General features: G+C 70.6%; 41 protein-coding genes and 1 pseudogene (1 of these 42 only partly in view). 20 read left to right on the top strand and 22 right to left on the bottom strand.

The genetic code is table 11. The features are described 5' to 3' along the window. The 4 genes and pseudogenes from ACYVMZ_RS13570 to glgB all read left to right on the top strand — a co-directional run. Positions 1 to 481, top strand: a pseudogene (locus ACYVMZ_RS13570) (alpha-1,4-glucan--maltose-1-phosphate maltosyltransferase); the annotation flags it as partial. Then, a complete protein-coding gene (treS, locus tag ACYVMZ_RS13565) occupies positions 478 to 2178 on the top strand; it encodes a maltose alpha-D-glucosyltransferase (protein WP_461079100.1) in 1701 nt (566 codons plus the stop codon). The pseudogene ACYVMZ_RS13570 and the gene treS, both read left to right, overlap by 4 nt. A gap of 155 nt (positions 2179 to 2333) precedes the next feature. Next, the gene (locus ACYVMZ_RS13560) at positions 2334 to 3824 is read left to right on the top strand and encodes a maltokinase N-terminal cap-like domain-containing protein (RefSeq protein WP_461079098.1); all 1491 of its coding nucleotides are present in this window, start codon (positions 2334 to 2336) and stop codon (positions 3822 to 3824) included. Beyond that, positions 3821 to 6592: a 1,4-alpha-glucan branching enzyme gene (gene glgB, locus ACYVMZ_RS13555; RefSeq protein WP_461079096.1), complete on the top strand. Its 2772-nt coding sequence runs from the start codon at positions 3821 to 3823 to the stop codon at positions 6590 to 6592. Before ACYVMZ_RS13560 ends, glgB begins: the two co-directional genes overlap by 4 nt. A 65-nt stretch (positions 6593 to 6657) precedes the next feature. Here the strand turns inward: glgB and ACYVMZ_RS13550 are convergent, their stop codons facing one another. From ACYVMZ_RS13550 to ACYVMZ_RS13530, 5 genes are all read right to left on the bottom strand, one after another. Then, positions 6658 to 8955: a HelD family protein gene (locus ACYVMZ_RS13550; RefSeq protein WP_461079094.1), complete on the bottom strand. Its 2298-nt coding sequence runs from the start codon at positions 8953 to 8955 to the stop codon at positions 6658 to 6660. Between the two features lie 142 nt (positions 8956 to 9097). Continuing rightward, a complete protein-coding gene (gene trxA / locus ACYVMZ_RS13545; RefSeq protein ID WP_461079092.1) occupies positions 9098 to 9412 on the bottom strand; it encodes a thioredoxin in 315 nt (104 codons plus the stop codon). A gap of 14 nt (positions 9413 to 9426) precedes the next feature. Beyond that, complete coding sequence (locus tag ACYVMZ_RS13540) at positions 9427 to 9855, bottom strand: MerR family transcriptional regulator (protein WP_461079090.1); 429 nt, start codon at positions 9853 to 9855, stop codon at positions 9427 to 9429. A 46-nt stretch (positions 9856 to 9901) separates the two neighbouring features. Then, positions 9902 to 13099 carry a tetratricopeptide repeat protein gene (locus tag ACYVMZ_RS13535; protein WP_461079088.1) on the bottom strand — a complete coding sequence of 1066 codons (3198 nt, stop codon included), beginning with the start codon at positions 13097 to 13099 and terminating at the stop codon, positions 9902 to 9904. A gap of 413 nt (positions 13100 to 13512) precedes the next feature. After that, a complete protein-coding gene (locus ACYVMZ_RS13530) occupies positions 13513 to 14913 on the bottom strand; it encodes a cation:dicarboxylate symporter family transporter (RefSeq protein WP_461079086.1) in 1401 nt (466 codons plus the stop codon). A 198-nt stretch (positions 14914 to 15111) separates the two neighbouring features. Between ACYVMZ_RS13530 and ACYVMZ_RS13525 the strand changes: the two genes are divergently transcribed. Both ACYVMZ_RS13525 and ACYVMZ_RS13520 read left to right on the top strand, forming a co-directional pair. Then, the gene (locus ACYVMZ_RS13525) at positions 15112 to 16827 is read left to right on the top strand and encodes a sensor histidine kinase (protein ID WP_461079084.1); all 1716 of its coding nucleotides are present in this window, start codon (positions 15112 to 15114) and stop codon (positions 16825 to 16827) included. Next, positions 16824 to 17510, top strand: a complete 687-nt coding sequence (locus ACYVMZ_RS13520; protein WP_461079082.1) for a response regulator — start codon at positions 16824 to 16826, stop codon at positions 17508 to 17510. Before ACYVMZ_RS13525 ends, ACYVMZ_RS13520 begins: the two co-directional genes overlap by 4 nt. Here ACYVMZ_RS13520 and ACYVMZ_RS13515 read toward each other — a convergent pair whose 3' ends face one another. Beyond that, entirely contained in the window at positions 17511 to 18062 is a 552-nt protein-coding gene (locus tag ACYVMZ_RS13515; RefSeq protein ID WP_461079080.1) for a hypothetical protein, read from the bottom strand. Between the two features lie 265 nt (positions 18063 to 18327). Here ACYVMZ_RS13515 and ACYVMZ_RS13510 point away from each other — a divergent pair, with 265 nt between their 5' ends. Genes ACYVMZ_RS13510 through ACYVMZ_RS13500 form a run of 3 tightly spaced genes read left to right on the top strand, consistent with a single transcriptional unit; the run spans position 18328 to position 21518 of the window. Continuing rightward, on the top strand, positions 18328 to 19704 hold the full coding sequence (locus tag ACYVMZ_RS13510) for an extracellular solute-binding protein (protein WP_461079078.1): 1377 nt from the start codon (positions 18328 to 18330) through the stop codon (positions 19702 to 19704). Positions 19705 to 19720: 16 nt separating this feature from the next. Then, positions 19721 to 20671, top strand: a complete 951-nt coding sequence (locus ACYVMZ_RS13505; RefSeq protein ID WP_461079076.1) for a carbohydrate ABC transporter permease — start codon at positions 19721 to 19723, stop codon at positions 20669 to 20671. Between the two features lie 7 nt (positions 20672 to 20678). Next, a complete protein-coding gene (locus ACYVMZ_RS13500) occupies positions 20679 to 21518 on the top strand; it encodes a carbohydrate ABC transporter permease (protein WP_461079074.1) in 840 nt (279 codons plus the stop codon). On the opposite strand, the gene ACYVMZ_RS13495 is transcribed toward ACYVMZ_RS13500, so the two are convergent. After that, positions 21508 to 21993, bottom strand: a complete 486-nt coding sequence (locus tag ACYVMZ_RS13495; protein ID WP_461079072.1) for an ATP-binding protein — start codon at positions 21991 to 21993, stop codon at positions 21508 to 21510. The genes ACYVMZ_RS13500 and ACYVMZ_RS13495 overlap by 11 nt on opposite strands. 222 nt (positions 21994 to 22215) lie before the next feature. On the opposite strand from ACYVMZ_RS13495, the gene ACYVMZ_RS13490 reads away from it, so the two are divergent. From ACYVMZ_RS13490 to ACYVMZ_RS13480, 3 genes are all read left to right on the top strand, one after another. Continuing rightward, complete coding sequence (locus ACYVMZ_RS13490) at positions 22216 to 23076, top strand: helix-turn-helix domain-containing protein (protein ID WP_461079070.1); 861 nt, start codon at positions 22216 to 22218, stop codon at positions 23074 to 23076. Positions 23077 to 23084: 8 nt separating this feature from the next. Beyond that, positions 23085 to 23276: a hypothetical protein gene (locus ACYVMZ_RS13485; protein WP_461079068.1), complete on the top strand. Its 192-nt coding sequence runs from the start codon at positions 23085 to 23087 to the stop codon at positions 23274 to 23276. 109 nt (positions 23277 to 23385) lie between these two features. Further along, the gene (locus ACYVMZ_RS13480; RefSeq protein WP_461079067.1) at positions 23386 to 24117 is read left to right on the top strand and encodes a helix-turn-helix domain-containing protein; all 732 of its coding nucleotides are present in this window, start codon (positions 23386 to 23388) and stop codon (positions 24115 to 24117) included. A gap of 19 nt (positions 24118 to 24136) precedes the next feature. Here the strand turns inward: ACYVMZ_RS13480 and ACYVMZ_RS13475 are convergent, their stop codons facing one another. Further along, complete coding sequence (locus ACYVMZ_RS13475) at positions 24137 to 25162, bottom strand: ATP-dependent 6-phosphofructokinase (RefSeq protein ID WP_461079065.1); 1026 nt, start codon at positions 25160 to 25162, stop codon at positions 24137 to 24139. Between the two features lie 227 nt (positions 25163 to 25389). On the opposite strand from ACYVMZ_RS13475, the gene pta reads away from it, so the two are divergent. The 3 genes from pta to pyk all read left to right on the top strand — a co-directional run bounded on the left by pta (position 25390) and on the right by pyk (position 30189). Further along, positions 25390 to 27480: a phosphate acetyltransferase gene (gene pta / locus ACYVMZ_RS13470; protein WP_461079063.1), complete on the top strand. Its 2091-nt coding sequence runs from the start codon at positions 25390 to 25392 to the stop codon at positions 27478 to 27480. Then, positions 27477 to 28691, top strand: a complete 1215-nt coding sequence (locus ACYVMZ_RS13465; protein WP_461079061.1) for an acetate kinase — start codon at positions 27477 to 27479, stop codon at positions 28689 to 28691. The genes pta and ACYVMZ_RS13465 overlap by 4 nt, the downstream gene beginning before the upstream one ends. A gap of 73 nt (positions 28692 to 28764) precedes the next feature. After that, on the top strand, positions 28765 to 30189 hold the full coding sequence (pyk, locus tag ACYVMZ_RS13460; protein ID WP_461079059.1) for a pyruvate kinase: 1425 nt from the start codon (positions 28765 to 28767) through the stop codon (positions 30187 to 30189). Positions 30190 to 30293: 104 nt separating this feature from the next. On the opposite strand, the gene ACYVMZ_RS13455 is transcribed toward pyk, so the two are convergent. The 4 genes from ACYVMZ_RS13455 to ACYVMZ_RS13440 form a co-directional block, all read right to left on the bottom strand. Next, on the bottom strand, positions 30294 to 31697 hold the full coding sequence (locus ACYVMZ_RS13455; protein ID WP_461079057.1) for a hypothetical protein: 1404 nt from the start codon (positions 31695 to 31697) through the stop codon (positions 30294 to 30296). After that, entirely contained in the window at positions 31687 to 32259 is a 573-nt protein-coding gene (locus ACYVMZ_RS13450; RefSeq protein WP_461079055.1) for a DUF6114 domain-containing protein, read from the bottom strand. Before ACYVMZ_RS13450 ends, ACYVMZ_RS13455 begins: the two co-directional genes overlap by 11 nt. A 115-nt stretch (positions 32260 to 32374) precedes the next feature. After that, the gene (locus ACYVMZ_RS13445) at positions 32375 to 33007 is read right to left on the bottom strand and encodes a DUF6230 family protein (protein WP_461079053.1); all 633 of its coding nucleotides are present in this window, start codon (positions 33005 to 33007) and stop codon (positions 32375 to 32377) included. A gap of 660 nt (positions 33008 to 33667) precedes the next feature. Continuing rightward, positions 33668 to 34645, bottom strand: a complete 978-nt coding sequence (locus tag ACYVMZ_RS13440; RefSeq protein ID WP_461079051.1) for a tetratricopeptide repeat protein — start codon at positions 34643 to 34645, stop codon at positions 33668 to 33670. A 235-nt stretch (positions 34646 to 34880) separates the two neighbouring features. On the opposite strand from ACYVMZ_RS13440, the gene ACYVMZ_RS13435 reads away from it, so the two are divergent. Beyond that, positions 34881 to 35501 (top strand): TetR/AcrR family transcriptional regulator, encoded by a 621-nt coding sequence (locus tag ACYVMZ_RS13435; protein ID WP_461079049.1) that lies wholly within the window; start codon positions 34881 to 34883, stop codon positions 35499 to 35501. A 325-nt stretch (positions 35502 to 35826) separates the two neighbouring features. Here ACYVMZ_RS13435 and ACYVMZ_RS13430 read toward each other — a convergent pair whose 3' ends face one another. The 8 genes from ACYVMZ_RS13430 to ACYVMZ_RS13395 all read right to left on the bottom strand — a co-directional run bounded on the left by ACYVMZ_RS13430 (position 35827) and on the right by ACYVMZ_RS13395 (position 41446). Further along, positions 35827 to 37527 carry an acyl-CoA mutase large subunit family protein gene (locus tag ACYVMZ_RS13430; protein ID WP_461079047.1) on the bottom strand — a complete coding sequence of 567 codons (1701 nt, stop codon included), beginning with the start codon at positions 37525 to 37527 and terminating at the stop codon, positions 35827 to 35829. 76 nt (positions 37528 to 37603) lie between these two features. Next, a complete protein-coding gene (locus ACYVMZ_RS13425; protein WP_461079045.1) occupies positions 37604 to 37942 on the bottom strand; it encodes a DUF3817 domain-containing protein in 339 nt (112 codons plus the stop codon). A gap of 43 nt (positions 37943 to 37985) precedes the next feature. Continuing rightward, complete coding sequence (locus ACYVMZ_RS13420; RefSeq protein WP_461079043.1) at positions 37986 to 38495, bottom strand: MarR family winged helix-turn-helix transcriptional regulator; 510 nt, start codon at positions 38493 to 38495, stop codon at positions 37986 to 37988. A 10-nt stretch (positions 38496 to 38505) separates the two neighbouring features. Beyond that, positions 38506 to 39228 (bottom strand): TetR/AcrR family transcriptional regulator, encoded by a 723-nt coding sequence (locus tag ACYVMZ_RS13415; RefSeq protein ID WP_461079041.1) that lies wholly within the window; start codon positions 39226 to 39228, stop codon positions 38506 to 38508. Then, entirely contained in the window at positions 39225 to 39905 is a 681-nt protein-coding gene (locus tag ACYVMZ_RS13410) for a DUF4166 domain-containing protein (RefSeq protein WP_461079039.1), read from the bottom strand. The genes ACYVMZ_RS13415 and ACYVMZ_RS13410 overlap by 4 nt, the downstream gene beginning before the upstream one ends. Then, positions 39902 to 40654, bottom strand: coding sequence for a hypothetical protein (locus tag ACYVMZ_RS13405; protein WP_461079037.1), 753 nt, complete (start codon positions 40652 to 40654; stop codon positions 39902 to 39904). The genes ACYVMZ_RS13410 and ACYVMZ_RS13405 overlap by 4 nt, the downstream gene beginning before the upstream one ends. A 151-nt stretch (positions 40655 to 40805) precedes the next feature. Then, positions 40806 to 41099 (bottom strand): MTH1187 family thiamine-binding protein, encoded by a 294-nt coding sequence (locus ACYVMZ_RS13400; RefSeq protein ID WP_189701513.1) that lies wholly within the window; start codon positions 41097 to 41099, stop codon positions 40806 to 40808. Beyond that, on the bottom strand, positions 41096 to 41446 hold the full coding sequence (locus tag ACYVMZ_RS13395) for a DUF3817 domain-containing protein (protein ID WP_461079034.1): 351 nt from the start codon (positions 41444 to 41446) through the stop codon (positions 41096 to 41098). The genes ACYVMZ_RS13400 and ACYVMZ_RS13395 overlap by 4 nt, the downstream gene beginning before the upstream one ends. Before the next feature lie 235 nt (positions 41447 to 41681). Here ACYVMZ_RS13395 and ACYVMZ_RS13390 point away from each other — a divergent pair, with 235 nt between their 5' ends. From ACYVMZ_RS13390 to ACYVMZ_RS13375, 4 genes are all read left to right on the top strand, one after another. After that, positions 41682 to 42314, top strand: a complete 633-nt coding sequence (locus ACYVMZ_RS13390; RefSeq protein WP_461079116.1) for an AIM24 family protein — start codon at positions 41682 to 41684, stop codon at positions 42312 to 42314. Then, positions 42314 to 42964 carry an AIM24 family protein gene (locus ACYVMZ_RS13385; RefSeq protein ID WP_461079032.1) on the top strand — a complete coding sequence of 217 codons (651 nt, stop codon included), beginning with the start codon at positions 42314 to 42316 and terminating at the stop codon, positions 42962 to 42964. Before ACYVMZ_RS13390 ends, ACYVMZ_RS13385 begins: the two co-directional genes overlap by 1 nt. Next, positions 42961 to 43761, top strand: a complete 801-nt coding sequence (locus ACYVMZ_RS13380) for an AIM24 family protein (protein ID WP_461079030.1) — start codon at positions 42961 to 42963, stop codon at positions 43759 to 43761. The genes ACYVMZ_RS13385 and ACYVMZ_RS13380 overlap by 4 nt, the downstream gene beginning before the upstream one ends. Before the next feature lie 116 nt (positions 43762 to 43877). Continuing rightward, the gene (locus tag ACYVMZ_RS13375; RefSeq protein WP_381021375.1) at positions 43878 to 44354 is read left to right on the top strand and encodes a MarR family winged helix-turn-helix transcriptional regulator; all 477 of its coding nucleotides are present in this window, start codon (positions 43878 to 43880) and stop codon (positions 44352 to 44354) included. A gap of 213 nt (positions 44355 to 44567) precedes the next feature. Here ACYVMZ_RS13375 and ACYVMZ_RS13370 read toward each other — a convergent pair whose 3' ends face one another. Beyond that, positions 44568 to 45989 carry a sensor histidine kinase gene (locus tag ACYVMZ_RS13370; protein ID WP_461079028.1) on the bottom strand — a complete coding sequence of 474 codons (1422 nt, stop codon included), beginning with the start codon at positions 45987 to 45989 and terminating at the stop codon, positions 44568 to 44570. Next, positions 45986 to 46103 carry the end of a response regulator transcription factor gene (locus ACYVMZ_RS13365; protein ID WP_461079026.1) on the bottom strand. 551 nt of this gene lie beyond the right edge of the window, so only the last 118 of its 669 coding nucleotides appear in the window; the start codon falls outside the window, past its right edge — the gene reads right to left on this strand; the stop codon is at positions 45986 to 45988. The genes ACYVMZ_RS13370 and ACYVMZ_RS13365 overlap by 4 nt, the downstream gene beginning before the upstream one ends.

Below are 46103 nucleotides of genomic sequence, written 5' to 3'. Positions count from 1 at the left end.
GTGCGAGAACACCCCGCTCAGGGAAGGCAGCGAGGAATACCTCGACTCGGAGAAGTACCAGCTGCGGCACCGCGACTGGGAGGCGGCCGAGCGCGAGCGCCGCACCATCACCCCCCTGATCACCCGGCTCAACACCATCCGTAGCCGGAACCCCGCCCTGCAGCAGCTGCGCGACCTGCACTTCCACCATGTGGACAAGGAAGCGGTGATCGCGTACTCGAAGCGGAAGGGCTCGAACACGGTTCTGGTGGTCGCCAACCTCGACCCTCACCACACCCAGGAGGCCACGGTCTCGTTGGACATGCCGCAACTCGGCCTGGACTGGCACGAGTCGGTGCCGGTGCGCGACGAGCTCACCGGCGAGACCTATCACTGGGGCAGGGCCAACTATGTGCGCCTCGAACCGGGCCATAGGCCCGCGCATGTCTTCACGGTTCTGCGACCGTCCACCCCGCAGATCGGAGGGTCACCCACAAAATGATCGTCAACGAGCCCGTTCAGGACACCTTCGAGGACACGCCTGCCAAGGACCGGGACCCGGACTGGTTCAAGCGCGCCGTCTTCTACGAGGTCCTCGTCCGCTCCTTCCAGGACAGCAACGGCGACGGCGTCGGCGACCTCAAAGGTCTGACCGCCAAGCTCGACTACCTGCAGTGGCTGGGGGTCGACTGCCTGTGGCTGCCGCCCTTCTTCAAGTCCCCGCTGCGGGACGGCGGCTACGACGTCTCCGACTACACCGCCGTCCTGCCCGAGTTCGGCGACCTCGCCGACTTCGTGGAGTTCGTCGACGCCGCCCACCAGCGCGGCATGCGCGTGATCATCGACTTCGTCATGAACCACACCAGCGACCAGCACCCGTGGTTCCAGGAGTCGAGAAACAATCCCGACGGGCCGTACGGCGACTACTACGTGTGGGCCGACGACGACAAGCAGTACCAGGACGCCCGGATCATCTTCGTCGACACCGAGGTCTCCAACTGGACGTACGACCCGGTGCGCAAGCAGTACTACTGGCACCGCTTCTTCTCGCACCAGCCGGATCTGAACTACGAGAACCCGGCCGTGCAGGAGGAGATGATCTCCGCGCTGAAGTTCTGGCTGGACCTGGGCATCGACGGGTTCCGGCTGGACGCGGTGCCGTACCTGTACCAGCAGGAGGGCACCAACTGCGAAAACCTTCCGGCCACGCACGCCTTCCTGAAGCGGGTGCGCAAGGAGATCGACGCCCAGTACCCCGACAAGGTGCTGCTGGCGGAGGCCAACCAGTGGCCCGAGGACGTCGTCGACTACTTCGGCGACTACCAGGCCGGCGGCGACGAGTGCCACATGGCGTTCCACTTCCCGGTCATGCCGCGCATCTTCATGGCCGTACGGCGCGAGTCGCGCTACCCGGTCTCCGAGATCCTCGCCAAGACCCCGGCCATCCCCTCGGGCTGCCAGTGGGGCATCTTCCTGCGCAACCACGACGAGCTCACGCTCGAGATGGTCACCGACGAAGAGCGCGACTACATGTGGGCGGAGTACGCCAAGGACCCGCGCATGCGCGCCAACATCGGCATCCGGCGGCGCCTGGCGCCGCTGCTGGACAACGACCGCAACCAGATCGAGCTGTTCACCGCCCTGCTGCTCTCCCTGCCGGGCTCGCCGATCATCTACTACGGCGACGAGATCGGCATGGGCGACAACATCTGGCTCGGCGACCGCGACGCGGTGCGCACGCCGATGCAGTGGACGCCGGACCGCAACGCGGGCTTCTCGTCGTGTGATCCGGGGCGGCTGTTCCTGCCGACGATCATGGACCCGGTCTACGGCTACCAGGTCACCAACGTCGAGGCCGCCATGGCCTCGCCGTCCAGCCTGCTGCACTGGACCCGCCGCATGATCGAGATCCGCAAGCAGAACGTGGCCTTCGGCCTCGGCTCGTACACCGAACTGCCGTCCTCCAACCCGGCGGTGCTGGCCTTCCTGCGGGAGTACGAGGACGACCTCGTACTGTGCGTGAACAACTTCTCACGCTTCGCGCAGCCCACCGAGCTGGATCTGAGCGCGTTCGAGGGCCGGCATCCGGTCGAGCTGTTCGGTGGGGTCCGCTTCCCGGCCATCGGTGAACTGCCGTACCTGCTGACCCTCGCAGGCCACGGCTTCTACTGGTTCCGGCTCCGCAAGGACGCCGCGTAAGGCCTGGACGAGGCCTCGGCAAAGGCCTGGACGGCGCCGGATCCGCGTCAGATCCGCACGGCAGGCCGCAAACCCCGTGGCGGGGCGTTTCTCCCGCCCCGCCCGGGGCACGCATGAGTAACACCCCGCCCACCCCGGGGAAAGGACGCGACGCCATGTCGGAAGCCGTCACACGCACCGTCACGACCCCTCCCGGCCTCCTTGCGTCACTGGATCCGCTGTTGCGGGAGTGGCTGCCGCGGCAGCGCTGGTTCGCGGGGAAGGGACGTCCGGTCACCGGGTTCACCCTGGTCGCGGCCACCGAGCTGCTGCCGGCCACGGCCAAAATGGGCCTCTACCACCTGCTCGTGCGCGCCCATCAGCCGCTCGTCCCGGGCCATGGTGCCGGTGAGCACCCGGGCGACTGCTACCAGCTGCTGATAGGCGTGCGCGAGGCGCTGCCGCCCCGGCTGGCGCCCGCGCTGATCGGACACGTGACCAACGGGCCCCTGGCCGGACGGACGGTCTACGAGGCCCTGCACGACCCCCGGCCCGCCGAGCTGCTCCTGGAGGCCCTGCGCACCCAGGCCCGTATCGGCGGGCTGCGTTTCGAACGGGACCGGAACCAGGAGATCCGCGCCGGTCTGGTGCCGCGCCTGGTGACCGCCGAGCAGTCGAACTCGTCGGTCGTCTATGGCGATACGTTCATTCTGAAGCTGATGCGCCGCGTGGTGCCCGGGATCAACCCGGACCTGGAACTGCCGCTGGCGCTGGCCCGCGAGGGCTGCCCGAGGGTGCCGCCGCCGACGGCCTGGATGGTGGCGGACGTCGAATGGACCTCCGGTGCGGCGGGCGCCCTGGGCTCGGCGGACTACGCCGACGAGCCGTATGTGCTGGGCGTGCTCCAGCCGTTTGTGCAGGGCGCGGCCGACGGCTGGGAGCTGGCGCTGCGCGAGCTGGCCAAGGGTGAGGACTTCGCCGCCGAGGCGCGGGCTCTCGGGCGTGCCACGGCCGAGGTGCACACCGCGCTGGCCCGCGCGCTGCCGACGGTCACGCTCGGGCACGTCCAGCTGGAGCAGACGGTCGCCGGCATGATCGAGCGGCTGGAGGCGGCCGCACAGGCGGTGCCCGCGCTGCGGCCGTACGCGCCCGGGCTGCACTCGGCGTTCACGGCGCTGGGCGATCTGGCCGCCGAGGGCCGTACCTGGACCGCGCAGCGCATCCACGGCGACCTGCACCTCGGGCAGTGCCTGCGCTCGCCGGCCGGCGAGTGGTGGCTGATCGACTTCGAGGGCGAACCCGCCCGGCCGCTGGCCGAGCGGCGGATGGCGCAGCCGGCGATGAAGGACGTCGCCGGCATGCTGCGGTCGTTCGACTACGCGGCGCGTTCGGCCGATCCGCCGCAGCCGGACTGGGCGAAGACGTGCCGGGCCGCGTTCTGCTCCGGGTACGCGCAGGCCGCCGGCCACGACCCGCGTACCGACCCCGTGCTGCTGCGCGCCTACGAGACGGACAAGGCGATCTACGAGGTGGTGTACGAGGCCCGGCACCGCCCCGACTGGCTGCCGGTGCCGATGGCCGCCGTGCACCGGCTGGCCTCGGCCGACCCGACCACCTCCCGACCACCTGAGACACCCGCACCTTCGCCGAGGAGGCCCCGCCCGTGACCCCCCGCCCCGAGTCCAGTGGTTCGCAGCCGAAGAAGACGGCCGAGGCCACCGGCGTCGAGCAGCCGACGGCCGCGCAGAAGAAGGCCGCCGCGAAGAAGGCGGCGGTGCCGGAGCAGACGACCGCCAAGAAGGCCGCCGCGAAGAAGACGACCACCAAGAAGGCCGCCGCGAAGAAGGCGGCCGTCCCGGAGCAGACGACCGCGAAGAAGGCGGCTGCCAAGAAGACCGCCGCGCAGAAATCGGCGGTCCCCGGGCAGGCGAGGGCCAGGAAGACCGCCGCGAAGAACGTGGCGGCGGCCGAGGAGGCGGCGGCGAAGGCCCTGGCCAAGAAGGCGACGACGCAGAAGGCGACCGCCAAGAAGACGACAGCCAAGAAGACCACGGCGACGAAGACGACCGCCGAGAAGGCCACGGCGACGAAGGCCACGGCAGCGAAGGCGACGGCGGCGAAGGCTGCCAAGACCACGGCTGCCAAGACCACGACGAAGAAGGCCGTGGCGAAGAAGACGACAGCCAAGAAGGCCCCGGCCAGGAAGCTCGCCCCCGTCGCGGCCGCCCCGCCGGAGGCGGAGGTCGCCGTCTCCCCCGCCGTCGACGCCGCCGACCGGGAGCGGCTGCTCAGCGGCACGCACCACGACCCGCACACCGTGCTCGGCGCCCACCTGGTGCCCGGCGGGGTCGCCTTCCGGGCGTTCCGGCCGTACGCCCTGTCGGTGACCGTCGTCGCCGGGGAGCTGCGGGCCGAGCTGCACGACGACGGGGAGGGCTTCTTCTCCGGTCTGGTGCCGCTGCAGGAGGTACCCGAGTACCGGCTGCTCGTCGAGTACGAGGGGACGGTCCAGGACATCGAGGACGCCTACGGCTTCCTGCCCACGCTGGGCGAGTTCGACCTGCACCTGATCGGCGAGGGCCGGCACGAGGAGCTGTGGAAGGCGCTGGGCGCGCATCCGATGACCCACCAGGGTGTGGTCGGCACCCGGTTCTCGGTGTGGGCGCCGAACGCGCGGGGCGTGCGGGTGGCCGGCACCTTCAACTTCTGGGACGGCACCGGCTTCCCCATGCGGTCGCTGGGCTCGTCGGGGGTGTGGGAGCTGTTCGTGCCGGGCATCGGCGAGGGCGAGCTGTACAAGTTCGAGATCACCCGCCCCGACGGCTCCAAGACCCTGCGCGCCGACCCGCTGGCCCGCCGTACCGAGGAACCGCCCGCCACGTCGTCGGTCATCACGTCCTCCGCCTACGAGTGGGGCGACGAGGAGTGGCTGGCCCAGCGCGCGGAAGCCCCCGCGCACAAGGCGCCGTTCTCCATCTACGAGGTCCACCTGCCGTCCTGGCGGCCAGGTCTGACGTACCGTCAGCTCGCCGAGCAGCTCCCCGCGTACGTCAAGGACCTGGGCTTCACCCACGTCGAGCTGATGCCCATCGCGGAGCACCCCTTCGGCGGCTCCTGGGGCTACCAGGTCACCGGCTTCTACGCCCCGACGGCCCGGCTCGGCACCCCCGACGACTTCCGGTACCTGGTGGACTCACTCCACCAGGCGGGCATCGGCGTCCTGATGGACTGGGTGCCGGCGCACTTCCCGCGCGACGACTGGGCGCTCGCCGAGTTCGACGGCCGTCCCCTGTACGAGCACGAGGACCCGCTGCGCTCCGCGCACCCCGACTGGGGCACGCTGGAGTTCGACTACGGCCGCAACGAGGTGCGCAACTTCCTGGTCGCCAACGCCCTGTACTGGTGCGAGGAGTTCCACATCGACGGCCTGCGGGTCGACGCGGTGGCGTCCATGCTCTACCTGGACTACTCGCGCGAGCCGGGCCAGTGGGTGCCGAACCAGTACGGCGGGCGGGAGAACCTGGACGCGGTGGCGTTCCTGCAGGAGATGAACGCGACCGTGTACCGGCGGGTGCCGGGCGTCGTGACCATCGCGGAGGAGTCGACCGCCTGGGACGGTGTCACCCGCGCCACCCACCACAAGGGCCCGAGCGGCTTCGGCGGCCTCGGGTTCGGGCTGAAGTGGAACATGGGCTGGATGCACGACTCGCTGCAGTACATGTCCCACGAGCCGATCCACCGCCAGTACCACCACCACGAGATGACCTTCTCGATGGTGTACGCCTACAGCGAGAACTACGTGCTGCCGATCTCGCACGACGAGGTCGTCCACGGCAAGAAGTCCCTGGTGTCGAAGATGCCGGGCGACTGGTGGCAGCAGCGCGCCAACCACCGCGCCTACCTGGCCTTCATGTGGGCCCACCCCGGCAAACAGCTGCTGTTCATGGGTCAGGAGTTCGCCCAGGGCGCCGAGTGGTCCGAGGCGCACGGCCCCGACTGGTGGCTGCTGGACCCGAACTACGGCGCCGAACCCGACCACCGGGGCGTTCGCGACCTGGTCCGCGACCTCAACACCGTCTACCTGCACACCCCCGCCCTGTGGCAGCGGGACACGGAACCGTCCGGCTTCCAGTGGGTGGTCGGGGACGCCGCCGAGGACAACGTCTTCGCGTTCCTGAGGTTCGACGCCGACGGCACCCCGCTGCTCGCGGTCTCGCACTTCTCGCCGGTCGTCCGCCACGACTACCGCCTCGGCGTTCCCGAGGACGTCCCCGCCTGGCAGGAGGCCCTCAACACCGACGCCGGCCGCTACGGCGGCAGCGACGTCACCAACCCGGCCGTCATCAAGCCGGAACCCCAGGGCTGGCACGGCCGCCCGGCGAGCATCCGGCTCACTCTGCCGCCGCTGGCGACGGTGTGGCTGCGCCCGGCGTAGGGCCTGTCGCGAGGCCGACGCGCGTCCCTGGAGGCGGCAGCCCCCAGGGACGCGGGCCTGCGGGACTACACCTGCGGTGACTCCTGCGCGAAGGCGTCCGCCAGCGCCTTCGGCAGGGCGCCGGTGTGCAGGATCCCCAGCCGCTGGGTGGCCCGGGTCAGAGCCACGTACAGGTCGCTGGTGCCGTACCGTCCCGGCTCGACCACGAGGACGGAGTCGAACTCCAGGCCCTTGGCCTGGCGCGGGTCCAGCAGGACGACCGTTTGGGTCAGGTCGGGTTCGGCGCCCGCCGTGACCCCGTCCAGCCGGGCGGCCAGCCTGCGGTGCAGGTCGCGCGGGGCGATGACCGCGAGGCGGCCCTCGTGGGGCGTCAGTTCCTCCACCGCCTTGGCCACGGCGCCCGGCAGGTCGTCGGTGGCCCGTGCCCAGGGCCGTACGCCCGTGGAGCGCACCGAGCTCGGCGGTTCGAAGCCGGGGTGCTCGGCGCGGACCACGGCCGCCGCCACGTCCATGATCTCGGCGGGGGTGCGGTAGTTGACGCCGAGGCGGGTGTGCTCCCAGCGGTCCTCGACGTACGGTTCGAGGATCTTGGCCCAGGAGCCGACGCCGGCCGCCTCCGCCGTCTGCGCCGGGTCACCGACCAGGGTCATCGAGCGGGTGGGGCTGCGCCGCATGAGCAGCCGCCACGCCATCGGCGACAGCTCCTGCGCCTCGTCGACGATGATGTGCCCGAACGCCCAGGTGCGGTCGGCCGCCGCGCGCTCGGCGGCGCTGCGGTGGTCGTCCTCCTCGTGCCGCTCGGCGAACCGCTCGGCGTCGATGATGTCGTGCGCGGACAGCACCTCGGAGGCCTCGGGGTCGCTGTCCTCCTTGTCCTCGAACTCGTAGGTCCGGGAGGCGTACGAGACGTCCAGCACGCCCTGCGCGTAGGCGATCTGCGCCGCCCGCTCGCGCTCCGCGCGCTCCCGCGCCGACCGGTCGTCCTCGCCGAGGAGTTCGGCGGCCTCGTCGAGCAGCGGCACGTCGGCGACCGTCCACTGCCGGGTCACCGGGCGGCGGATCGCGGCCGCGTCCGCGTCGGAGAGGAACTCCTCGGGCGCGGCGAGGAAGTCCGCCACGAGCTGCTGCGGGGTGAGCCGCGGCCACAACTGGTCGATGGCCGACCAGACTTCGGGGTTCTCGGCGAGGTCGTCGCGGATCTGGGTGATGTCGCTGGCGTCGAGCAGGCTGGAGCCGTCGAACGGGTCGGTGCCGATGCGCTCGGCGTACAGGTCGGTGAGCGTGTTGAGGATGTGGCCCTCGAAGTACTCGCGCGCCGCGTTGTGCGGCAGTTTGGCGGCGCGGGTGCGCTCGCGGGCGACGCCCACCAGCCCGTCGTCCAGCATGAGGATCTCGCGGTCGTGCTCGATCGCGATGACCGGGTCGGGGAGCGCCTGCCGGCTCCGTACGACCTCGACGAGGACGTCGGCCATCTCGGCACGGCCCTTCACGGCGGCCGCCTCGGGCGTGTCGGTGGCCGTCGCCTTCACGCCCGGGAACAGCTCCCCGACCGTCGCCAGCAGCACGCCGGTCTCGCCCAGCGAGGGCAGCACCTCGCCGATGTAGCCGAGGAAGGCGGGGTTCGGCCCGACGATCAGCACGGCCCGCTTGGCCAGCAACTCCCGGTGCTCGTAGAGCAGATAGGCGGCGCGGTGCAGGGCGACGGCGGTCTTGCCGGTGCCGGGCCCGCCCTCGACGACGAGCACCCCACGATGGGGCGCCCGGATGATGCGGTCCTGGTCGGCCTGGATGGTCCGCACGATGTCGCCCATGCGGCCGGTGCGCGCGGAGTTCAGCGCGGCGAGCAGCACGGCGTCGCCCGTCGGGTCCTCGTGGCCGGTGCGGGTGTCGTCGCCGAGGTCGAGGATCTCGTCGTGCAGGGCGGTGACCTGCCGGCCGTCGGTGGAGATGTGCCGCCGGCGCCTGAGCCCCATCGGGGTGTGGCCGGTGGCCAGGTAGAAGGGGCGGGCGACATCGGCCCGCCAGTCGATGAGGATCGGCGTGCGCTCGGCGTCGTCGGCGCGCAGCCCGATCCGGCCGATGTGGTGGCTGACGCCCGAGGTGAGGTCGATGCGGCCGAAGCAGAGCGAACCGTCCACCGCGTTCAGCGCGGCGAGCAGCCCCGAGCGCTCGGCGACCAGGATGTCCCGCTCCAGCCTGGCCTGCATGGGCGTGTTCCCCTGCGCGAGCGCGTCCGTCACCGAGGCCTCGGCGTCGCCGCGCAGCGCGTCCACGCGCGCGTACAGCCCGTCGATGAATTCCTGTTCACGGCGCAATTCATCGTCCGGAAATTCGGTGTTTGACAATTCCGCTCCCGCCCGCATATACTGTGCTCACTGAACTTCTCCGCGACTTCAATGGTTTGAATCGACCTGAAGTCGCGAACCAATGAATATACGCAAGGAAATCCCCCGAGCGCAATTGCTCGGGGGATTTCCTGTTGCCCGGCAGGGTGTCCCGGCGGGGTCACAGCACGTCGGCGAGCTCCTCCAGCAGCCGCCGCTTGGGCCGGGCCCCCACCATCGACTTCACGGGCTCACCGTCGCGGAACACCATGAAGGTGGGCATCGACAGCACCTTGTACGCATTGGTCGTCTCCGGATTGGTGTCCACGTCCAGCTGCACCACCTTCAGCCGCTCCCCCTCCTCGGCGGCGAGAGCGCTCAGCACCGGGCCCATCTGCCGGCACGGCGGGCACCAGTCGGCGGTGAACTCGACCAGCACCGGCCGCTCCGCCCCGATCACCTCCCTCTCGAAGTCCTCGTCCGTCACCTCTGCCACGCCTGCCGCCCTGCTCACAGCCCCTGCCCTCCCCGTTCGCACCCGGGTTCCGGACCACCCGGAACCAGCGCCTCGGCCGCCAGCGCGTCCCGCGCATGCTCGGCCCGCGCGAGCTGCCGCGCCACCGTCCGCCGCACGGCACTCAACTCCCCGATCAGGGCGTCGAGCTCGTCCAGCTTGCGCCGGTAGACCGCGAGCGAGGCGGGGCAGGTGTCGCCCTCCGGGTGACCGGCCCGCAGACACTCCACGAACGGCCGTGTCTCCTCCAGCTCGAACCCGCAGTCCTGCAACGTCCTGATCTGCCGCAGCAGCTTCAGATCCGTCTCGTCGTAGGTCCGGTAGCCGTTGGCGTCCCGCCGCGCGGGCAGCAGGCCCCGCGCCTCGTAGTACCGCAGCGTCCGCGTCGTGGTCCCGGCGCGTGCGGCCAGCTCGCCGATTCGCATGCGTACGAACGTACGGCTTGACGCCGACGTCAAGGCAACCGCGCCGTCAGGGCGTCGGCGTACGCAGTCGGTGCAGCAGGTGCCGGGTGATGAGGGCCTCGTACGTGTGCGGGCCCAGGGCCCGGCTCTGGTCGGCGAGGAGTGCGGTGAGCTCGGCCTCGGCGCGGGCCGTGTCGCCGGTGTGCCATCGCCAGCGGGCGAGGTGCCGGCGCGTGGCGAGCGTCTGGGGGTCGCCGGGGCCCAGCTGGTCCGCCATGTGCGCGAGGTACTCGGTGTAGGCGTCTTCGGCGGCGGGATACGCGGTGAGGCCGGCACGGAGGGCGTCGGCTGCGGCCACCTCTCCGGCGAGGTCCTTTTCGTGGGCCTTGGAGAGCAGCATGAGCAGCCAGTGCCGGAGGGTTCGCCGACTCCGCTCGACGAGGTGGTCGTCCTCCCCACGGCTCGACTCCAGCAGGTGCAGGGACTCCTGCGCGGCGGCCACGGCCCCGGCCAGGTCGCCTGCCTCTCCCCGCCACGCCGCGAGGTGGCTCAGCACGTTGTTCGCCGCGGCCGAGTCGGCGCCGTGGAGGCGCCGCGTGTCCTCCAGCAGCTCGGTCAGCAGGGCCACGGCGATGTCCGCGCCCTCGCTCCGTCCCCGCAGGACGGCCAGCTCGAATCGGACGGTCAGGTACTCGAGGTCCTCCTCGCCGAGCGCCTGAGCCACGTCGGGGAGGAGCCGTTCCAGATCGGCCACGGCCGCCGCCGTGTCCCCCGCCGCCTGCCGGGCCTTGGCCGCGCCTCGGCGGGTGGTGAGCGTCTGGGGATGCGTCGGTCCCAGCACCCGCCCCATGTCGTCCAGGAGTTCCGCGTAGAGCGCGAGGGCCTCCTGTGCGGCACCGGCCCTTTCGAGCGCGTGGGCGAGAGCGTCCCGGGCCGAGAACGTCATGGGATGGTCCGGACCGAACACCTCCTCGGCACGCTCGACGCGGCCGCGATAGCCCGCGAGGTCCTGCCCCGTCGGGTCGGGCGAGTGCCACTGCCAGTGCACATAGCTCTGTTCCAGGTTGAGCGTGACCGGGTGGTTCTCCCCCAGCTCGCGCTGGACGACGGGCAGCAGCTCCTCGCAGGCGTCGACGGCGGCCTGATAGGCCCCGGTCCTGCCCAGCCACCAGATGCGGTGGGCCCGCAGCCCGAGCGTGCTCTTGTCGTCGCGTCCCTTCAGTCGCTCCGCGTCGGCGACCAGTGCGTCGTACGCGGCGAGCGCGCCGGCCTCGTCCCCCGCCTCACCCGTCCACTGGGCAAGGCCGTTCCGGGCCTCCAGGAGGTCCGCGTGATCCGGTCCCAGCGCATGGGTCGCCGCGTCCGTGAGGTGCCGGAAGTGGTCGCGCGCGACAGCGGCGTGTCCCGCCCACCCCAGGCTGTGGCCGTACAGGTACAGCACGGGGAAGATCCCGTCGCGGTACAGGGCGTCTGCGCAATGGCCGGTCAGTGCCGTGGTGTTGGTGCGCAGCACCTGGGCGAGCACCGGGTCGCGGTCCATGTCCGGCCAGACCTCGGCCAGCGCGTTGGCCAGGCATCGGCAGAGCCGGTCACGCCACTCCCGGGGCATCTCCTCGCGGATCGCCCGCTGCACCAACTGGTGGGCGCGGACGGCCTGGTGGGGCGTGCCGGGCTCGTGGGTGACGAGGCTGAGCCGGTGCAGGGCCCGCAGGGCCTGGCGGGCCTCCCGGGCCGTGACGTCCCGGGGCTCGTCCGCCTCCGGTTCGAGGGCCCGGCGTACGGCGGTGAGATACGCCAGTGCCGAGCCGCTGGTCAGGACGGCCTCGGGGATGCCGTCCGGGGACAGCATCGAGATCAGCTGGAGCATGGGCCGGGCGAGTCCGGCCGGGTTGAGCCGGTCGGCGCGCTCCACGGACAGGGCCCACACCCGGGCCATGGGATGGCTCTGCCCGTCGGGCAGGGCGTCGTCCTCGGGCGACAGTTCGTCCAGCGGGGTGGTGCCGTCGGCCAGCAACGCGCGGTACTCGGCGACCGACAGCTCCGCGTCGGCCATGTACGCGCCGGCCTGCGCGAGGGCGATCGGCAGATGCCCGAGGTCGGCGGCGAACGCCGCGAGTTCCTCGTCGGGTTCCGGGCGGCCTCGGCCGGCGAGCGAACGGCGCAGGTAGGAGAGGGCCTCTGCCTCGGTGTAGAGACCCACGGTGACGCGGTGGCGTTCCTCGGTGAACAGGGCCGCGTCGGGGCGCCGGGTGGTGAGCAGGGTGCGGCCCAGCGGGGTGGTGGGCGGCCAGAGGTGGTTGAGGGTGGCCGGGTCGGGGACGTCGTCCAGGACGACGAGCCAGCGGCAGCCCGGGGCGGGGGAGGAGCCGAGCCACTCCAGGAAGGCCCGGGCGGCGTGTTCGGGTCCCTCGCTCAGCGCCGACTCGGGCAGCACGGCCTTCGCGGCCTGCGCGTAGCCGGAGAGGACGGCGTCGCGGCTGGTGGCGCTGATCCAGACCAGGAGGTCGATCGTGCGGGCCGTGAAGCGCTCCTGCGCGTAGCGGGCGGCCAGCTGGCTCTTGCCGACCCCGCCCATCCCGTCGAGGATCTGGCACACGACGGTCGTGCCGCCCTCGTGCACCCTGTCGCGCAGGGCGCTCATGACCTCGCGGTCCTGGAACCAGGCGGCGGCGGGCGGCGGTTCGCCGACCCGCAGCGGCGGCCTGCCGACCGCGCGTGGCGACGGCCCTCCCACCGCCCGGTCCGGTCGGCGCAGGAGGCGGTCGAGCAGGGGGCGGACGCCCTGCGGCGTGAGGGCCCGGATCTCCTGCCGGTGCCGCGAGTTCGGCAACAGGAAGAAGGGGATGTCCTCGGCGCTGCCTCCGGGGAGCACCACGTTGAGCACCCGGTCGGGCCAGTCCTGCTCGTGGGTGAACGCGAACTCGATGAGCAGCCGCGACTCCCAGGCGACCCCTCTGCCCTTTCCGGGCTCCTCCTCGCCCGCCGCACGGCGTTTGTAGGCGGGTGACGCGATCACCAGGACGAAGTCGGCGGTCTCGATCTCGCGCGCCGTCTCCCGGGCCCATTCCGGACCCCGCGGGGCCTCGACGTCGTCGAGCCACACGTCGACTCCGCCGTTCAGCAGCAGCCGGCCCAGCTCACCGACCGAGCTCTTGTGCCTGTCGTCGTCCCACGCGTAGGAGAGGAACACCCGCGGCCGCGCCGCACCGCCGTCCCGTGCGTCGGCCGCGTCGTCGTCCGCCACCCAGGTCGCGCCGTCGGTCACCGGTGCACCCCCACTGAGCCGGTTCTCAGGGGGACCCTACCCGGCACCCGTCCTCGTCCGTGGACGATTCCCGCCGGTGAGCGGAGCGCGGAACTCAGCGCGCCCCGGACCGTCCGTGCACGAGCGGACGCTGATGGCGCTGATGGAGGCGGTGAACGACGGTCTGCTGAAAGCGCGGGAGGCGGGCCGCTCCGTCGCGGTCACCGTACTGACCGCGACGGGCGTGCCCGCCTCCGATGCCACCGCGCTGGTGGCGAAACTGAGCGGTTGGGTTCTTCCAGGAGGTCGTGAGACTTCGGGGAGTCTGAGACTTCGGGAGGTCGTGCGACTTCGGGGAGATCTGGAGAAGGAAAGGACCGGGCGGCTGAGCGACGGGGGGACACTCAGCCGCCCGGGGTCTGCTGGGGGCCGGGTCAGGCCTTGGCGAGTTCCTTCTCGCCGCCCTGGTCCGGGACCTCGACACGGCTCTCGGTGCCGTGGCCATGGCCGTGGCCGTCGTCCAGGAGCGTCTGCTCGTCGAACGGGATCTGCCCGGCGAGGACCTGGTTGACCCGCTCCTTGTCGATCTCCTTGGTCCAGGTGCCGATCAGCACGGTGGCGACCGCGTTGCCCGCGAAGTTGGTCAGGGCGCGGGCCTCGCTCATGAAGCGGTCGATGCCGACGACGAGGCCGATACCGTCCACCAGGGCCGGCTTGTGCGACTGCAGACCGCCGGCCAGGGTCGCCAGGCCCGCGCCGGTGACACCGGCGGCACCCTTCGAGGCGACCAGCAGGAAGAGCAGCAGCGGGATCTGCTCGCCGACCGACATCGGCGTGCCCATGGCGTCGGCGATGAACAGCGAGGCCATGGTCATGTAGATCATGGTGCCGTCGAGGTTGAAGGAGTAGCCGGTCGGGACGGTGATGCCGACCACCGGCTTGCTGACGCCCATGTGCTCCATCTTCGCGATGAGCCGCGGCAGCGCGGACTCGGAGGAGGAGGTGGACAGGATCAGCAGGAACTCACGGCCCAGGTACTTGAACAGCGTGAGGATGTTCAGGCCGGAGACGACCCGCAGCAGGATGCCGAGCACGATGAAGACGAACAGGAAGCAGGTGACGTAGAAGCCGAGCATCAGCACGGCGAGGCTCTTGAGCGCGTCCAGGCCGGCGGAGCCGGTGACGGCGGCGATGGCACCGAAGGCACCGATCGGGGCGGCCCACATCACCATGGCGAGGATGCGGAAGACGAGCCGCTGGATGTGCTCGATACCGCGCAGGATCGGCTGGCCCGCCGAGCCCATGCCCTGCAGCGCGAAGCCGGCGAGCAGGGCGATCAGCAGGGTCTGCAGGACCGACTCATTGGTGAAGGCGGACACGATCGTGGTCGGGATGATGCCCAGCAGGAAGTCGGTGGTGTTCGTGGTGGCCTCGGGGTCGACCTGTGCGTGACCGGCCTCCTTGACCGCGTCGGTCAGCGCGAGGCTCGAGCCCGGCTCCAGGATGTTGCCGACGACCAGGCCGATGCTCAGGGCGACCAGCGACATCACCATGAAGTAGCCGAGGGCGATACCGCCGACGGCACCGACCTTGGCGGCCTTCCGTACCGAGCCGATGCCCAGCACGATCGTGCAGAAGATGATCGGCGAGATCATCATCTTGATCAGGTTCACGAAACCCGTGCCGATCGGCTTCAGCCCGACCGCGAAGTCGGGTGCGGCCAGACCCACCGCGATACCGGCGGTGACCGCGATGATCACCGCGATGTAGAGATAGTGCGTGCGGTCCCGCTTGGCTTTGGGTGCGGCAGGTGCCGTATCGGCTGCGCTGGTCACGGCGGCCCTCCTTGACGACGTCGTCGGCATCACCGGCGTGCGGCTCACGTCCGGGGGTCGGGAGCGGTACTCCCGGGATCGGGAGCGGTGCTCCCGGAAGATGCGTTTTGGGGAATGCCGTGACTATGTCCTGCTCTGTGAGCGCGGTCACCCTTCCGTTCATTTAGTTCACAATCAGCCAAGGGGCAGACTGACGACATGCGCTTCCCGCTCCCGAGACCCCGCAGCCTGGCGGCCCAGCTCTTCGCCATGCAGGCCGTGCTGATCGCGGTCGTCGTGGCCGGATATGCGCTGTTCACCTACATGAGCGACCGCAGCCAGGCCGAGGAGGCCGCGGGCCGCCAGGCCACGGCGGTGGCCCGGTCGGTGGCCGATTCCCCCTCCGTGCCGGAAGCGATCCGCTCCCCCGACCCCACGGCCGAGCTCCAGCCGTACGCGCTGCGCGTGATGCGGGACACCGACGTCGACTTCGTCACGATCATGAACCCGCAGGGCATCCGCTGGACCCACCCCGACCAGGACCAGATAGGGCAGCGTTTCCGCGGCCACACGGACAAGGCGCTGCGGGGCCAGACCTTCACCGAGACCTACACCGGCACCCTCGGCCCGTCGGTCCGCGCGGTCACCCCGATCCGGGACGGCGCCCGGATCGTCGGCCTGGTCAGCGCGGGCATCAGGGTCGAGGAGATCAGCCAGCGCGTGCAGAGCCAGCTGACGGCCCTGATCGGCGTCGCGGCGGGGGCGCTCGCTCTGGGCGCCGTGGGCACGTACGTCATCAACGCCCGGCTGCGCCGCCACACCCACGGCATGAACGCCACCGAGCTCAGCCGTATGCACGACTACCACCAGGCCGCGCTGCACGCCGTACGCGAGGGGCTGCTGATGCTGGACGGGCAGTACAGGGTTGCGCTGATCAACGACGGCGGGCGGGAGCTGCTGGGCGTCTCGGGCGAGGTGGTGGGCACGTCCGTCGCCGACCTCGGGCTGCCTCCGTCGCTCACGGGCGCGCTGCTGGCCTCGGAGCCACGGGTGGACGAGGTGCACCTGACGGCGGACCGGGTCCTGGTCGTCAACACCTCACCGGTGTCGGGCGGCGAGCGCCGCGGCACGGTCGTCACACTCCGTGACGTCACAGAACTGCAGTCCCTCATGGGCGAGTTGGACTCCGAACGCGGCTTCACGCAGGCGCTGCGCTCACAGGCCCACGAGGCCGCGAACCGGCTCCACACGGTGGTGTCGCTGATCGAGCTGGGCCGCGCCGAGGAGGCCGTGGACTTCGCGACGGCCGAACTGGAACTCGCCCAGGCCCTGACCGACCAGGTGGTCGCCGCGGTGAGCGAACCGGTCCTGGCCGCGCTGCTGCTCGGCAAGACGGCCCAGGCGAACGAGCGGGGCGTGGAGCTGATGGTCTCCGAGGACAGCCGGCTGGACGACGGCCTGCTGCCCGAAAGCCTCCCGGCCCGCGACTTGGTCACCATCCTGGGCAATCTGATCGACAACGCGGTCGACGCGGCGCAGGGCGGAGTACGGCCACGGGTCACGGTCACGGCACTCACCGAGGGCGACGCGGAACTGGTCCTGCGGGTGTCCGACACCGGCCCCGGAGTGGACCCCGCCCACGCCGAGGCGGTCTTCCAGCGGGGCTTCACGACCAAGCCGTCCGGGCCGGGCGGCCGGGGGCTGGGCCTGGCCCTCGTACGGCAGGCGGCCACCCGGCACGGCGGCTCGCTGACCGTGGCGGAGGCCGAAGGGGGCGGGGCGGAGTTCGAGGTCCGGCTGCCGCTGCGGGGCGCCGCCGTCGCCAGGGGCACCATTTCCGCCGACACCGCAGGCACCGCAGGCACCGCCGACTCCGCAGGCACCGTCGGCACCGCAGGCGCTGCAGCCCCCGCAGGCTCTGGAGGCGACGTATGACGAGCGAGCAGCCGATCCGTGTGCTGGTGGTGGAGGACGACCCGGTGGCCGCCGACGCGCATGTGATGTACGTGGGCCGGGTGCCGGGGTTCGTGGCCGTGGGCAAGGCGCACACCGGCGCGGAGGCGCGGCGCTGCCTGGACCGTACGGCCGTCGACCTCCTGCTGCTGGACCTGCACCTGCCGGACGTGCACGGGCTGCAACTGGCGCGTTCCCTGCGGGCGGCCGGGTACCACGCGGACGTGATCGCGGTGACCTCGGCACGGGACCTGACGGTGGTGCGGGAGGGGGTGTCGCTCGGGGTCGTGCAGTACGTGCTGAAGCCGTTCACCTTCGCGACGCTGCGCGACCGCCTGGTGCGATACGCGGAGTTCCGGGGAGCGGCCGGGGAGGCGAGCGGCCAGGACGAGGTCGACCGGGCCCTGGCGGCGCTGCGTGCGCCGGGCCCGGCCGCGCTGCCGAAGGGGTTGAGCGCACCGACCCTGGAGCGGGTCACCGTCGCCCTGCGGGACAGCGCGGAGGGCCTGACGGCGACCGGCGTCGCCGAGGCGGTGGGCATCTCGCGCATCACCGCCCGGCGCTATCTGGAACACCTGGTGGACGCGGGCCGCGCGGCCCGGCGCCCGCAGTACGGGACGGTGGGGCGGCCGGAGTTGCAGTACCGATGGGTGACAGGGCAGTGATCAGGAGGGGCTGACGCTCCCGATGGGCAGGGCGTACGACACGACCTGGACCCCCAGCCCGGCCACGGTCACGGCCTCGACGAGCGACAGGACGAGCAGCCCCGGGGAGACATCCCCGGCGGCCCAGTAGACGGCGAGCCCGGCGAGCGGCACGACGCAGAAGGCGAGCAGGTCGACGGCGCACTGGATGGTCTTGCGGGAGCGCCGCCGGGAGTCGGACCGGTGCGCGATCTCCCAGGCGAACGCCCGCTGGGCACCGGCGAGTTGGGCGAGCCGGGGTCCGAGGTCGGTCCGTATGTACGCCCCGATCGCGGAGATCTTCTCGTCGTTGACGAGGTACGTCCACCCGAGCACGACACAGACCGGCGGGAGGGCGAGCAGCATCGCGGGCTGCTCGGCCTGCGCGGCGGCGGCGATGACGGCGGCGACGATGGTGAGGGTGACGTAGAGCAGGTTGTCGCGGAAGCCGATGCGGGTCTTCTGCTCCTCCTTGACGGTCTGGTATTCGGCGAGGAGGAGCTGGCCGACGGTGAGGTCGTTGTTCTCCGGCACGCAGTCCCTTTCCGCCCATGTCCAACGCCCCGCCCGCGCTGGACTGTTGGCAGTACTTTAGGACTGTGCGTGGCACGTGGCACTGGCCGAGCCGGGCGAAGGGGCCATGAACACCGCCGCGCTCACCACACGGCTCGCCTCCTGGCTCCGTCCGAAGCCGCGAACGCCCAATCCGCCGCACACGCATTGACCTGACTAGACCACTCCTCTTACGTTCACCGGGCAGCCATCCCCGCGCCACAACGACGTGCGCCCGCAGGAGGTCATGCCCGTGCGCCCCACCGCCGCCCTCCCCTCCCTCCTCGCCCTCACCCTCGCCGCCGCAGGCACCCTCACCGCCTGCGGCGGCGGCTCCGGCAGCGACCCGGACACGCTCAAGGTCTCCTTCAAACAGTCCACGGACAACTCCATCAAGGTGATGGACACCTACCTCGCGGACATCAAGAAGCAGTTCGAGAAGAGCAACCCCGGCAAGAAGGTGGAACTCGTCCCCATCAAGGCCCCGGACTCCGAGTACTACACCAAGCTCCAGCAGATGCTCCGCTCCCCCAAGACCGCGCCCGACCTGGTCTACGAGGACACCTTCCTCATCAACTCGGACATCACCAGCGGGTATCTGAAACCCCTCGACGCCTACCTCGCCAAGTGGCCCGACTGGGACCAGTTCATCGACACGGCGAAGGCAGCCGCCAAGGGCGAGGACGGCAAGACGTACGGCGTCCCGGACGGCACCGACACCCGGGGCCTCTGGTACGACAAGGACATCTTCGCCAAGGCCGGTCTCCCCGCCACCTGGCAGCCGAGGACCTGGGACGACGTCCTCACCGCCGCCCGCACCATCAAACGGGAAGTCCCCGACGTCATCCCCCTCAACGTCTACACGGGCAAACCCGTCGGCGAGGCCGCCACCATGCAGACCTTCGAGATGCTGCTGTACGGCACGAACGACGGCACGCAGGACCCCCTGTACGACAAGGCCACCAAGAAGTGGATCGCCGGCAGCCAGGGCTTCGAGGACGCGCTCGCCTTCGTCGAGACCGTCTACCGGGAGAAGCTCGGCCCGGACGTCTCCGACGCCCTCGATCCCAACGTCATGACCCGGGTCCGGGGCGAGTGGCTGCCCCAGGGCAAGCTCGGCATCGCCCTCGACGGCTCCTGGCTCCCGCAGGACTGGCTGCCCGGCAGCGGGCACGAGTGGCCCGAGTGGCCGAAGGAGCTCGGTCTCGCCGCCATGCCGACCCAGCGCGGTCAGGCGCCCGGCAAGGTCAGCATGTCCGGTGGCTGGACCTGGTCGATCCCGGCCAAGGCGGCCAACCCGGACCTGGCCTTCGAGTTCATCAAGACGATGCAGACGAAGGACAACGCCAAGAAGTGGTACGTCGCCAACTCCGGCATCGCGGTACGCAAGGACGTCGCGAACGACCCCTCGTACGCCACCGCCCAGCCCGGCATCGAGTTCTTCACGGACCTGGTCGCCCACACCCACTACCGGCCCGCGTACCCGGCGTACCCGAAGGTCTCCACCGCCATCCAGGAGGCGATGGAGGGTGTGACGACGGGTGACATGTCGGTGGAGGAGGCGGCGCGCGGATACGACGACGCCCTCAAGGACGCCACCGACAACCAGGTCGTCGAGAAGTGAGCGGACGCCACCAGCCATGACCACCGCACCGCACGCCGGCCCGGGCGGCCTCGTCACGTCTCCCCCGGGCCGGCCGGCCCCGCAGCCCACCACCCCTCGGCAGCACCGCCTCCGCCGCTCCCTGACCCGCCTCCTGCCCCTCTCACCCGCCGTCGTCCTCCTGCTCCTCTTCCTCGCCGGCCCGATCGGCTACTGCGTCTACATCGCCTTCACCGACCTCCAGCTCACCGGCCAGGCGCAGGAGTCGTTCGTCGGGTTAGACAACTTCCGCAGAGCGTTCGGAGACGAGGAGTTCCTCAACGCCGTATGGCTGACCCTCGTCTTCACGGTCCTGTCGTCCCTCATCGGCCAGAACACCCTGGGCCTCGCCCTCGCGGCGCTCATGCAGCGCGCGTCGAAGCCCGTCCGCACCCTCACCGGCGGCATCGTGATCACGGCGTGGGTGCTGCCGGAGGTCGTGGCCGGGTTCCTCCTGTATGCCTTCTTCCGCCGCGGGGGAACCCTCAACGCCATCCTGGACTGGCTACACCTGCCCTCCCAGAACTGGCTGTTCACCCTCCCCATCCTGGCGGTGTCCTTCGCGAACGTCTGGCGCGGCACGGCCTTCTCCATGCTGGTCTACTCGGCCGCCCTGAACGAGATCCCCAAGGAGATCACGGAGGCCGCCGAGGTCGATGGCGCGGGCGGCTGGCGCCGTATGTGGCACATCACGCTCCCGATGATCCGCCGCTCCATCGGCACGAACCTGATGCTCAACACCCTGCAGACCCTGTCCGTCTTCGGACTGATCTGGGTGATGACCAGGGGCGGGCCGGGAGGCAAGAGCCAGACGCTGCCCCTCTTCATGTACGAACAGGCCTTCCAGAACAGCCTGATCGGCTACGGCACCGCCGTCGCCCTGCTGCTCCTGCTGGTCGGCTCCCTGTTCTCCCTCGTGTACATGCGCCTGCTGCGGACGGAGGTCTGACGACACCATGGCCCTCCCCCTCGCCTCCCGCCGTACGACCCGTCGCCTGGCCGCCGACGCGGGGTTGCTGATCGTCGCCGCCGCCTTCGCGTTGCCGCTGGCCTGGGTGGTGCTGTCGTCCCTTGACCCGCACGCGGACCTGCGGGTCAAGGCTCCCGACGGCCTCACCCTCGCCCACTTCGACGCGATCCTGACGTCAGAGATCACCTTCACGCCGCTCCTCAACAGCCTGATCCTGTGCGGGAGCGCGACCGCGCTGACGGTGGTGTGCGCGGCACTCGCCGCCTACCCCCTGTCCCGCTTCCGCTCCCGCCTCAACCGCCCGTTCCTGCTGACGATCCTCTTCGCCACCAGCCTGCCCATCACGGCGATCATGGTGCCGGTGTACGCGCTGTTCGTGCAGGTGGATCTCATCGACACCATGCAGGGCACGATCTTCTTCTTCGCCGCGTCCCAACTGCCCTTCGCCATCTGGCTGATGAAGAACTTCATGGACGGGGTTCCGAAGGAGCTGGAGGAGGCGGCGTGGACCGACGGGGCGAGCTCCTTCCAGTCGCTGCTCCGGATCGTGCTGCCGCTCATGGGTCCCGGGGTGGCGGTGGTCACGGTCTTCTCGTTCGTGATGATGTGGGGCAACTTCTTCGTGCCCTTCATGCTCCTGCTCACCCCGGACCAGATGCCCGCGTCCGTGAGCATCAACGAGTTCTTCGGGAACCGGGGGATGGTGGCGTACGGGCAGCTGGCCGCATTCTCGATCATCTACTCGACGCCGGTGATTCTGCTGTACGTGCTGGTGGCGCGGCGTCTGGGTGGGGGGTTCGCGCTGGGCGGGGCGGTCAAGGGGTGAGGGTCGCCCCCACCCGCGGCACAACCGCCCACATCCGCGTCCCACCCCCGGGCTCCCTCGCCTCCCCGAACCCCCACTCCCCCGCACACGCCCGCACCACGCACGCCAGCAACCGCAGCGCGGCCCGCCTCCGCGCATCACAGGCCGCCACCAGCCGAGGATGGTCGTGCCGCCGATGCCCGTCATAAAGCACCACCCGCAACGCACCCTCCCGGTACCGCAGCGACAGATACACCTCGGCACCGGGCGTGAACCGACTCGCACACGCGGTGAGTTCACCCACCACCTGCACCACCGCATCCGTCATGTCCGCCAGCCCGTGCCTCTGGAGCACGGCCCGGGTCGCCATCCGGGCGATCCGCGAACTCGCCGCTTCGGCGGGCAACGTGAGGCTGTACGCGAGGGTTTCGGGCGAGGGCGGCGCCGTTTTCAGCTCCTCAGTGACGACGGGACAGACCGAGATCGACACAGACATGGGCAACTCCCTTGCTCTGACCGGACATTCGCCGACCTGCCGATGGAACGCGGGCAGGCTCGCGCGATGCGCTTCCGACGGCGTCGACGCGTAAGCGATTCGTCACCGACTGTAGAGCATCGCCGGAGTACGTGTACTACTCATTGCCGAAGTTCCCGGTGGACCGATCGCACACCACAGCGGCAGACTGACCCCCGTCATACGGCTGAACGGGAGGGGCGCATGCCGCCGAGGAGTACACCGACGGCACGTCAGCGGCGGCTCGGCACGGAGTTGCGCAGGCTGCGGGTCGCGGCGGGCATGACGACGGAGTACGCCGCCGGCCTGCTGGGCGTGCCGCGTACGAACGTGCCCAACATGGAATCCGGCCGCTCCGGCATCAGCCCCGAGCGCGTACGCACCCTCGCCAAGAACTACGGCTGCACGGACCACGACCTCGTCGAGGCGCTGGCCGCCATGGCCACCGAGCGCGACAAGGGGTGGTGGGAGGCATACCGGGACCGGCTTCGCGACGACTTCCTGGACATCGCGGAGTTGGAGTGGCACGCCGTACGCCTGCGCATCGCCGTGACCGTGCACCTGCCGGGGCTGCTCCAGACCGAGGATTACGCCCGCGCCGTCTTCGAGGCCGTGATCCCGCGCCTGTCCACCGCCGACGTCGACCTCCGCGTGGCGCACCGCATCGACCGGCAACAGGTACTCGACCGCGCCCAGCCCCCGGCCCTCGACGTGATCGTCCACGAGGCCGCGCTGCGCATGCAGTTCGGCGGACCGGCCGTGGCCCGGCGGCAGTTGGAGCACCTGCTGCACATCACCGAGCGCGGCACCGTGACCATCCGGGTCATCCCGTTCAAGGCGGGCGGTTTCCCCGGGGCCGGGCAATCGGTCGTCTACGCCGAGGGGCGCGTGCCCCGCCTCGACACCGTGGAACTCGACAGCACTCACGGCCCGGAGTTCATCGACTCCGAGGCCCAACTCCGCAAGTACCGCGCCCAACTCAACGCGGCGGAAGCCGTCGCACTCACCCCTGAGGCCTCCCGCACCTTCATCCGCGGCCTCGCCGACGAACTGCACGACCTCTAGGAGTCACCATGCCGGACATCACCTGGGAAGATCCCTTCTGCGGCGAGGGAGCCAACTGCTTCCGCATAGGCACCGACCCCCAAGGCAACGCCTACATCGCCCTCGCCGGCCAGGAGGACCACTACCTCACCGACACCCGCGAAGCCCTCCGCGCCCTGATCCTCGACATCAAGGCCGGAAAAGCCGACCACCTGCTGTGATCACCCCTGCGGCAGCACCCCGGCGGTGAACCCGCCAGTAGCCGTAGGTTCCTACAATCCGTGATCCTGGCCGAACAGACCGTAGTCACCGCAAGCGCGCACCCCTACCGTGTGGCCCGTGCGCCGACCCCCTGCTCGACCGAACCAGCCCACTCCCCCGAACCAGCCCCTGCCGTTCAACGCCCCCGCCGCCCGTCGCCTCCGTGCCGCTCTCGGCATGGGACCCGAGCACGTCGCCTACGGCATGCGTGTCTCGTACGGGCTCCCGTACGTCACCCCGGATCTCGTGATCGCCTGGGAACGCGGGATCACCGCACCCTCGAACCCGGAACTGACCGCTCTCGCGGGCGTGCTGTGGTGCTCGCCCGGTGAACTCATCGGCCGGCCACGGACGCTGCGCGAGCACCGGATCGCGCGCGGACTCGCCCCCGAGGACGTCGCCCGTGCCGTCGGGCACGAGCTCCACGCGTACCTGCGGATGGAGGAGACCGACGCGTGGCGGGGCACGGAGCGGCAGTCCGCCGCCCTGGCCGAGCTGCTCGGCCTGTCCCTGCCCGACTTCGTCACCGTCACGGGGCGGGAGGTGAAGCTCGCCGAGCTACTGAACAGCGCGGTGACCACGCGGTGGCAGGCGTACGTCCGTCCGGTCGCGAAGATCGTGCCGCTGGAGAAGCGGCTGCTGGAGACCGTGCTCCAGCAGCTGCACCAGGACTACCAGGGACAGATGACCGCCACACTGAGCTGGGGCGGCGGCAGCAGTGACTCCAGCGACGCCGGACGGGACTTCCTCGACCGGATCGTGGAGCATTTCTGGGCGGCCGTACGGCCCGAGAGCGACTAGCCGTACAACCCCGGAGCGGCTAGAACACCGACTCCGCCTCCTCCATCCGGTCCTTCGGCACCGTCTTCAGCTCGGTCACCGCCTCCGCCAGCGGCACCATCACGATGTCGGTGCCGCGCAGGGCGGTCATCCTGCCGAACTCGCCGCGGTGCGCGGCCTCCACCGCGTGCCAGCCGAAGCGCGTGGCGAGCACCCTGTCGTACGCGGTCGGCGTGCCCCCGCGCTGGACGTGGCCGAGAATGACCGGCTTGGCCTCCTTGCCGAGGCGGCGCTCCAGCTCGTGCGCCAGGGCCGTGCCGATGCCCTGGAAGCGCTCGTGGCCGAACTGGTCGATCTCGCCCTTGCCGTAGTCCATGGTGCCCTCGGCGGGGTGGGCGCCCTCGGCGACGCAGATCACCGCGAACTTCTTGCCGCGGGCGAAGCGCTCCTCGACCATCTTGACGAGGCTGGCGGGGTCGAAGGGACGCTCGGGCAGGCAGATGCCGTGCGCGCCCGCCGCCATGCCCGACTCCAGGGCGATCCAGCCGGCGTGGCGGCCCATGACCTCGACGACCATCACCCGCTGGTGGGACTCGGCCGTCGTCTTCAGGCGGTCCATCGCCTCCGTCGCGACCCCGACCGCCGTGTCGAAGCCGAAGGTGCGGTCCGTGGAGGAGATGTCGTTGTCGATGGTCTTCGGGACGCCCACGACGGGCAGGCCCGCGTCGGACAGCATCCTCGCCGCCGTCAGCGTGCCCTCGCCGCCGATCGGGATCAGCGCGTCGATGCCGAAGTCGCTGACGATGTCGGCCGCGTTCTCACAGGCCTCGCGCAGCCGGTCGCGCTCCAGGCGGGAGGAGCCGAGGATGGTGCCGCCGCGGGCGAGGATGCCGCTGACCGCGTTCAGGTCGAGACCGCGGTAGCGGCCATCCAACAGGCCCGCGTAACCGTCCTCGAAACCGATGACCTCGTCGCCGTAGTTGTCGACCGCTCGGTGCACGACCGACCGGATCACTGCGTTCAGGCCGGGGCAGTCGCCGCCTGCGGTGAGAACTCCGATACGCATCGTGCTGTGTCTCCTGCTCGCTGTGGATACCGGTGAGCCACTGCCGATTGTTTCACGGCCCACAGCCCGGTGCCGTCCTCGACTCTGATGGGCGCCTTATCCATCGGCAGAGGTATTGTCAAGAGGGTTCTGCTCACCTCGGTGGGCGATTTTTGTACCCGAGCCTCGTACCCAGAGCCCCGTACCCGAAGCACCTCAGAGACGACACGACGAAACGGAGAGCACGCGTGACCCGCAGCGTGTACGTGACCGGTATCGACCGCGGCGACGGCCGCCAGGTCGTCGAGCTGGGGGTCATGGAACTCCTGACCCGGCAGGTCGACCGGGTGGGGGTGTTCCGGCCGCTTGTGCACCACGTGCCCGACCGCCTCTTCGAGCTGCTGCGGGCCCGCTACCGGCTGTCCCAGGACCCGGCGACCGTCTACGGCATGGACTACCACGAGGCGTCCGCCCTGCAGGCCGAGCGCGGTACGGACGAGCTGGTGGCCACGCTCGTCGAACGGTTCCACCGGGTCGCCCGCGACTACGACGTCGTCCTCGTGCTCGGCACCGACTTCGCCGACACCCAGCTCCCGGACGAGCTGGCCCTCAACGCCCGGCTCGCCAACGAGTTCGGCGCGTCGGTCATCCCCGTGGTGGGCGGGCGCAAGCAGGCCGCCGAGTCGGTGCTCTCCGAGACCCGCAACGCCTACCGCGCGTACGACACCCTGGGCTGCGACGTCCTGGCCATGGTCACCAACCGGGTCGCCCCCGACGACCGGGACGCCATGGCCGACCAGCTCGCCGACCGGCTCCCCGTCCCCTGCTACGTGCTGCCCGACGAGCCCGCCCTGTCCGCGCCGACGGTCGCACAGATCGTCCAGGCCCTCGGCGCCAAGGTGGTGCTCGGCGACGACTCGGGGCTGGCCCGGGACGTGCTCGACTTCGTCTTCGGCGGCGCGATGCTGCCGACCTTCCTGGGCGCCCTGACCCCGGGCTGTCTGGTCGTCACCCCGGGCGACCGCGCCGACCTGGTCGTCGGCTCGCTCGCCGCGCACAGCGCCGGCACCCCACCGATAGCCGGCGTCCTGCTCACCCTCGGCGAGGTCCCGGGCGACGACATCCTCACCCTCGCGGCCCGCCTCGCCCCCGGCACCCCGGTGGTCTCGGTGCCCGGCATGAGCTTCCCCACCGCCGAGCAGCTGTTCTCCCTGGAGGGCAAGCTCAACGCGGCCACCCCGCGCAAGGCGGAGATCGCGCTCGGCCTCTTCGAGCGGTACGTCGACACCGCCGACCTGAACAAGCGGGTCTCGGCGCCCAGCAGCGACCGCGTCACCCCGATGATGTTCGAGCACAAGCTGCTGGAGCAGGCCCGCGCCGACCTGAGCCGGGTCGTGCTCCCCGAGGGCACCGAGGAGCGCGTGCTGCACGCCGCCGAGGTGCTGCTGCGCCGGGGTGTCTGTGAGCTCACCCTGCTGGGCCCGGTCGACCAGATCCGCAAGAAGGCCGCCGACCTGGGCGTCGACCTCGGCGGCTGCCAGCTGATCGACCCGGCCACCTCCGAGTTGCGCGACGCCTTCGCCGAGAAGTACGCGGCGCTGCGCGCCCACAAGGGCGTCACCGTGGAGCTGGCCTACGACGTCGTCTCCGACGTGAACTACTTCGGCACGCTGATGGTCCAGGAGGGTCTGGCGGACGGCATGGTGTCCGGCTCCGTGCACTCCACGGCCGCGACGATCAGGCCCGCCTTCGAGATCATCAAGACCAACCCGGACGCCTCCATCGTGTCGTCCGTCTTCTTCATGTGCCTGGCCGACAAGGTCCTCGTCTACGGCGACTGCGCGGTCAACCCCGACCCGAACGCCGAGCAGCTCGCCGACATCGCCATCCAGTCGGCGGCCACGGCGGCGCGGTTCGGTGTGGAGCCGCGCATCGCGATGCTGTCGTACTCCACGGGCACGTCCGGCTTCGGCGCTGACGTCGACAAGGTGCGCGAGGCCACCGAACTCGTGCGCGCGCGGCGGCCCGACCTGAAGATCGAGGGGCCGATCCAGTACGACGCGGCCGTGGAGCCGTCGGTCGCGGCGACCAAGCTGCCGGAGTCCGAGGTGGCCGGGCAGGCGACCGTGCTGATCTTCCCCGACCTGAACACCGGCAACAACACCTACAAGGCCGTGCAGCGCTCGGCCGGCGCGATCGCCGTCGGCCCGGTGCTGCAGGGTCTGCGCAAGCCGGTCAACGACCTGTCCCGGGGCGCTCTCGTCCAGGACATCGTCAACACCGTCGCCATCACGGCGATCCAGGCCCAGTCCCCGACCGAGAAGGCTTTCCAGCAGTGACCGCGACCCGCGTCCTCGTCCTCAACTCCGGCTCCTCCTCCGTGAAGTACCAGCTGCTCGACATGCGCGACAGCGGCCGGCTGGCGGTGGGTCTCGTCGAGCGGATCGGTGAGCAGACCTCCCGCCTCAAGCACACCCCGGCCGGCGGGGAGAGCCGCGATCGGACCGGTCCGATCGCCGACCACGACGCCGCCCTGAAGGCCGTGGCGGAGGAACTCGCCGCCGACGGGCTGGGCCTGGACTCGCCCGAGCTGGCCGCGATCGGGCACCGCGTGGTGCACGGCGGGAAGCACTTCACCGAGCCGACCGTCGTCGACGACGCCGTGCTCGCCGAGATCGAGCGGCTGATCCCGGTCGCCCCGCTGCACAACCCGGCCAACCTGACGGGCATCCGCACGGCCCAGGCCCTGCGGCCCGACCTGCCGCAGGTCGCCGTCTTCGACACCGCCTTCCACACGACGATGCCGGAGTCGGCCGCCCGCTACGCCATCGACGTCAGGACCGCCGACGAGCACCGCATCCGGCGCTACGGCTTCCACGGCACCTCGCACGCGTACGTCTCCCGGGCGACGGCGCGGCTGCTCGGCAGGGCGCCGGAAGAGGTGAACGTGATCGTGCTGCACCTCGGCAACGGGGCGTCCGCCTCCGCCGTGCGGGGCGGGAAGTGCGTGGACACCTCCATGGGGCTCACGCCTTTGGAGGGGCTCGTGATGGGTACGCGATCGGGAGACATGGACCCGGCCGTCATCTTCCATTTGATGCGTGTTGGTGGAATGTCCGCCGACGAGATCGACACTCTTCTGAACAAGAAGAGCGGTCTGATCGGCCTGTGCGGCGACAACGACATGAGGGAGATCCGCCGCCGCGTCGACGAGGGTGACGAGCAGGCGAAGCTGGCCTTCGACATCTACATTCACCGCCTGAAGAAGTACATCGGCGCCTATTACGCCGTGCTCGGACGGGTGGACGCCGTCGCGTTCACCGCCGGGGTCGGCGAGAACGCGGCGCCGGTGCGCGAGGCCGCCGTGGCGGGCCTGGAGCAGCTGGGCCTGGCCGTGGACCCCGAGCGGAACGCCGTGCGCGGTGACGAGCCGCGGCTGATCTCGCCCGAGGGGACGCGGGTCGCGGTGGCCGTGGTGCCGACGGACGAGGAATTGGAGATCGCGACGCAGACCTACGCGCTGGTAAAGGGCTCAGAGAATCTCACCTGAGCGGCATCCCGCCCTTTTGTATTTTCCGCCAGACGGAATATTCCGCAGCGAAACAAACCGATAGGATCGCCCCATGCGCCGTTCGAAAATCGTCTGTACTCTCGGCCCCGCGGTCGACTCCCATGAACAGCTGGTCGCGCTGATCGAGGCCGGCATGAACGTGGCCCGCTTCAACTTCAGCCACGGCACGCACGCCGAGCACCAGGGGCGGTACGACCGCGTCCGTGCCGCCGCCAAGGAGACCGGCAGGGCCATCGGTGTCCTCGCCGACCTGCAGGGCCCGAAGATCCGCCTGGAGACCTTCGCCGAAGGTCCCGTCGAGCTGGTGCGCGGTGACGAGTTCACCATCACCACCGAGGACGTCCCGGGCGACAAGACGATCTGCGGGACGACCTACAAGGGCCTGCCCGGCGACGTCGCCAAGGGCGACCAGATCCTCATCAACGACGGCAACGTCGAGCTGAAGGTCACCGAGGTCACCGGTCCGCGCGTGAAGACGATCGTCATCGAGGGCGGCGTCATATCCGACCACAAGGGCATCAACCTGCCCGGCGCGGCCGTCAACGTCCCGGCCCTGTCCGAGAAGGACGTCGATGACCTGCGCTTCGCGCTCCGCATGGGCTGCGACCTGGTCGCCCTGTCCTTCGTCCGCGACGCCAAGGACGTGCACGACGTGCACCGCATCATGGACGAGGAGGGCCGCCGGGTCCCGGTCATCGCCAAGGTGGAGAAGCCGCAGGCGGTGCAGAACATGGAGGACGTCGTGATGGCGTTCGACGGCGTCATGGTCGCCCGCGGTGACTTGGCCGTCGAGTACCCGCTCGAGAAGGTCCCCATGGTGCAGAAGCGCCTGATCGAGCTGTGCCGGCGCAACGCCAAGCCGGTGATCGTGGCGACCCAGATGATGGAGTCGATGATCACCAACTCCCGCCCGACCCGCGCCGAGGCCTCCGACGTGGCCAACGCGATCCTGGACGGCGCCGACGCGGTCATGCTGTCGGCCGAGTCGAGCGTGGGCGCGTACCCGATCGAGACCGTCAAGACGATGTCGAAGATCGTCACCGCGGCCGAGCAGGAGCTGCTGTCCAAGGGCCTGCAGCCGCTGGTGCCCGGCAAGAAGCCCCGCACGCAGGGCGGTTCGGTGGCCCGCGCCGCCTGCGAGATCGCGGACTTCCTCGGCGGCAAGGGCCTGGTGGCCTTCACCCAGTCCGGTGACACCGCGCGCCGGCTGTGCCGCTACCGCGCCGTCCAGCCGATCATCGCGTTCACCACGGACGAGTCCACCCGCAACCAGATGACGCTGAGCTGGGGCGTGGAGCCGTACGTCGTGCCGTTCGTGAACAGCACCGACGAGATGGTCGACCTGGTGGACCAGGAGATCCTCAAGATGGGCATGTTCAACGAGGGCGACGTCGTGGTCATCACGGCCGGCTCGCCCCCCGGCGTCCCCGGCACCACCAACATGGTCCGCGTCCACCACCTGGGCGCCACGAACTGATCCGGCGACGGGCCGGCAGGCCCTCGTACGGCGCCGAGGGCGCCCCCTGCGACAGGGGGCGCCCTCGGCGCTTGTGCGGCTCCCGAACGGGCTTGTGCCGGCGCTCAGTCGGTGACGTACTGATGCAGCCCGGGCACGTGCAGGGTCCCGCCGAACTGGCCGGCCTGCTGCACCTTCACGTTGGTGAAGTAGATCAGCGGGATGTTCAGCGGCGGCGGGTGCTCCGGGTCGAAGGTGACCGGGATCAGGCCGAGCAGGTTCCCGGATATCCTCTCGGTGTACATCACCGTCCGGCCGTCGCGGATCGTGGACGTCGAACCCTTGGCCGCCTGCACGTGGTAGGTCTTGCCGGACTGCTTGTCCCGCACCGTCTGGTGCAGGTCGCCGATGTCGGTGCCGTCGGATATGACGTACTTCAGGACCTTCTTGACGGTGCCGTTGGCGGTGCGCACCTCGACGACGCCCTGGTAGTCGGCGCCCTTCAGCAGCAGCGAGCTGGCGTCCAGGAACCAGGGGTCGTCGGGCAGCGGCACGGTGTTGTCGACACCGCCCTCCGCGTCCGTGGCGACCGGGCAGTCCTCGGGGTCCGTGGTGGAGCTCGCGGACGGGCTCGGGCTCGGCGAGGCGGTGACCTCACCGGCCGCGTCCCCGGCGGCCTTCTCGGCCGCCTTCTCGGCCGTCTTCGTCGGGTCCTCGGCCGCCTCGGACGCCCTGCCTGCGGTGTCCTCAGCGGTGTCCTCGGCGGTGCCGGTGGCTTTCTCGGCCGTGTCCTTCGCGGTGTCGGACGCGTCCTTGGCGGGGCTGTCCGGGCTCTCGGTCGCGGACGCGGACGGCGTGGGGCTCGGGCTCGCCGTGGACTTGTCGCCGCCGGTGAAGACGCCGGTGATGGCGTCGCCGATGTCCTCGAGCAGGTTGCCGCCACCCGCCGGAACCGACGGCGAGGGGGACGGCGTGGTGGCCGTGTCGCCGCCGCCCGAGGGCGACTCGGACGGGGCCGGCGCGGGCTCGGCCTGGTCGCCCTTGTCGTCGGCACCTGAATCCGACGAAGAGGAGGAACCCGCCGGGTCCTTGTCCGTCTCGTCCTGCGGGGCGGAGGCCGAGGGGCTCGGCTGAGCCGTGGCGTCCTTGCCGTTGGACGCGCCCTCGCTCGCCGAGGGCGACGGCGTGGGCGAGGCGTCCTTGTCCCCGGAGTCCCCGGCGTCCCCGGATTCCCCGGAGTCCGCGGCGTCACCCGAGCCCTCCAGAGCCGCCACGCAGTCCTTGTACTCGTCGGCCGTCAGGCTCTTCGACGACGGCGTGGCGGAGTTGTTGCCGTCGGCCACGGCGAGCGTCGGCGTGAACCCCATCCCCATCAGGACCGCCGTCGGCATCGCCGCCAGGGCTATCGCCTTCCCGGCCGGCATGTGGAACCTGGTGAACAGCGGCTTCCTGGGTGCCGCGTGGCGCGGCCCGGTTCTCACACGGGACGCCTCCACATCAGTCCCGTGTGTCACCTCGTCAGCCGGCACTGTGCCTCCCGTTCGCCCCGTTGGCCGGGCTCGTTCCTGACAGATCGTTCGGCTCGCCCACCCCGGCGGTGCCCTCGGCGGGCTCGAGGACCGTGGTGTCGAAGTCCGTGCCCTGCGGGGCGTCCCCCTTCCCCAGGCCGCCTTCGTACGCCGGCTGCGGCGCGGGCGGTACGCCCGGCGCCCACGCCACGGCCATCGCCCCGCCGACCAGCGCGAGAAGGAAGCCGACGAGGAAGCCACCGAGGTTGGACACGGGGATCGACACCAGCGCCAGCAGGATCGCCGCGACACCCGCGAAGACGCGGACGTGCTTCTGGAACCAGAGGCTGACGCCGAGGACGACGAGCAGCACGCCGATGATCAGGGACCCGGCGCCCGCGGTGGTGGCCATCGCCAGCGTCAGGTGGCCGATCTGGAGGTTCGCGTACGGGAAGTAGGCGATGGGGAGTCCGCCGAGCATGACGAACAGGCCGGCCCAGAACGGCCGCGTGCCCCGCCAGGCGCGGAACTGCTGCCTACGGCGGGTGAACTGGCCGGTGGCGGCAGGGGTCTCGGCGCTCATGGAAAACAGCTCCCTGGTACGGCGTTGCTGTGGTGGTGATGTGTGCCGCGCGTGAAAGCGTGGCCGAAGGTGGACGGGCGGGGGCGCCGTCGGCCCCCCGCCCGTCAACGAGTGCCTAGTAGCACTCCTTGACACCCGGCGACAGCGACATCTTCAGGCCGCTGAGCTTGAAGGTTCCGGCAGTGGTGGCCCACGCCGTCTGCTTCACGTCGGTCAGGGTGACCGAGTCGGCCTGCTGTGCGAATCCGAACGGGTTCGCGGTGTCGCCCTTCTGAATGCCGGGACCCTTGGCGGCGTCCTTGGCGGCCACACCGATGTCGATGTTCCGGAACGTCGCATCGGCGCTGAGTTCCTCGACGTCGATGTACAGGTTCTCGGCCTGGACCGGCGTGTCACCGCCGCCCGCCTTCAGGATGAGGCTGACATTGCCGAGCACCGGGATGTTCGGCGTGACGACGGACTGGCACAGGCCCTTGATGGTCGCGGACTTGAAGGCCGAGACCGCGACCGGGTGGGTCGTCTTCTTGCCGTCGAGCGTGTAACCCGTGTCAAGGGCGCCGTACTGGACGAAGCCCTTGCCGTCGAGCCGCTCGGTCGTCACCTTGAACGACTGACCGGAGACACTGAACGACGCGGCGAGAGCGCCCTGCGCGAGGGCGACACCTATCGCAGCCGTGGCGGCGACGCTGGGCACCATCACCACAGCGAACCGCTTCCATCTGGTCCCGCCACGCACCTGGGACTCCATATTTCCTCCTTCTCGGACGTACATCTCCTGGCCTCGGCTCGCCACCAGTCGGCGGCGCGGCCGGGCACAGGGATGGGAGAAGTGCTACGTCCTCGGGAAGGAGAGCGCCCGCGCTCGGTGGCGCAGAACGCGCCCGAATCACCGGCGATCACCCCCGAGCGACAACCACTGGTCGCGCCTGACACGCATCACGCACAACCCTGCCGGACAGGCTTCGCCGGTGGGCGAAGACCCCCCTGTCCAAGAGCCGGCGCCACTGCCGCCGACTCTGCTCGGTGGGGACCCAGGAAGTCCCGTGACCCGACCGGCTGCCGGGGTGCGGGAATGGACCGAGCGTCGCCGATCGTGGTGCATTCTCGCCGCCCGCACAAGGGGGTTCGTTACTCGCGGGTAACGGCCGGATAACCACAGGACGACCCACCGGTCCCGGCCAGCGACGCTGGGTGGTGTCAAGGGGTGGCACAAAACTATTGATCGTTGGACAGAAACCGACAGATCAACGGCCACGACTTACTCGCAGTAACAGCGGCCGCGATTGCCAAGATTTGGCAAAACGCGGCCGCAGTGACCCACTGTCGACACATCTTTCACTCGGACATCACACGGCCGCGTGTTTAGCGACTGGTCAGAACGGGGCTGCCGACAGGCCCCGAACGCCGATCAGAACAGGGCGCGCGCCAGCGCCCGGCGCGCCGCGATCACCCGCGGGTCCTCGGCGCCGACGACCTCGAACATCCCCAGCAGCCGCTTGCGTGCGGTGTCCCGGTCGTCACCCGCCGTGCGCTGCACGGTCTCGATGAGCCGCCCGAAGGCGTCCTCGACGTGACCGCCCACCAGGTCCAGGTCGGCTGCGGCGATCTGCGCCCCCACGTCGCCCGGCTTCTCGGCCGCCTCCTTGCGCACCTGCTGCGGATCCAGCCCCTGCACCCGCTGGAGCAACTCGGCCTGGGCGAGGCCGAGTTTGGCCTCCTCGTTGCCCGGGTCCTCGCTCAGCACGTTCTTGTACGCCTGGACGGCACCGCCGAGATCGCCCGAGTCGAGCGCCTGTACGGCGGCTTCCAGCAGCGCGTCGTACGGCCCCGCCGGCGTGCTGGGGGCCGCCTGGCCGCCGCCGCCCGGCTCGGCCTCCGGGTCTACGGTCAGACCGGTCAGGCCGAAGCGCTGCTCGGCGACCGCCACCAGCTGGTCCAGGGTCTGCCGGATCTGCGCCTCACCGGCCGCGCCCTGGAAGAGCGGCAGCGCCTGCCCGGCCACGACGGCGAAGACAGCCGGGATCCCCTGGATCCCGAACTGCTGCATCAGCATCTGGTTGGCGTCGACGTCGATCTTGGCGAGGACGAAGCGCCCGTCGTACTCGACGGCGAGCCGCTCCAGGACGGGGCTCAGCTGCTTGCAGGGCTGGCACCACTCGGCCCAGAAGTCGATGACGACCGGGACCTCGGTGGACCGCTGCAGGACGTCGGTCTCGAAGGTGGACTCACTGACGTCGATGACGAGATCGGCGGGGGACACGGCCCCCGTCCCGCCCTGCCGGGCCGCCTGGGCGCGCGCCTGCTCCGCCTTCGCCTTGGCCTCCTGGGCCGCCTTCACCGCGGCGAGGTCGACGACTCCGCTCATGGACATGTTCCGTGGCTGCATGCGTCTATCCTCCCCCGTCCTGCCCGCGCGTGTGAAAACGGTGCGAAAAGCCGGTCCGGCCGTGTGATGTTCGGCGCCGGGTCCCCACCCCACGCCATGTGGTCGTCGCTCGGGCACGTCGGTCACACGTGCTTTCGCTACGAGTCGTAGCGTAATGCCAGGCGGGGCCCCCGGGACACCACCTCCCGGTGATCTCCCTCACGGCTCCCCAGGACCCCCCGGTTATGGTCATGGCATGCACAGCCGCACCCCCGTCGGCCGTACCGGACGGCCGCGCAGCGCCACCGCGGACGCCGCGATCCTGGCCGCGACGCGGGCGGCCCTGGTGGAACTGGGGTGGTCCAAACTCACGTTGGGAGACGTCGCGACGCGCGCCGGGGTTGCGAAGACGACCCTCTATCGCCGCTGGGCGGGCAAGAACGAGCTGGTGGTCGACGCGGTCGCGGAACTCTTCGACGAACTCCGCCTCCCCGACCGCGGCAGCCTCGCCGCCGACATCGAGGGCGTGGTCCTCCAGTTCGCCGCGATCCTGGCCCGCCCGGAGGCGAGGAGCGGCCTGATGGCGGTGGTGGCGGAGTCGACGCGGGACGACGCCCTGCGGGAACGCCTCCGCGCATCCATCGTCGACCGCCAGAAGCGCCTGGTCCTGGAGGGCCGGGCCCGCGCGCAACAGCGCGGCGAACTCCCCCCGGAGCCCGATCCGGCGCAGGCCGCCCGCACGGTCGACCTGATCTTCGACGTGGTGGCGGGCGCGGTGGTCCACCGCACGCTGGTCAGCGGGGAGCCGGCGGACGCCGACTGGGCCCGCCGATTCACCGCGGTGCTGCTGAACGGCCTGAGCGCACGGCAGGCCTGAGCGCACGGCAGGCCTGAGCGCACGGCAGGGCTGAGCGCACGGCAGAGCTGAGCGCACCTCCAACGACATCTCCGTCACCCCGTACGCCGAGCAGATGCAGGCCGCATCGACGCCGAACGGGCGAGGCGCGGCCGGGCCCTCCTCGACGGCGGCGTCGAGGGGATGCCGGCGAGCCTGGCACCCGTCATGCGCCGGCGGCCGCCCGTCCTGCACGTCTCCTTCGCGGTCGCGGATCGGGACGTACATTCGCAGCCGCGTGGCAGCGCGGGGCCGGTCACCCGGCCCAGGGCGACGGGTCGGCGGGTCGGCGGGTCCCGAAGGAGGCTCAGAAGCCCGCCGGCTCCGTGTACACCCCCCACTCCTCGCGCAGCGCCTCGCAGATCTCCCCGAGCGTCGCCTCCGCCCGTACGGCCTCCAGCATCGGCTCGATCATGTTGGCTCCGGAGCGCGCGGCCGCCACCATCGCGTCGAGCGCGGCACGCACACGCGTGTCCTCGCGCGCCGTCTTCCGCTCCCGCAGCAGCCGGACCTGCTCACGCTCCACCTCGTGGCTGACCCGCAGTATCTCCAGGTCCCCGGTGACCGATCCGGTGTGGACGTTGACGCCCACCACCTTCTTGTCGCCCTTCTCCAGCGCCTGCTGGTACCGGAACGCCGACTCGGCGATCTCCCCGGTGAACCAGCCGTCCTCGATGCCGCGCAGGATCCCGGACGTCATCGGCCCGATCGGGTGCTGCCCGTCGGGGTGGGCCCGCAGCCCCCGTTCCTTGATCTGGTCGAAGATCTTCTCGGCGTCCGCCTCGATCCGGTCCGTCAGCTGCTCGACGTACCAGGAACCGCCCAGCGGGTCGGCGACGTTGGCGACCCCGGTCTCCTCCATGAGCACCTGCTGGGTGCGCAGCGCGATCTCCGCGGCCTGCTCGCTCGGCAGGGCGAGGGTCTCGTCGAGGGCGTTGGTGTGCAGCGAGTTGGTGCCGCCGAGCACGGCTGCCAGCGCCTCCACGGCCGTGCGTACGACGTTGTTGTACGGCTGCTGCGCGGTCAGCGAGACGCCGGCCGTCTGCGTGTGGAACCGCAGCCACTGCGCCTTCTCGCTCTTCGCCCCGTACACGTCGCGCATCCACCGGGCCCAGATGCGCCGCGCCGCGCGGAACTTGGCGATCTCCTCGAAGAAGTCGACGTGCGCGTCGAAGAAGAAGGACAGGCCGGGCGCGAAGACGTCCACGTCCAGCCCGCGGCTGAGTCCCAGCTCCACGTACCCGAAGCCGTCCGCCAGCGTGTACGCCAGCTCCTGCGCGGCCGTCGCGCCGGCCTCGCGGATGTGGTAGCCGGAGACGGACAGCGGCTTGTAGGCCGGGATGCGGGCGCTGGTGTACTCCATCAGGTCGCCGATCAGGCGCAGGTGCGGCTCGGGCCGGAAGAGCCACTCCTTCTGGGCGATGTACTCCTTGAAGATGTCGGTCTGCAGCGTGCCGTTCAGCACCGACGGGTCCACGCCCTGGCGCTCCGCGGCGACCAGGTACATGCAGAAGACCGGGACGGCCGGCCCGCTGATCGTCATCGACGTCGTGACGTCCCCCAGCGGGATGTCCTTGAACAGGACCTCCATGTCGGCCGCCGAGTCGATCGCCACCCCGCAGTGCCCGACCTCGCCGAGCGAGCGCGGGTCGTCGGAGTCGCGGCCCATCAGCGTCGGCATGTCGAAGGCGACGGACAGACCCCCGCCGCCCGCGGCCAGGATCATCTTGTACCGCTCGTTGGTCTGCTCGGCGTTCCCGAACCCGGCGAACTGCCGGATGGTCCAGGTACGCCCTCGGTAGCCGGTCGGATACAGCCCGCGGGTGAAGGGGTACTCACCCGGCCAGCCGATCCGTTCGAACCCCTCGTACCTGTCCCCGGGCCGGGGCCCGTACACCGGCTCCACGGGATCGCCGGAGAGCGTGGTGAAGTCGGCCTCGCGCTTGCGTGCGGCGTCGTACCGGGCCTGCCAGCGTCGGCGGCCCTCCTCGATGGCGTCAGCGTCCATACCCTCGAATTTACTTGGACGTCCTAGTAAATGTCGATGGCTGACCGCCGTACGCTCGTCCGTACGGCGGAAGTGCCTACGCCTCGGCGACCGCGGGCGAGTCCTCCGCGATCTTCGCCTCGAGCTCGTGGCTGACCTTGCGCTCCACGAAGAACGCGGCTGTCGGGATGGTCCCGGCCAGCAGGACCCACAGCTGCTTGCCGACGGGCCACTTCGCCTTGGAACCCAGGTCGAAGGCGAAGATCAGGTACACGACGTACAGCCAGCCGTGCGCGATGCCGACGACGCGCGTGAAGTCGGCCGCGCCGTCCATCTCGAGCAGGTACTTGGCGATCATGCCGATGGTCAGCAGGACCAGCAGGACGCCGGTGACGTAGGCCATCACGCGGTAGCGGGTCAGCACGCTCTTTTTCATGCCGTCGAGCGTAACCACCCCTTACGGGGGATCTTGCCCCGGGTCACTGCTCCTCGAAGTCCCCCGCCGCGATCCGCAGCGGCCGCAGCATCGCGAAGATCTCCGCGCACTCCTCGGCGTCGTAGCAACCGAGCCCGAAGTCCATCGCCATCAGGTCGCGGGTGGCCGCCTCGACGACCTCGCGGCCCTTGTCGGTGATGGTGGCGAGGGTGCCGCGCCCGTCGTTGGGGTTGGGCCGTTTGGCCACCAGACCGGACCTGACCAGCCGGTCCACCGTGTTCGTCACGGAGGTGGGGTGCACCATGAGCCGCTCGCCGATCTTGGACATCGGCAGCTCGCCGGACTTGGAGAAGGTGAGCAGCACCAGCGCCTCGTACCGCGCGAACGTCAGTCCGTACGGCTTGACCACCGCGTCGACCTCGGCGAGGAGGATCTGGTGCGCGCGCATGATCGAGGTGATCGCGGCCATGGACGGCACGTTTCCCCAGCGCTGCTTCCACAGTTCGTCGGCGCGGGCGATGGGATCGAAGGAGAGACTGAGGGGCTTCGGCACGAACCCGACCTTACCGGCCGGTCATATGCTGGTCAGCCCCGTCTCGCTCTTCGGTCGGCTCCGGTCCGCCGTCCCCGCGGGCCGTACGGCGACTGGTGCGCCGCAGCCGGTGCCGTACCGCCCGCTGGGCCACCGGTCCCAGGTCCTCCAGCGCGGCCACCAGCACCCCGAGCTGCTCCAGCGCGTCCAGTGCCGCGGTGGCCCCGGCCGCGTCCACTCCCTCGTACAGCTCGATCCCCACGAACGACGCCGCCACCGCCCGCGCCAGTCCCGCCGGGTCGGTGAACTCCCCGAACGGCGTGCCCGCGAGGACGCGGATGAGGACCTTCTCGATCTCCGCGATCCACAGCTCCAGGCCCGCCGCCGTGGCGGGCCCGAGGCTGGCATGCGTCTGCGCGCCGGCGAGGAGCTGTCCGAGCAGGGCCACATGCCCCCCGGCCCGCTCCTGGGCGTGGATCTCGCGGCCCAGGGCCAGCAGTTCGGACAGGGAGGTGACGGCGGACAACCGTGCCCGGTACCGCGCCACCACCTGCTCCGACCCGTACCGGCACGCCGCCGCGAGGAGCTCGTCCACCGAGCCGAAGTGGTAGAAGACCAGCGCCTGATTGACCCCCGCGGCCGCCGCTATCGTCCGGGCCGAGGTCTTGGCGATGCCCTGCTCGGTGAGCGTGCGCAGCGCGCCCTCGAGGAGTTTGGCCTTCGTCTCCTGGGACTTCGCCGTGTCGGGGGTCATGCGCGCGCCTCCTCGCGCACGGGGCGCAGGCCGGAGCGTACGCCGCAGGACGCGACGTCCGTGTAGCTCGCGGTGAAGGAGCCCTCGTAGCCGAAGAGGGGGCCGAAGTGGCGGTTCACGACGCGGACCCGGACACGGAAGCGGCCGGCGCTGTCGTCGTAGGACTCGCGGACCTCGGCGGTGGCGCCGATCAGTTCGGGGACGCGGACGTCCACCGGGCCCTCCCTGAAGCGGTGTTCGCCGGAGCGGATGAGCAGCGAGCCGTCGGGCTCCGCCCGGAGGTGGAGCTCGCTGGCCAGGTGCTGGTGGGTGCCCAGGTAGTCGACGACGCGGTCGCCCTTGGGGCTGAGCACCATCTGGGCGTCGAAGCGGCGGGGACGGCCGGGCAGGTCGAAGGTGCGCACGAAGGTCACCGTCTCACGGCCGAAGCTGTCGGTGTACGGGACGTTCTCGATGGTGAAGGGCACGTGACGGCCCTCGGCGGGGACCAGGATGTTGCGGGTGGCCCCCAGGGCCAGGAACGGCTTCACGAAGGCGCCGCCGTGCCAGACACGGTCCATCACGCCCCGGCCGGTGCACGCCTCGCCGCTCGCCAGGCCGACCGAGAAGCGGCGCTTGAGCCGCGGGTGGAGGCGGTCGAAGTCGGCGCCCAGCACCGTGCGGAAGATCGAGGTCATCGCGGGTTCTCCAGGGTGCGCAGGAGACGGGGGGCACGCACGCGCGTGGGCGGCTGGCGCAGGCAGCGCCGGGCGGCCGGGGTGCGGGACAGGGGTGACATGAACAGGGCCAGCGAGATGGCGACGGCCAGGAGCAACGGGCAGGTGTAGGCCGCCGCGGGCGCGAGGGGGCCGAAGACGCGCAGGGCCTGCTCCAGGCCGAAGCCGGTGCACGCGACGACGATCACCAGGGCGCGGACCGCCACCTCCACCAGCCAGTTCCGGCGGGCGCGTTCCGGGGTGACGCCGTGCTCCAGCCACAGCCGGAGGCGGTCGAAGGACCAGGCCGTCGCCCAGCCCATGAGGGGACGGAGGAGCAGGCGGTCGGCGAGTGCGCCGAAGGCGCCCCAGCGGGGGCGGTAGTCGTAGCCGGTGAGAAAGCGGACGCCGTCGCCGTCGGGGACGTAGCGCCAGTAGCCGCTGCCCTCGGCGAGCAGGGAGAGCGGGTGCGGCGAGGCGAAGCGCAGAGCCGAGGTGCGGGTGCCGTCCGGGCGCTCCTTCTCACCCGCCGAGACCCCGGTGCCGGCGATGGTGAGGAAGGGCAGCACGCGCGTGGCGTACCGGAAGCGCTGCGGCCGGCCCTCCTCGCGCGGGAGGTGGGCGATCTCGGTGAAGCGCAGGTCCCAGCGCTGGTGCTGGGCCGGGTCCTGCGTACGCGCCCACAGGTCGTCGAGGTCGGCACGGATGCGCGCCTCTATGTACAGCCCCATATGAGCCCCCCGCGTCAACTGCCGTTTTGAGCAATCGCTCAAACGCTCTGCACGGGAAAGTACACCTCTTTGAGCGATCGCTCAAACCCCTGGCGCGAGAAAACCCCGGCCCGCGCGGGCCGGGGTTTTCCGGATGTGCTGCTCGGCGGGCCTACTGCGCGAGGTGCCGCTCCACGGTCTCCACCTTGGAGGTGAGACCGTCGGTCACTCCCGGACGGATGTCCGCCTTGAGGACCAGGGACACGCGCGGCGCCCGCGCCTCGACGGCGGCGACGGCGCGCCTGACGACGTCCATGACCTCGTCCCACTCGCCCTCGACCGAGGTGAACATCGCGTCCGTACGGTTCGGCAGGCCCGACTCGCGCACCACGCGTACGGCGTCGGCGACGTACTCCCCCACGTCCTCGCCGACGCCCAGTGGCGTCACGGAGAAGGCGACGATCATGCCTTCACGACCCCTTCCTTTTCCTTGCGGGCGCGCGCGGCGATGACCGCGTCCTCGGCCTCACGGCGCAGCCTGCGGTCGGCGAAGAAGCCGCCGGCGGGCAGCACGGAGAGGACGAAGTAGAGGGCGGCGGTCTTCAGGGGCCACTTGGTGCGGTTCCAGGCGTCCGCCCAGAAGATCACGTACAGGATGAACAGGACGCCGTGGATCATGCCCATCACCGGCACGGCGTTGAAGTCCGTGGTCCGCTTCAGCACCGAGCAGACGAGCAGCAGGAGGAAGGAGATCGCCTCGGGGCCCGAGACCAGGCGGAGGCGGCGGAGGGCGGTGGCGGTCTTGATGTCCACGAGTCACCTTCGGTGGGAGAGACGTCGGCGTCCGACGGTCTGACGGTCTGGACGGTTTGTGAACGCACGCACAAGCGTCGGTCCATTGTGGCAAACGGCCGGCACGATCCCCGGGAGGGGGTCCGCTCCCCTGGGGTGCACAGCCGGAAGCCCCTAGGGGTGGGCTCAGGGTCCGTCTCCGCCCGTGGGCCCTGTCGGCGGGCGTGTCCGGCGGGCTACCTTCGCAGGCGTGGCGATGTTCCGACTTCAGAGCAGCAAGGTGCTCGCCGTCGACATGACCGGGGACGCCGTGAAGGCGAAGAACGGCTCGATGGTCGCGTACGACGGTCAGATGGCTTTCAAGAAGCTCAGCGGCGGCGGCGAGGGCATCCGCGGGATGGTGACCCGGCGGCTGACCGGTGAGCAGATGACCTTGATGGAGGTGAAGGGGCAGGGGACCTGCTGGTTCGCGGACCGCGCCTCCGAGATCAACCTGGTCCGGCTCCAGGGGGACAAGCTGTACGTGGAGTCGAGCAACCTGCTGGTGGCCGACGGCGCCCTGCGCACGGGGACCAGCTTCACGGGGATGCGCGGGGCCTCGCAGGGCAACGGGCTGTTCACGACGACCGTCGAGGGACACGGCCAGGCGGCGATCATGTCGGACGGCCCGGCGGTGGTGCTGCGGGTCAGCCCGCAGTACCCGCTGACCGTCGACCCGGGGGCGTACGTCGCCCACCAGGGGAACCTGCGGCAGTCCTTCCAGTCCGGTGTGACGTTCCGCACGTTGATCGGGGAGGGCGGCGGCGAGGCCTTCCAGATGCGATTCGAGGGGGACGGACTGGTGTACGTGCAGCCGAGCGAGCGGAACACGATCGCGGGGGACGAGTGATGGCCTTCCGGGAGATCAACGCGAAGATGGTCGAGGCGACCGTGTCGCCCGGCCGGCGGCTGTTCAGCCAGCGCGGCGCGATGCTCGCGTACCAGGGCGAGGTGTCCTTCACGCCCAGTCTGGCCGGCGGTCAGGGCGGGCTCAGGTCGATGATCGGGCGCCGGGTCGCCGACGAGGACACCGACCTGATGACCGTCGAGGGCAACGGCACGGTCCTGTTCGGGCACGGCGGACACGAGGTCCACGTGATCGACCTCGCCGGCGACACGCTGTCCGTCGAGGCGGACCGCCTCCTGGCCTTCGAGGGCACGCTCCAGCAGGGCACGGCGTTCCTGGGCGCGCAGGGCGGCGTCATGGGCATGGTCCGCGGCCAGGTCACCGGCCAGGGGCTCTTCACGACCACCCTCAAGGGCCACGGGGCGGTGGCCGTGATGGCCCACGGCGGCGTGTTCGAGCTGCCGATCACCCCGCAGCGCCCGGTGCACGTCGACCCGCAGGCCTACGTCGCCCACCACGGCGACGTCCGCAACAAGCTGTCCACGGCCCTGGGCTGGCGGGACATGGTGGGCCGCGGCTCGGGCGAGGCGTTCCAGCTGGAGCTCAGCGGCAGCGGTGCGGTGTACGTCCAGGCGTCGGAGGAGAAGCTGTGAGCACCTACGGAACTCCGGGCGCCGGGCCCGCGGTCTTCGACCCGTCGACGCTGCCGTCCGACGACAACGTCAACGCCTACAGCTTCTGCGTGGAGCTCAGGGGGAGCCAGTGGTTCCTGCAGAAGGGGAAGATGATCGCCTACTACGGCTCGATCGAGTTCAACGGCATCGGGCACGGCCGGCTGGACCGACTTGTCCGCACGTCCTTCCATTCGCCTCTGCACGCGAGCGACTGGGTCGTGGCGGAGGGCTCGGGCAAGATGCTCCTCGCCGACCGGGCCTTCGACGTGAACTCGTACGACCTCGAGGACGGCAATCTGACCATTCGCTCGGGCAATCTGCTCGCTTTTCAGCCAACTCTGTCGCTGAAGCAGTCGATCGTGCCCGGCTTTCTCACCCTTCTTGGAACCGGAAGGTTCGTGGCCGCATCCAACGGTCCGGTGGTGTTCATGGAACCCCCGATCCGGGTGGACCCCCAGGCGCTCGTCGGCTGGGCCGACTGCCCCTCACCGTGCCACCACTACGACCACGGGTACATGACCGGCCTTCTGGGCGGTCTACGTGCGATGACGGGCCTCGGAGGGGCCTCCGGAGAGGAGCACCAGTTCGAGTTCGTGGGGGCCGGCACGGTGCTGCTGCAGTCGTCGGAGACCCTGATGGCGGAGCAGGCCACGGGGGCGGTTCCGCAGCAGGAGGGAGTGCCCGGCGGCGGGATGTCCGGCGCCCCGGGACAGCAGTCCGGGACACCGCGCCTTCCCGGACAGCTGGGAGACCTCCAGCGTCGCTTCGGGCTGTGAGCGGTAGTCTGCGGAGTGTGACATCGAACGCGTGCGCACCACCGCTCCACCGGCACGCGCCGTCACGCCAAAACCCTCATTAGTTCGCAATTCAACTTCTTAGGTAGACTTCATTCATGGAGACCGAGACGGCCACGCGCTGGCTGACTGATACGGAGCAGTGCGCCTGGCGCACCCACCTGGAGGTCAACAGGCTGTTGACGTACCAGCTCGAAAAGGACCTGCAGCCGTTCGGCCTGACAATGAACGACTACGAGATCCTGGTGAACCTCTCCGAGTCGGAGGACCTGCGGATGCGGATGAGCGATCTCGCCTCCGCCACCCTCCAGTCGAAGAGCCGCCTCTCGCACCAGATCACGCGCATGGAGAACGCGAACCTGGTCCGCCGCGAGAACTGCGAGTCGGACCGCCGCGGGCTCTACGCGGTCCTCACCGAGCATGGCATGGAGACGATGAAGAAGGTCGCGCCCCATCATGTGGCGTCTGTGCGGAGGCACTTCATCGACCTGCTGTCCCCCGAGGCCCTGACCGAGCTCGACAAGGCCCTCAAGCCCATCGCGGAGCACCTACGCGGCCAGCGCGGCCGTCCGTAACCCGGAAGAAGGGCCCCAGGCCTGCCGGGGCAGGCCCGATGCCCTGTCGTCAAACTCCCGCCTGCTCCGCGACGCCATGCACGCACTCTCGCCGCACCGGGCCCCGGCCCAAGTACATCCAGTACGTGGGCCAAGTCCCGGCACGCCGAGAGCACGCACCTGACGCCGCGGAGCCCGCCCTCCGGGCGGACGACGGGAGTTTGACGACAGGCCCTAGCCGAGCGGCAGGCGGAGTTCGAACAGGGCTCCGCCTGCCGGCGCTTCGCCCGCCGTGAGCGTGCCGCCGTGCCGTACGGCGACGTCCCGGGCGATGGCGAGCCCCAGCCCGGCACCACCGTCGTCGCGGCTGCGCGCCGCGTCCAGCCGTACGAACCGTTCGAAGATCCGCTCCCGGTCGGCCTCGGGCACCCCGTCCCCGTCGTCGGCGACCCCGACCACGGCACAGTCCCCGTCCCGCCGCACGGTCACGGCGACCGCCGACCGGGCGTGCCGCTGCGCGTTGTCGAGCAGATTGGCGAGCAATCGCCCCAATTGCCCCCGGGATCCGGCCACGTCCACCGCTTCCGCATCCACCGTCACCCCGGTCCGCCCCGCGGCCACCTCCCGCGCGAGCGCGGCGAGATCGACCCGGGCCTCCGGAGCCGGCCGCTCGCCCGCGTCCAGCCGGGCGAGCAGCAGCAGATCGGCGGCGAGCCGCTGCAGCCGTACGGTGTCCTCCACCGCGCCCTCCAGGTCGAGCAGCTCGGGATGGGCGACGGCCACCTCCAGCTGGGTCCGCAGGGAAGCGATGGGACTGCGCAGCTCATGGGAGGCGTCGGCGACGAACCGCCGCTGCCGCTCCACGGAGGCCTCCAAGGCGGCGAGCGTCTCATTCGTCGTACGGGCGAGCCGCGCGACCTCGTCATGCGTGTCCGGCTCCGGCACCCGCCGCGCCAGATCCTCCGAGGCGGTGATCGCCCCCATCTCCTGCCGGATCCCCTCCACCGGGCGCAGCGCACGCCGGGTCACCAGCCAGGTCACCCCCGCCACCACTCCCAGCAGCAGCGGAAATCCGATCAGCATGACCGTCAGCGCGCTGCGCACGGCCCCGTGCTCGGCGGCCAGCGGCGCACCGGCGTAGACGGTGAGACGCCCCCGGTCGTGGGTCTCCACGTCCAGCCGGGCGAACCGGTAGTCGGCCTTCTCCCCGTCGATGGTCGCGGACCCGTTGGTGAAGGTGGTCTCCTTGGCGATCTCACCGGGTTCGAGCGAGTCGTCGGAGTCGTCGGCATCCCCGGAGTCGGAGTCTTCGTCCCCGCGCTCCCCGGCCGCCGCCCGCGGCTTCACCGCGTCCGTGCCGGTGCCGCTGATCCGCTCCAGGTCCTCGCTGACCGCGACCAGCGTGCCGTCCTCGTCGACGACCTGCACCGGTTCATGGTCGCCGTCCAGGCCCGAGAGCCGGTCGAACGGCTTTTTCGCGGCGAGCTCGGCGGCGACGGCCCGCGCGGAGCGTTCCGCCTCGGTGCCGGCCTCGCCGATCAGGTTCGACCGCAGGGACAGCAGCACGGCGGCCCCGGCCGCGACGAGCGCCACGGCGACCACCAGGGTCGCCGCGAGCGTGGCTCGTGCCCGCACAGACCCGAACAGCCGTCTCATGACGCCGTATCCAGCCGGTACCCGGCGCCGCGCACGGTGCGGATGATCCCGGCACGCAACTTCCGCCGCAACGTACTGACGTACACCTCGACGATGTTCGGATCGCCCTCGTAG

It is taken from the genome of Streptomyces deserti, from assembly GCF_054782695.1.
Note: the sequence above shows the minus strand (reverse complement) of the source record. Positions and strands in the feature narration are given on the sequence as shown.

Bases quoted from the DNA above. Each gene is read 5' to 3' on its own strand.
- ACYVMZ_RS13385 (WP_461079032.1), top strand. From the start codon at position 42,314: ATGGCCTTCCGGGAGATCAACGCGAAGATGGTCGAGGCGACCGTGTCG.
- ACYVMZ_RS13445 (WP_461079053.1), bottom strand. From the start codon at position 33,007: ATGGAGTCCCAGGTGCGTGGCGGGACCAGATGGAAGCGGTTCGCTGTG.
- ACYVMZ_RS13505 (WP_461079076.1), top strand. From the start codon at position 19,721: ATGACCACCGCACCGCACGCCGGCCCGGGCGGCCTCGTCACGTCTCCC.
- ACYVMZ_RS13510 (WP_461079078.1), top strand. From the start codon at position 18,328: ATGCCCGTGCGCCCCACCGCCGCCCTCCCCTCCCTCCTCGCCCTCACC.
- ACYVMZ_RS13435 (WP_461079049.1), top strand. From the start codon at position 34,881: ATGCACAGCCGCACCCCCGTCGGCCGTACCGGACGGCCGCGCAGCGCC.
- ACYVMZ_RS13400 (WP_189701513.1), bottom strand. From the start codon at position 41,099: ATGATCGTCGCCTTCTCCGTGACGCCACTGGGCGTCGGCGAGGACGTG.
- ACYVMZ_RS13450 (WP_461079055.1), bottom strand. From the start codon at position 32,259: ATGAGCGCCGAGACCCCTGCCGCCACCGGCCAGTTCACCCGCCGTAGG.
- ACYVMZ_RS13540 (WP_461079090.1), bottom strand. From the start codon at position 9,855: ATGCGAATCGGCGAGCTGGCCGCACGCGCCGGGACCACGACGCGGACG.
- ACYVMZ_RS13475 (WP_461079065.1), bottom strand. From the start codon at position 25,162: ATGCGTATCGGAGTTCTCACCGCAGGCGGCGACTGCCCCGGCCTGAAC.
- ACYVMZ_RS13425 (WP_461079045.1), bottom strand. From the start codon at position 37,942: ATGAAAAAGAGCGTGCTGACCCGCTACCGCGTGATGGCCTACGTCACC.
- ACYVMZ_RS13500 (WP_461079074.1), top strand. From the start codon at position 20,679: ATGGCCCTCCCCCTCGCCTCCCGCCGTACGACCCGTCGCCTGGCCGCC.
- ACYVMZ_RS13490 (WP_461079070.1), top strand. From the start codon at position 22,216: ATGCCGCCGAGGAGTACACCGACGGCACGTCAGCGGCGGCTCGGCACG.
- ACYVMZ_RS13440 (WP_461079051.1), bottom strand. From the start codon at position 34,645: ATGCAGCCACGGAACATGTCCATGAGCGGAGTCGTCGACCTCGCCGCG.
- pyk (WP_461079059.1), top strand. From the start codon at position 28,765: ATGCGCCGTTCGAAAATCGTCTGTACTCTCGGCCCCGCGGTCGACTCC.
- ACYVMZ_RS13370 (WP_461079028.1), bottom strand. From the start codon at position 45,989: ATGAGACGGCTGTTCGGGTCTGTGCGGGCACGAGCCACGCTCGCGGCG.
- treS (WP_461079100.1), top strand. From the start codon at position 478: ATGATCGTCAACGAGCCCGTTCAGGACACCTTCGAGGACACGCCTGCC.
- ACYVMZ_RS13495 (WP_461079072.1), bottom strand. From the start codon at position 21,993: ATGTCTGTGTCGATCTCGGTCTGTCCCGTCGTCACTGAGGAGCTGAAA.
- ACYVMZ_RS13550 (WP_461079094.1), bottom strand. From the start codon at position 8,955: ATGCGGGCGGGAGCGGAATTGTCAAACACCGAATTTCCGGACGATGAA.
- ACYVMZ_RS13390 (WP_461079116.1), top strand. From the start codon at position 41,682: ATGTTCCGACTTCAGAGCAGCAAGGTGCTCGCCGTCGACATGACCGGG.
- ACYVMZ_RS13485 (WP_461079068.1), top strand. From the start codon at position 23,085: ATGCCGGACATCACCTGGGAAGATCCCTTCTGCGGCGAGGGAGCCAAC.
- ACYVMZ_RS13405 (WP_461079037.1), bottom strand. From the start codon at position 40,654: ATGGGGCTGTACATAGAGGCGCGCATCCGTGCCGACCTCGACGACCTG.
- ACYVMZ_RS13525 (WP_461079084.1), top strand. From the start codon at position 15,112: ATGCGCTTCCCGCTCCCGAGACCCCGCAGCCTGGCGGCCCAGCTCTTC.
- ACYVMZ_RS13520 (WP_461079082.1), top strand. From the start codon at position 16,824: ATGACGAGCGAGCAGCCGATCCGTGTGCTGGTGGTGGAGGACGACCCG.
- ACYVMZ_RS13560 (WP_461079098.1), top strand. From the start codon at position 2,334: ATGTCGGAAGCCGTCACACGCACCGTCACGACCCCTCCCGGCCTCCTT.
- ACYVMZ_RS13415 (WP_461079041.1), bottom strand. From the start codon at position 39,228: ATGACCCCCGACACGGCGAAGTCCCAGGAGACGAAGGCCAAACTCCTC.
- ACYVMZ_RS13375 (WP_381021375.1), top strand. From the start codon at position 43,878: ATGGAGACCGAGACGGCCACGCGCTGGCTGACTGATACGGAGCAGTGC.
- ACYVMZ_RS13430 (WP_461079047.1), bottom strand. From the start codon at position 37,527: ATGGACGCTGACGCCATCGAGGAGGGCCGCCGACGCTGGCAGGCCCGG.
- ACYVMZ_RS13410 (WP_461079039.1), bottom strand. From the start codon at position 39,905: ATGACCTCGATCTTCCGCACGGTGCTGGGCGCCGACTTCGACCGCCTC.